This is a genomic window from Pseudomaricurvus hydrocarbonicus, assembly GCF_011602365.1.
Lineage (GTDB): Bacteria > Pseudomonadota > Gammaproteobacteria > Pseudomonadales > Cellvibrionaceae > Pseudomaricurvus > Pseudomaricurvus hydrocarbonicus.
The window spans coordinates 115344-163671 of the sequence record NZ_JAAONZ010000014.1 but is presented as its reverse complement, the minus strand read 5'-3'; the positions used below and the strand labels follow the sequence as shown (position 1 = coordinate 163671).

Annotated in this window: 40 protein-coding genes (1 of these 40 running past the window's edge); 24 read left to right on the top strand and 16 right to left on the bottom strand. The window is 51.2% G+C overall.

Annotated elements, in window-relative coordinates:
* Nucleotides 1-671: 671 nt before the first annotated feature.
* From G8770_RS16620 to putA, 7 genes are all read right to left on the bottom strand, one after another.
* Nucleotides 672-1079 (bottom strand): acyl-CoA thioesterase, encoded by a 408-nt coding sequence (locus tag G8770_RS16620; protein ID WP_279537178.1) that lies wholly within the window; start codon nucleotides 1077-1079, stop codon nucleotides 672-674.
* Nucleotides 1080-1563: 484 nt separating this feature from the next.
* Complete coding sequence (secF, locus tag G8770_RS16615; protein WP_167189340.1) at nucleotides 1564-2487, bottom strand: protein translocase subunit SecF; 924 nt, start codon at nucleotides 2485-2487, stop codon at nucleotides 1564-1566.
* Nucleotides 2488-2631: 144 nt separating this feature from the next.
* Entirely contained in the window at nucleotides 2632-4506 is a 1875-nt protein-coding gene (secD, locus tag G8770_RS16610; protein ID WP_208022319.1) for a protein translocase subunit SecD, read from the bottom strand.
* A 202-nt stretch (nucleotides 4507-4708) separates the two neighbouring features.
* Nucleotides 4709-5821 carry a tRNA guanosine(34) transglycosylase Tgt gene (tgt, locus tag G8770_RS16605; RefSeq protein WP_167189373.1) on the bottom strand — a complete coding sequence of 371 codons (1113 nt, stop codon included), beginning with the start codon at nucleotides 5819-5821 and terminating at the stop codon, nucleotides 4709-4711.
* An 85-nt stretch (nucleotides 5822-5906) separates the two neighbouring features.
* Nucleotides 5907-6971 carry a tRNA preQ1(34) S-adenosylmethionine ribosyltransferase-isomerase QueA gene (gene queA, locus G8770_RS16600; RefSeq protein ID WP_167189337.1) on the bottom strand — a complete coding sequence of 355 codons (1065 nt, stop codon included), beginning with the start codon at nucleotides 6969-6971 and terminating at the stop codon, nucleotides 5907-5909.
* 287 nt (nucleotides 6972-7258) lie between these two features.
* On the bottom strand, nucleotides 7259-8491 hold the full coding sequence (locus tag G8770_RS16595; protein ID WP_167189334.1) for a saccharopine dehydrogenase family protein: 1233 nt from the start codon (nucleotides 8489-8491) through the stop codon (nucleotides 7259-7261).
* 273 nt (nucleotides 8492-8764) lie between these two features.
* Nucleotides 8765-13078 carry a bifunctional proline dehydrogenase/L-glutamate gamma-semialdehyde dehydrogenase PutA gene (gene putA / locus G8770_RS16590; protein WP_167189331.1) on the bottom strand — a complete coding sequence of 1438 codons (4314 nt, stop codon included), beginning with the start codon at nucleotides 13076-13078 and terminating at the stop codon, nucleotides 8765-8767.
* A gap of 136 nt (nucleotides 13079-13214) precedes the next feature.
* Here putA and pepD point away from each other — a divergent pair, with 136 nt between their 5' ends.
* Complete coding sequence (gene pepD, locus G8770_RS16585) at nucleotides 13215-14669, top strand: beta-Ala-His dipeptidase (RefSeq protein WP_167189328.1); 1455 nt, start codon at nucleotides 13215-13217, stop codon at nucleotides 14667-14669.
* A 104-nt stretch (nucleotides 14670-14773) separates the two neighbouring features.
* Here the strand turns inward: pepD and G8770_RS16580 are convergent, their stop codons facing one another.
* Together G8770_RS16580 and G8770_RS16575 are read right to left on the bottom strand one after the other, a co-directional pair.
* The gene (locus G8770_RS16580; protein WP_167189325.1) at nucleotides 14774-15898 is read right to left on the bottom strand and encodes an aminotransferase class V-fold PLP-dependent enzyme; all 1125 of its coding nucleotides are present in this window, start codon (nucleotides 15896-15898) and stop codon (nucleotides 14774-14776) included.
* Between the two features lie 142 nt (nucleotides 15899-16040).
* Nucleotides 16041-16826 (bottom strand): amidohydrolase, encoded by a 786-nt coding sequence (locus G8770_RS16575; protein WP_167189323.1) that lies wholly within the window; start codon nucleotides 16824-16826, stop codon nucleotides 16041-16043.
* A 236-nt stretch (nucleotides 16827-17062) separates the two neighbouring features.
* On the opposite strand from G8770_RS16575, the gene G8770_RS16570 reads away from it, so the two are divergent.
* Nucleotides 17063-18319 carry a valine--pyruvate transaminase gene (locus G8770_RS16570; RefSeq protein ID WP_167189321.1) on the top strand — a complete coding sequence of 419 codons (1257 nt, stop codon included), beginning with the start codon at nucleotides 17063-17065 and terminating at the stop codon, nucleotides 18317-18319.
* A 98-nt stretch (nucleotides 18320-18417) separates the two neighbouring features.
* On the opposite strand, the gene G8770_RS16565 is transcribed toward G8770_RS16570, so the two are convergent.
* From G8770_RS16565 to G8770_RS16555, 3 genes are all read right to left on the bottom strand, one after another.
* Nucleotides 18418-20202, bottom strand: coding sequence for an aromatic amino acid hydroxylase (locus G8770_RS16565; RefSeq protein WP_167189319.1), 1785 nt, complete (start codon nucleotides 20200-20202; stop codon nucleotides 18418-18420).
* 168 nt (nucleotides 20203-20370) lie between these two features.
* A complete protein-coding gene (locus G8770_RS16560; protein ID WP_167189317.1) occupies nucleotides 20371-21294 on the bottom strand; it encodes a LysR family transcriptional regulator in 924 nt (307 codons plus the stop codon).
* A gap of 270 nt (nucleotides 21295-21564) precedes the next feature.
* On the bottom strand, nucleotides 21565-22335 hold the full coding sequence (locus tag G8770_RS16555; RefSeq protein WP_167189314.1) for an AraC family transcriptional regulator: 771 nt from the start codon (nucleotides 22333-22335) through the stop codon (nucleotides 21565-21567).
* Nucleotides 22336-22778: 443 nt separating this feature from the next.
* On the opposite strand from G8770_RS16555, the gene G8770_RS16550 reads away from it, so the two are divergent.
* The 16 genes from G8770_RS16550 to G8770_RS16475 all read left to right on the top strand — a co-directional run bounded on the left by G8770_RS16550 (nucleotide 22779) and on the right by G8770_RS16475 (nucleotide 39619).
* Complete coding sequence (locus G8770_RS16550) at nucleotides 22779-22961, top strand: Flp family type IVb pilin (protein ID WP_167189311.1); 183 nt, start codon at nucleotides 22779-22781, stop codon at nucleotides 22959-22961.
* Between the two features lie 136 nt (nucleotides 22962-23097).
* Nucleotides 23098-23685, top strand: coding sequence for an A24 family peptidase (locus G8770_RS16545; protein ID WP_167189308.1), 588 nt, complete (start codon nucleotides 23098-23100; stop codon nucleotides 23683-23685).
* A gap of 37 nt (nucleotides 23686-23722) precedes the next feature.
* Nucleotides 23723-25378: an ATP-binding protein gene (locus G8770_RS16540; RefSeq protein ID WP_167189305.1), complete on the top strand. Its 1656-nt coding sequence runs from the start codon at nucleotides 23723-23725 to the stop codon at nucleotides 25376-25378.
* On the top strand, nucleotides 25375-26148 hold the full coding sequence (gene cpaB, locus G8770_RS16535) for a Flp pilus assembly protein CpaB (protein WP_167189302.1): 774 nt from the start codon (nucleotides 25375-25377) through the stop codon (nucleotides 26146-26148). Before G8770_RS16540 ends, cpaB begins: the two co-directional genes overlap by 4 nt.
* 148 nt (nucleotides 26149-26296) lie before the next feature.
* On the top strand, nucleotides 26297-27874 hold the full coding sequence (locus G8770_RS16530; protein WP_208022318.1) for a type II and III secretion system protein family protein: 1578 nt from the start codon (nucleotides 26297-26299) through the stop codon (nucleotides 27872-27874).
* A 60-nt stretch (nucleotides 27875-27934) separates the two neighbouring features.
* Nucleotides 27935-28195, top strand: a complete 261-nt coding sequence (locus G8770_RS16525) for a hypothetical protein (protein WP_167189299.1) — start codon at nucleotides 27935-27937, stop codon at nucleotides 28193-28195.
* A gap of 186 nt (nucleotides 28196-28381) precedes the next feature.
* Nucleotides 28382-29632 carry a TadE/TadG family type IV pilus assembly protein gene (locus G8770_RS16520; protein ID WP_167189296.1) on the top strand — a complete coding sequence of 417 codons (1251 nt, stop codon included), beginning with the start codon at nucleotides 28382-28384 and terminating at the stop codon, nucleotides 29630-29632.
* Entirely contained in the window at nucleotides 29633-30178 is a 546-nt protein-coding gene (locus G8770_RS16515) for a TadE/TadG family type IV pilus assembly protein (RefSeq protein WP_167189293.1), read from the top strand.
* Nucleotides 30175-30684 (top strand): TadE/TadG family type IV pilus assembly protein, encoded by a 510-nt coding sequence (locus tag G8770_RS16510; RefSeq protein WP_167189290.1) that lies wholly within the window; start codon nucleotides 30175-30177, stop codon nucleotides 30682-30684. The genes G8770_RS16515 and G8770_RS16510 overlap by 4 nt, the downstream gene beginning before the upstream one ends.
* A 10-nt stretch (nucleotides 30685-30694) precedes the next feature.
* The gene (locus tag G8770_RS16505) at nucleotides 30695-31930 is read left to right on the top strand and encodes a CpaE/TadZ family protein (protein ID WP_167189287.1); all 1236 of its coding nucleotides are present in this window, start codon (nucleotides 30695-30697) and stop codon (nucleotides 31928-31930) included.
* Between the two features lie 3 nt (nucleotides 31931-31933).
* Nucleotides 31934-33295 (top strand): TadA family conjugal transfer-associated ATPase, encoded by a 1362-nt coding sequence (locus G8770_RS16500; RefSeq protein ID WP_167189283.1) that lies wholly within the window; start codon nucleotides 31934-31936, stop codon nucleotides 33293-33295.
* A gap of 9 nt (nucleotides 33296-33304) precedes the next feature.
* Nucleotides 33305-34279, top strand: coding sequence for a type II secretion system F family protein (locus G8770_RS16495; protein ID WP_167189279.1), 975 nt, complete (start codon nucleotides 33305-33307; stop codon nucleotides 34277-34279).
* Between the two features lie 3 nt (nucleotides 34280-34282).
* Nucleotides 34283-35245, top strand: coding sequence for a type II secretion system F family protein (locus G8770_RS16490; RefSeq protein ID WP_167189276.1), 963 nt, complete (start codon nucleotides 34283-34285; stop codon nucleotides 35243-35245).
* A gap of 67 nt (nucleotides 35246-35312) precedes the next feature.
* Entirely contained in the window at nucleotides 35313-36386 is a 1074-nt protein-coding gene (locus G8770_RS16485) for a tetratricopeptide repeat protein (protein WP_167189273.1), read from the top strand.
* Nucleotides 36387-36674: 288 nt separating this feature from the next.
* Nucleotides 36675-38012, top strand: coding sequence for an omega-aminotransferase AptA (gene aptA / locus G8770_RS16480; RefSeq protein WP_167189270.1), 1338 nt, complete (start codon nucleotides 36675-36677; stop codon nucleotides 38010-38012).
* Between the two features lie 116 nt (nucleotides 38013-38128).
* On the top strand, nucleotides 38129-39619 hold the full coding sequence (locus G8770_RS16475) for a CoA-acylating methylmalonate-semialdehyde dehydrogenase (RefSeq protein ID WP_167189267.1): 1491 nt from the start codon (nucleotides 38129-38131) through the stop codon (nucleotides 39617-39619).
* 195 nt (nucleotides 39620-39814) lie between these two features.
* Here the strand turns inward: G8770_RS16475 and G8770_RS16470 are convergent, their stop codons facing one another.
* Nucleotides 39815-40621: a universal stress protein gene (locus G8770_RS16470; protein WP_167189264.1), complete on the bottom strand. Its 807-nt coding sequence runs from the start codon at nucleotides 40619-40621 to the stop codon at nucleotides 39815-39817.
* Between the two features lie 686 nt (nucleotides 40622-41307).
* Here G8770_RS16470 and G8770_RS16465 point away from each other — a divergent pair.
* Nucleotides 41308-42582 carry an oxygen-independent coproporphyrinogen III oxidase gene (locus G8770_RS16465; RefSeq protein WP_167189261.1) on the top strand — a complete coding sequence of 425 codons (1275 nt, stop codon included), beginning with the start codon at nucleotides 41308-41310 and terminating at the stop codon, nucleotides 42580-42582.
* Nucleotides 42583-42719: 137 nt separating this feature from the next.
* A complete protein-coding gene (gene fnr / locus G8770_RS16460) occupies nucleotides 42720-43505 on the top strand; it encodes a fumarate/nitrate reduction transcriptional regulator Fnr (protein ID WP_167189258.1) in 786 nt (261 codons plus the stop codon).
* 175 nt (nucleotides 43506-43680) lie between these two features.
* On the opposite strand, the gene G8770_RS16455 is transcribed toward fnr, so the two are convergent.
* Complete coding sequence (locus tag G8770_RS16455) at nucleotides 43681-44388, bottom strand: OmpW/AlkL family protein (RefSeq protein WP_243760537.1); 708 nt, start codon at nucleotides 44386-44388, stop codon at nucleotides 43681-43683.
* Nucleotides 44389-44533: 145 nt separating this feature from the next.
* On the opposite strand from G8770_RS16455, the gene G8770_RS16450 reads away from it, so the two are divergent.
* From G8770_RS16450 to G8770_RS16435, 4 genes are all read left to right on the top strand, one after another.
* The gene (locus G8770_RS16450; RefSeq protein WP_167189255.1) at nucleotides 44534-45124 is read left to right on the top strand and encodes a DUF4202 domain-containing protein; all 591 of its coding nucleotides are present in this window, start codon (nucleotides 44534-44536) and stop codon (nucleotides 45122-45124) included.
* Nucleotides 45125-45134: 10 nt separating this feature from the next.
* Nucleotides 45135-45503, top strand: a complete 369-nt coding sequence (locus tag G8770_RS16445; RefSeq protein ID WP_167189252.1) for a SirB2 family protein — start codon at nucleotides 45135-45137, stop codon at nucleotides 45501-45503.
* Nucleotides 45504-45770: 267 nt separating this feature from the next.
* On the top strand, nucleotides 45771-46685 hold the full coding sequence (gene rdgC / locus G8770_RS16440; RefSeq protein ID WP_167189249.1) for a recombination-associated protein RdgC: 915 nt from the start codon (nucleotides 45771-45773) through the stop codon (nucleotides 46683-46685).
* 497 nt (nucleotides 46686-47182) lie between these two features.
* Complete coding sequence (locus G8770_RS16435) at nucleotides 47183-47674, top strand: hypothetical protein (RefSeq protein WP_167189246.1); 492 nt, start codon at nucleotides 47183-47185, stop codon at nucleotides 47672-47674.
* 126 nt (nucleotides 47675-47800) lie between these two features.
* Here the strand turns inward: G8770_RS16435 and G8770_RS16430 are convergent, their stop codons facing one another.
* Both G8770_RS16430 and trhO read right to left on the bottom strand, forming a co-directional pair.
* On the bottom strand, nucleotides 47801-48109 hold the full coding sequence (locus G8770_RS16430; RefSeq protein WP_167189243.1) for a hypothetical protein: 309 nt from the start codon (nucleotides 48107-48109) through the stop codon (nucleotides 47801-47803).
* 179 nt (nucleotides 48110-48288) lie between these two features.
* Nucleotides 48289-48328, bottom strand: partial view of an oxygen-dependent tRNA uridine(34) hydroxylase TrhO gene (gene trhO, locus G8770_RS16425; protein ID WP_167189240.1) — the 3' end only. The gene runs 899 nt beyond the window's last position; only the last 40 of its 939 coding nucleotides appear in the window; the start codon falls outside the window, past its right edge; its stop codon occupies nucleotides 48289-48291.

The following is a 48328-nucleotide window of genomic DNA, read 5'->3' as shown; positions in this document are numbered from 1 at the left end:
GCAAGAAGATTAGCATTCATAAGGCGGCGGTAAGTCGGTTGGGTTTGTTGTTTTGGCGAACTCAAAACTAACCGGTTTTACCGTCGTCTCCTACCTTTTCACGCCAATCCGCGATGAACCAAAAAAAAGCCCTGAAAATCAGGGCTTCAAGCTCAGAGAGAGTCGGTATTCTGTGCCCCGGCCAACCGCGCCGTGCCACGTCTAAAGTCTTAAAAAAGGCCCTGCAAGCAGGGCGCAAGCTCAGAGAGAGTCGGTATTCTGTGCCCCGGCCAACCGCACCGTGACACGTCTAAAGTCTTAAAAAAGGCCCTGCAAGCAGGGCGCAAGCTCAGAGAGAGTCGGTATTCTGTGCCCCGGCCAACCGCACCGTGACACGTCTAAATTTTAAAAAAGGCCCTGCAAGCAGGGCGCAAGCTCAGAGAGAGTCGGTATTCTGTGCCCCGGCCAACCGCACCGTGACACGTCTAAGTCTTAAAAAAGGCCCTGCAAGCAGGGCGCAAGCTCAGAGAGAGTCGGTACTCTGTGCCCCGGCCAACCGCACCGTGACACGTCTAAAGTCTTAAAAAAGGCCCTGCAAGCAGGGCGCAAGCTCAGAGAGAGTCGGTATTCTGTGCCCCGGCCAACCGCACAAGGGCACATTTAAATTTTGTAAAGGTCAATCACATTGACCACTATGCCGCAATGGCTGAATCCACTACCGCACCATGAGGCTCAGGTACGCCGTCCTCACTCATTGCCACAAACACCATTTTTTCGATTTCAATAATGGATTCATGGGTTGCCTTGTTTCGAACAACGCATTTGACGGTCAAGGAAGTTCGCCCTACATCGGCCACACACAAACCAAACTCAATAACATCGCCACTTCTGGCAGAACTGGTGAAATTAATTTCAGATATCAGCTTGGTTACCAGACGGTGAGTTTTCATTTGGCAGCCCGCAAAAATAGCAGCCTCCTCATCAATCCAGCTCAACAGAGCGCCACCAAACAAAACATTGGAAGGGTTTAGGTCGTTCGGCTTGATCACACGTCTAGAATAAAATTTCATAACATTTCTCCAAAATACTAAATACAACATCAGCTTTTCCACTGCCCGGCTGAAACGGGTATTGCTCAAGGTGAAACGTTATTTTTATATTTATACATATAGCAAAGTGCGTGCCAAGGCAGTAAGGCCGTTTTTGTGGGCCTCCCAAGCACAGCACACACACAAACGCCCCAAGATAGACAAGGCGGCCAACTTGGCGCATTAGCCCGCACCAAAAAGACGCGTGATAAATTTTTATTATTTTGCAGATAAAAAAATGAATACAGGGTGTTTTGCGGCCTTCTGCTCCGAAATGAATCCTTTCTTGACGGAGGGCCGCCGGCAGATACCTTATGAGCTTAACTCTAATGCCCTATATCGGGCATCACACCCACCGAGAGATGGGCAGAGCACAAACCTTATGGCATAAAAAAAGCGTCTACTCTACTGAGCGACGCTTCTTAAGATTACCTGGAATTAAATGCTTCTAAACTGCGACCAAGAAGCAACAGTAAAGAATCAGGCCCAACCGACTTTAGGGCACATCTTCAAACTCTTCACCCTCTTTCACTGGCGGCATTAAGTCTTCTTTGCTGATATCCATACTCAACAAGATGTTGCTGGCCACGTAGATAGAGGAATAGGTACCCACTACGATACCCACCAGCAAGGCTGTTGCGAACCCATGAATCATCTCGCCGCCGTAGTAAAACAGCGCGAGCAGCACCAACATCGTGGTGCCAGAAGTGATCAGAGTCCGATCCAGCGTTTGTGACAAGGATGTATTCACCACCTCCAGCGAGGTAACCCCTCTCAACTTGCGGAAATTCTCCCTAATGCGGTCAAATACAACGATGGTGTCATTAAGGGAGTAACCAATCACCGCGAGAACAGCCGCCAACACGGTCAGATCAAAGTCGATATGCAGGAGTGAGAAAAAGCCCAAGACAATGATGACGTCATGAATCAACGCCCCCACCGCACCGATGGAGAATTTAAACTGGAAACGCATCGCCACATAGAGCATCACCACAGCCAGGGCAAACAACATCCCCAGGCCACCTTCATCCCGCAATTCCTCTCCCACTTGAGGACCTACAAATTCAACCCGGCGCAACTCAATATCGGACTCCGCACCACGATTCAGAGCTGTCAGAATTTCATCCCCCAAACCGGGCTCGAAACCACGCTGCAAGCGAATCAGTACATCGGTCTCCGCCCCGAAAAAGACCACCGTCGCGCCTTCAAATCCGGCTGCAGAGAGCTGCTCCCGCACTTCATTTAAGTTTGCTGGCTGCTTGTAGCCCACTTCAATTTGAGTGCCCCCGGTAAAATCCAGGCCAAATTGCAGACCGTTAATCGCCAAAGAAGCAACGGATGCAATTAACAGGATTACTGAGAAAGCAGCTGCTAATTTGCGCCGCCCCATAAAATTAATGACTTTCTTTTCTTTTGCCATTTCATCTCTATCCATTTTGTCGAGCTTTAGGACCTGGACTGCGTCTACAGGCAATGAACCAGATCTTTTCGCCGCCCCCTCCACCGAATTCGTCGGCGGAAAGGCCAGTCACTTAAATTTTCTATCCCCCCAAAAGCTATGCAGTTAGATCCACAGCTTCTCGAGGTTTTTACGACCACCGTAAATCAGGTTAATCAGTGCCCGGGTACCCACAATGGCGGTAAACATGGAGGTTAAAATACCAATCGAGAGTGTGACGGCAAAACCTTGCACGGGACCCGAGCCAATCGCGTACAAAATGACGGCAACAATCAGGGTGGTTAGGTTGGCATCCAAAATGGTGGTAAAAGCCCGATCGTAACCCGCATTAATCGCCGACTGTGGCGGCATGCCATTTGCCAATTCCTCGCGTATCCTGGAGAAGATCAGCACATTGGCATCCACCGCCATACCCACCGTTAAGACAATACCGGCAATGCCCGGCAGGGTCAGCGTCGCCCCCAGAAGCGACATACAAGCGACCAATAAGAACAGGTTCAGCGCCAAGGCAATATTGGCGGCCAGGCCGAAGACACGGTAATAAACCAACATAAAGATCAGCACCAGGCCCAGACCGATCTGAACCGACTTGACCCCGACAGCAATGTTTTCTGCCCCCAAAGATGGGCCAATGGTACGCTCTTCCACAAAGTACATCGGCGCGGCCAAGGCACCAGCACGCAACAACAAGGCCAGCTCAGACGCTTCGGCGGTATTATCCAGGCCCGTAATACGGAACTGAACGCCAAGCGCACTCTGAATAGTCGCCAGGCTGATGATCTTCTTCTCAATGATTTGGGTGGGTACCGCCACCTGCTCACCGGCCTCATTCAACTTGTAGTCCATCTGGGTTTTATACTCGATGAACAATACCCCCATGCGGCGCCCCACGTTGCTGCGGGTAGCGCGGTGCATTTTAGTGCCACCGGAGCTGTCCAGAGTGATGTTAACCTGGGGCTGGCTGGTCTGGCTGTCGAAGCTCGATTGCGCATTCGCCACATGATCCCCGGAGATAATCAGTTTTTTCTCCAGAAAAGCGTCACCCCAACGACGCTGATCCATTTCACTGCGGAAAGGGAACGCCTCTTTACGGGTCACCAGCTCTGACGGTTTTGCCTCCAGACGGAATTCCAGGTTAGCGGTTTTACCAATGATACGTTTGGCCTCGGCGGTATCCTGTACACCAGGCAACTCAACGACGACCCGGTTACTCCCTTGACGCTGCACGATCGGCTCCGACACGCCCAGCTCATTGACCCGGTTACGCAGCGTGGTCAGGTTTTGGCTGACCGCATAATCTTCAATTTCATTGATGGCCTGCTCAGACATGGTCAGGCTGATCAGGAAGCGACCCGGCTCATCCTTGGATTCGCGCAACAGCGTGGGGAATTCCGAGCGCAACTCAGCATCGGCATTATCTCGCAGCTCAGCGGTTTTAAACGCAGCCGTTACCACATTATCATCACTCAAAGTCACAGATTGGTAACGAATCTTGGCTGTCCGCAGCTTTGACTTCATTTCATCGACTGAGGATTCCAAACGTTTGGCGACCGCAGATTTGGTATCGACTTCCAACAGGAAGTGCACACCACCAGCCAGGTCCAGCCCCAGTTTCATAGGCTCGGCGCCAAAACTGCGCAACCACTCTGGTGTGGTGGGTGCCAGATTCAGTGCGACGACATAGTTGTACCCCAAAGAGCGCTGAATCGCCTCCTTGGCAGCGAGCTGTTGCTCCGTGTCTTTCAGGCGCAGCAGCGCACTTTTGCCATTGGATTCTTCGCCAAAATACTGGATACCCGCATCATCCAGAGCCTTGGTTGCCATGGCTAAGGTGCGCTCATCAATGACCGTTGCCCCCGAATTTCCTGATATTTGCACCGCTGGATCGGGTGCATATAAGTTTGGTGCTGAATAGATCACGCCGAGAGCAGCGACGATCAGAACCAGCAGGTACTTCCATAAGGGGTAACGATTCAACATACAAATTTCCAAATGGCCTATGAGCCTAGCTTGTCTGAGATATGAATTTTTATTCTGAAAAACCGCCACTTTAGTACAGACGGTTCATCAAGACATATGGGCAGCAAGTTAAATTTACAATGCTTTACCCAGATTTAAAGCCAACACCACCGTAAATCCCGCCATTATGAGGTCTAAACGTGACAAACAGGTGCCGACAAACCTAAAGAGGAGGAACTTCCAGCCCCTGCTTACCGTAAAACTCTTGCAAATAATCATCCAAACGGTGCTCTGCGATCGCTGAGCGCAAGCTGGACATCACGTTTTGATAAAAGCGCAAATTGTGGATGGTATTCAACTGAGCCCCCAAGATCTCACCGCATTTGTCCAAATGATGCAGGTAGCTGCGGCTAAAATTTGAACAGGTGTGACAATCACAATCCGCATCCAGTGGATTGGTATCGTGGCGATGCCTGGCATTACGGATTTTAATCACGCCTTCGCTGGTGAACAAATGACCGTTGCGCGCATTGCGGGTGGGCATCACACAGTCAAACATGTCGATACCCCGACGCACGGCTTCAACGATATCCGCCGGCTTACCCACCCCCATCAGGTATCGGGGCTTATCGGCCGGCATTTCACCGGTCAGGTGATCGAGCACGCGAATCATGTCTTCCTTTGGCTCACCCACGGATAAACCACCAATGGCGTAACCGTCAAAATCAATCTCAGTCAGGCCCTGCAGTGACTCAGTACGCAGATGTTCGTACATGCCCCCCTGAACAATCCCGAACAATGCAGAAGGGTTGTCACCGTGAGCGTCTTTACTGCGTTTCGCCCAGCGCAAGGACAGCTCCATAGAGTCACGAGCTTCTTTTTCCGTCGCCGGGTATGGGGTGCACTCATCAAAGATCATGACAATGTCGGACCCCAGGTCGCGTTGCACCTGCATAGCGATCTCGGGGTTCAGCTCGACCTTGCTGCCATTGATGGGGGACTGAAAGGTGACGCCCTGCTCGGTAATTTTGCGCATTTTGCCCAGGCTGAACACCTGAAAACCACCGGAATCGGTCAGAATGGGGCCTTTCCATTGCATGAAGTCATGCAGATCGCCATGGGCCTTGACGACCTCAGTGCCCGGCCGCAACATCAAGTGAAAGGTATTGCCCAGGATGATGTGAGCCCCGATCTCCTCAATGTCACGAGGCAACATGCCTTTAACTGTGCCGTAAGTACCTACTGGCATAAACGCAGGAGTCTCAACCACACCCCGCGGAAATTTCAGGCGACCTCGCCTGGCCCTGCCCTCTGTGGTGTCCAGCTCGAAGTCCATAAAACATTCGCGAGTCGTTGAAGCAGGATCACTGGACTGGGGGGGGTTCGCAGACTGTTGGTCTGCAGTTGAATTTACTTCAGCCTCACTCACGACAAATTTCCTCAGTGGTAGCATTGGGGTTTCGGGTGATGAACATGGCATCACCATAACTGAAGAAGCGATAGCGCTCAGCGACCGCTTCGTCGTACGCCGCCATGGTATTGCGATAGCCCGCAAACGCCGACACCAACATCAACAAGGTGGATTCCGGCAGGTGAAAATTGGTCACCAGCGCATCCACCACCTTATATTGGTAACTGGGGTAGATGAAAATGTTGGTTTCGCCCTGATACGGGCTCAGCTGGCCATTTTGAGCGGCGGTTTCCAGGCAGCGAACACTGGTTGTACCCACCGCAATGACCCGGCCGCCTGCGGCCTTGGTGTCTTTGACCAGCGCACACACCTCTTCATCCAGCTCCATAATTTCGCTGTGCATCTGGTGCTCTTTGATGTTGTCAACTCGCACGGGCTGAAAAGTGCCAGCCCCCACGTGAAGGGTGACGAACGCAATCTGGATACCTTTGGCTTTTAGCTGTTGCAGTAACGGCTCATCAAAATGGAGGCCTGCCGTCGGCGCCGCCACCGCGCCCTTTTTACTTTGATCGCTATACACCGTTTGATAGCGCTCGCGGTCGTCATCGACATCGTCCCGGTCGATATAAGGCGGCAATGGCATATGGCCAATACGTTCCAACACCTCCAGAACCGGCTGATCGACCGGAAATTTCAATTCAAAAAGCGCTTCGTGACGGGCAACGACCATCAATTCCGTGCCGTCCTCCAAAATAATGGCGGTTCCCACTTTGGGGGATTTACTGGCACGCGTATGGGCCAGAACACGATGGCTATCGATGACCCGCTCGACCAGGACTTCCACCTGACCTCCGGTAGGCTTTTGACCAAACACCCGTGCGGGAATCACACGAGTGTTGTTAAAAACCATCAGGTCACCGGGTTTCAGCCAGTTGAGCAGATCGGGAAATTGACCGTGCTGGATGGAGCCGGTCTCGCCCTCCAGGCGCAGCAAGCGGCTGCCCCGGCGTTCGGGCGCGGGTTGACGAGCAATCAGCTCATCGGGGAGTTCGTAGAAAAAGTCCTGACGACGCATAGCAGGAAAATACTTCTGAGGCCACTGAATTCAAGGGGTGCAAGGGTATAGGAAAACGCCCTCTGAGGCCATTAAAGCCTTCATAAAGCTGACATTTTTCCTGATATTCGACCACAAACGCCTCCCTGCCCCCGCTCACGGAATTCAGTGCCCACGAGCGGAGCGCCGTGCAACACCTTTATCGAACTTATTGAACGTTTACTGACCTCCACTTAACGGCAGCCTAACCGCCGCCATCAACAGTGCATTTGGGGGCAAGCAGGGTAGCAACTCGAGTGCTCGCCCCCCTATTCAACCGCAAAGGTCAAACCGGCATTGCTCTCTAAACGCTCGATCAGCTGAGCGCCCATGGCCGACGCCGGCGTCCAGATACCGCCAGACGCGGCCCCCGGGTTTTTCAACAGGCACACCGCGCTTTCGGCTATCATTTTAGACGTGGAACCGTAGCCGGGATCCTTGTCCCCTTTAACAGACACCGTCACCTTCGCCCCCTGCTCATTAATGCCCACAAAGACCACATCGTAAAAGCCTGTTTCCCGCTCCTCTTTTGTCGGTCCTTCACCAGGCTTGAGCGGGTTGTCTGCCAAGACATCCATATCTGCCAGAGTGTTGGCCAAAGACTCCCCTTGCTCACCGGGTCCGGTCATCATCATCTCGTCATACACGAAATCTTCTCCGTACTCATGTCCCAGCAAATAATTTGAGCGGTGAATGTTTTTGGTGTTGATGGTGGCCATCACAAAGGTGGTGGCCCAGCTATTGAGCTCGTCATCGAACACTGGCTTCATGCCTGACGGTTGCTGCGGTCCGATAAAGCCTTCTGTCAGGGAGAATGGATTGGTTAACAATTTCACCAGGCTTTGCTGCTTGCCAGCGGCTTCCATGGTGGCTTTAAAACTGGCAACCGTACCACCGGAAAACGTTCCTTTCATGGCTCTCACCCGCCCTTTAACCCGGGAAACCGGGCCGCCCAGTTGCTCTTTGGCGGTTTGCTGCAGAAAATAAGTTCCCAGATCAAAAGGTATAGAATCAAACCCGCAAGAGAAGACGATGCGCGCCCCACTTGTCTTGGCGGTCTCGCGGTGGGCCGCAATCATTCCATGCATCCAGGCGGGCTCTCCGCACAGATCCACGTAATCGGTGCCAGCGGCCGCACACGCGTGCACCAGGTCTGAACCGTACAACTGATAAGGCCCTACCGTGGTCAACACCACCTTGGTGCGCTTAACCATGGCAATAATCGATTCAGGCTGGCTGGCATCAGCAATCACCAGCGGTACATCGGTCGGGATACCCATCTCGTCACGCACACTCTCCAGCTTTTGCTGGCTGCGACCGGCCATGGCCCAAACCACGTCGCCATTAACGCCGTATTGCTGGTTCAGGTATTCGCACACCAGTCGACCGGTATAACCCGTGGCACCATACACAATGATGCCCAGCTCCCTGTTGCCCGATGCTTTGGCAGGGGAATCGGTGCTTTCTGCAGTACTGTTTGTCGATGCGTTACTCTCTGACATGATGATCACCTCTGAATGAGTGTGCAGTGTATTATTATTTTCACCTCGATAGCTGACTCTGCAGCCAAAGAAGCTCTCGTAAAAATGAGTCTAAAGGAAGTCATTTCAACTCGATAGCGCAAACCAGGCCAGCGAGAAATATTGGCATTTTTGTTAAGGCATTTGGCGTATATCTGTCATTCACCAACATAATGCAGAACCATTAGCCGTAAGCATGCTTGAACCGCCATTGAAGAACTTACCGGCCACCCGTTTCCCCCTGAATCGTTGTGCTTACAAGGCCAATGACATCAACGCAGCATCGCCACCCGCAGAGGACAAATTAATCGTTATTGTTTTCTCTACCATCAGTCTCAGCAGGCGCTGCTCAACAGGCTCACAGCCAATTAACGGGATCAATCCATCTTCCCGAATCGTCAGCCATTGCTGAATACTTTGTTGCAGTTCATCAGGCCCTATCACCATCACTGCCTGAATCTCCGGAGCAACGCAAACCGGTTGTAATTCGGAGGATGATTCCAGATAGATGGTAGGTAACGGGGATGTTTTTTGCAGCTCAGCATCAGGCCTTGTGGTGATAGAACGCCGATTGCCCAAAGCAGGCCAATGACACAACAAGGATTCAAGCTGGCACTCGTGAGCCGAGTCAATCATCAATGTGACATGACTACCAACCAGTAACGCAGCCATGGTGCTCACCAGCGCATCTTTTATACTCGACGATCCTGCCAACACTACAGCAACATTCCCCCTGGCTTCCAATCTGAGCTGATTAAGCTCTCCGGCAGGGCCGGATAATGTTTTGGAATTAAGCCGACCACAACCGATCAGCTCCGTCAGCTGACGGATTTCGGGCAAGGCTTCTGCCAACAATTCTTTTGCCCAGTCATCGTCCATCTCCTGCCAGCGCAGAACACATTCCCGGCAAGCCAGTAAACGCGGTGCAACATGTTCATCTTGCACACACTTCTCCGCCATTTCCCCATCCTCACGCACATGCTGCTCTTCACCGTCATTAAAATCGTTGACGGAAAAACGCACCAAACGTTTCAGGTATTGGGGGCCTCCTGCTTTAGGACCGGTTCCGGAAAGCCCTCTCCCGCCAAACGGCTGTACACCCACGACGGCCCCAATCATATTTCGGTTCACATAAATGTTGCCCACCTTGGCACGACAAAAAATATACTCTGCCACCGAATCGATTCTGCTGTGTAACCCCATGGTTAAGCCATAACCCAAATCATTTACCTTGTCGATGAGTTTGCCAAGGTCTTGTGCTGCGTATCGAATCACATGCACCACAGGACCAAATACCTCTTCCACCAGTACCGATAAGTCTGACAACTCGTACAAATGCGGAGCAAAAAATGTCCCGTTGTCATTTTTGGGCAGCTCACAACGATACAAACGTTTTGCCCAAGCCTTCGCGGTTAATGGATCAACCGACAGTCCGGTCTGGATAGATTGATCCTCCAACAATTGGTTGTCGGGGCTCAGACTGTCCAAATATTCACAATGCGCCTGCAGTCGCGCTTTCGCGGCGCCATCAATAACCGGACCAACATCGGTTTGAATCAGCGCAGGGTCGCCTATGGTCAGCTCACGCATGGCGCCGGATAACATGTGAATAATGTCATCGGCCACTTCATCCTGTAAAAACAAAACCCTTAAGGCCGAACAGCGCTGTCCCGCTGACTGAAAACCAGAGATAATGACATCGTCCACCACCTGTTCAGGCAGTGCCGTGGAATCCACAATCATGACATTTTGACCACCGGTTTCCGCAACCAGAGGGATTCCAACGTCTTCTCGCTCCACCAGGGCTTTGGCCAGTGTCCGCCCAGTGTCCGTAGAGCCGGTGAACATCACACCTTGTATACGCTTATCCGGCAACACCCTGTCCCCCACCACCTGGCCGGGAGCCATCAATAATTGAACAACATTGTCAGGAAGACCGCACTGCTTCATGATCTTCACCACTTCCATCGCGATCAAACGGGTTTGCTCTGCAGGCTTGGCAAGGACTGCGTTTCCAGTCACTAAAGCGGCCGAAATTTGCCCCAGAAAAATCGCCAGTGGGAAATTCCAGGGGCTTATGCATAAAATGACCCCGCGGGGCTGAATGCCTTTGCGTGGCATTAAATCTTCGGCCTGCTCCGCGTAATAACGACAAAAATCGACGGCTTCACGAACTTCAGCAATCGCATCTGCAAGGGTCTTTCCGGCCTCCTTAATACACAACCCAAGCAGGTTGTGACGTTGGCTTTCCAGCGCATCTGCAAGATCCCGAATACACTGTGTCCTGGTTTTTATCCCCATAGAGGACCACGCTGAAAAAGCCTGCTCAGCCAACGCTACTTTGTGTCCGAGTGCCTCCACATCATCCTGGGGGCAGAAACCGACTCGCTGTGATCGATTTGCCGGATTTACAGCCCAGTCATCGTTGAATGAACGACTGCCGTTACCTGAGCCCTCAGCGTTACCTGAGCCCTCAGCGCTATTAAAGCCCTTAGCCTCATCAACAACGCCTTTAGCGTCATCAACACTAGAGCGGGTAGCCACAGAATCTGCTTTCGCCAAATCATGCAGAACAGGCACTGTGTCTGATTGCTGCTCATGCCACCAGCTCTGCAATCTATCTTTCAATAAAAACACAGTGCGTCGGTCTGTTAAATCCAGTCCATGGGAATTTTGGCGTCCGTTTTTATTGTGACGATATAAATTAATGGGTAAAGGAATATCCGGGTGACGCAGCTCCGGGCCCGCCTTCAGCACTTCCAGAGGGTCTTCCAGCAGCACGCTAATGGAAACCTTGTCATTAAGTACCCGATTCACAAACGAGCTGTTCGCACCATTCTCCAACAAGCGTCGGACCAGGTACGCCAAAAGGTCTGCGTGCTCTCCAACCGGCGCATAGATGCGGCAAGGCACATGTTCTTGAGCCATAACTTGCTCATAAAGTTTTTCACCCATGCCGTGCAAGCGCTGAAATTCATACCCCTGGCGTCTGTCATCGGCAAAACGATCATCCATTTCCAGAATCGTTGCGACCGTGCGGGCATTATGAGTTGCAAATTGAGGATACAGCTCGTCCCGATAGCCCAATAACTTTTGGGCACAAACCCGGTAAGACACATCAGTCGCGACTTTGCGCGTAAACACAGGATAATCCTCTGCCCCTAATTCCTGGGTCCATTTGATTTCGGAATCCCAGTAAGCTCCCTTTACCAATCGCACAACCATTTTGCGCTGAACCAGCTGTGCCAGCGCCCGAACCCACTCGACAAGCACCACGGCCCGCTTCTGATACGCCTGAATGGCCAACCCGAAACCCAGCCAATCACCGAGATCCGGGTCTTTGGCTATTGCCTCTATGATATCGAGCGATAATTCCAGGCGACTGGCCTCTTCAGCGTCAATGGTTAAACTGATGTTGTAGCTTTTTGCCTGCAATACCAGCTCTTTAAGCTTGGGGAGAAGTTCCGCCAGTACGCGCTCGCGTTGCGAGAATTGATAACGGGGATGCAGAGCCGAAAGCTTGACAGAAATACCGGCGCTGCTGATCGGATCGACTCTGGAACCAAAATTTTTCTGCAGCTCATTCTCACCCAGCTCCCGAATCGCGTCACTGTAGCGCTGCCAATATCGGTCCGCATCATGCTGGGTTCGGGCTGCCTCGCCCAGCATATCAAATGAATAACGATAGCCTTTTGCTTCTTCGCGATCCGCCTTGCTGATTGCCTGACGAATTGTTTTACCCATTACAAAATGCGATCCCATCAACTGCATCGCTGACCGTAAAGCCGAACGGGACACCGGAGCCCCCAAACGCGCCAAGGTATTTTGTAAAGCTTGTTGCAACCGTTGAGCACCCGCTGTGCCTTCCGTGAACTCACCCTCTTCTGACACCTTATAGCTCGCCAGCTTCCCGCTTAACAAAAGCCCCCAGATCGAAGCGTTAACAAACAAGGAGTCACGCTTGCCAAGGTGCGAGGACCAGTCTCCCTTGGCCAGCTTGTCATGAATCAATCGATCCATCGTGTAGCGGTCTGGCACCCGCAGCAATGCTTCTGCCAGACACATCAAGGCAATGCCTTCATCGGAGGATAAAGAAAATTCATTCAACAGGGTGTCGATGCCATTCTTGGAGGATCGCGCACTGCGAATACCCTCGACCCATTGACGGGCCTTAGCCTGAACCCGTTCGACGCTCTTCTCCTCTGATACTTCCGGATCGCAGGCCAGCACGCCCAACAAGCCCGTCACCACTTCGCTTTCATCTTTGCGATAAAAACCCTGCAATTGCCGCCTCAACAGCCGCAGCGCTTCCTGCTTGTCTCGCAATTGAGAGGCGTGCAGGTGCGAATCTGACGAAAGAATGTCGTCAGCGTCGGCTTCCTCCGGCGGGGAGTCTCCGTTTAGTAAAACGCCGCCAAGAGGCTCTTCGTTAAGTACAGTTCCGTCACCTGACGGGGCCGCAGCCGCTTTTCCATTCAAGGAAGGGGCGTCACCCATGAACGAAAAAGCATCTCCCGAATCTCGCAGGACAAATTCTGACTCTGTGTTTGACGGCTTACGCATAGGCATACAGGTCACACTATTATTGGCTATTTCCTATGCTGTACTATAGTCAACAATTCGCCGGGCCGGCCCTGAACCACTCCCCCAAGCAAAAGCCACCCGCCAACTGATTTAGCGCGAACCTGTGACTGTTGAGAGATTTATGCCTACCAAGCCCGAACTGTACCCCACTGAACCTGCTCAGCTATGGGAGCATTTTTACCAATTTACCCAGACCCCACGCATCTCAAAGCAAGAGGAAAAAATCTGCCAGTACATTCAGAGCCTGGCTGATGAGCATGGCCACCCCTGGATACGCGATAGCGTGGGCAATTTAGTAATTTACGTGCCAGCTTCGCCCGGTTTTGACGGCCGTCCGACAGTGATTATCCAAAATCATGTCGACATGGTGACGGTCAAAGCCGAGGATAAACAGCATGATTTCGCTCACGACGGGCTGGACCTCATCATCGAAGAAGGCTGGTTACGTGCCGACCGCACGACGCTGGGGGCCGACAACGGCCTGGGGTGCGCCGCCGCGCTGGCGCTGATGACCTCACCTGACACCCAACACCCGCCATTAGAACTGCTGTTCACCATGGACGAGGAGACAGGCCTAGGGGGAGCCATTAACCTTGACGCCTCTCTCCTCTCTGGAACCAAATTGTTGAATCTGGACACCGAAGACTGGGGTGAACTGTTCGTCGGCTGCGCAGGTGGTCGTACCTGGGAGCTGACAGCGCCCATGAAATCCGAACCGGTTCCTGATGATTATTGTGGTTTACGCCTGGATTTACGCGGTTTGGCCGGAGGGCATTCCGGCATACAAATTCATCAACAATTGGGCAATGCCAATAAATTAATCGGTCAATGGTTGTACCGAGCCGAAAAGCTGGACGTGCGACTTTGCAGTATGAGCGGCGGTGTGGCGCACAATGTCATTCCAAGATCAGCCACGCTGGAAGTTGCCTTGCCTACAGAGCGGCTCACCGAACTGACCCAGCTTACCCAGTCACTGCTTGAACGCTGGAAAGCCTATTTGCCTGCAGCCGACGGTCAAATTACCCTCAACACTGAAGCCTGCGCTCCCGAACATATGCTTTGCCCGCTCTCACATCGCTCAGTTCGCCAGGCTTTAATGGCTCTGCCGCACGGGGCACAAAGCTACAATAGTGACCATCCAGCGGATTTGGTGGACCTGAGTATCAATCTGGCGGTAGTGAATGTCAGCCGCCAACAGATGCTGATTGAGACCAGCTTGCGTTACTTCAATGCTCAGGAGGCTGAAGGCCTGACTGAGACGCTGCTGTCTCTCGCCGAAACCTTACACTTAACGGCCGACGAAACCATCAGTTACCCCGGATGGCAGCCTGATTTTGACAGCGATCTATTGCAGCATGTAAAGGGAATTTATCAGAGCATGCACAACACGACACCGGAGGTCAAAGCCATTCACGCCGGGCTGGAGTGCGGAATTTTACTGAACAAAATGGAGGGTGTGGAAGCCATTTCATTTGGCCCCACCATCCGCGGTGCTCACTCGCCTCGAGAACGCCTGGACATTGCCACCGTTCAACCTTTCTGGGCGTTGTTGTTGCAGGTATTAAAAACGCTGTAAAGCCGTGAATAGTCGCTGTGGAGACTCTGGTGGCAAACAAACGTTAATAAAAAAGCTTCCTTGACTAAGGTCGAAGGAAGCTTTTTGAGAGTGGCCCTAGCGCTTTAGACCTTGGCCAAAGCCTCATCCAGATAGGCAACGGTACGGTCGATGTTACCCAGCTTGTCCAAACCAAATAAACCTATGCGAAAGGTCTGGTAATCCTCCGGTTCATCGCACTGCAACGGCACCCCTGCAGCCACCTGCAACCCCTGCTCCAGAAAAGCTTTACCGGTGTGGATATCGGCCTCGGCGGTGTAACTGACCACCACGCCTGGCGCCTCAAAACCTTTCGCAGCAACACTGTTGAAGCCTTTTTCTGACAACAGCTCCCGCACTCGACGGCCCAATTTAATTTGCTGCTGTTTCAGCTTGTCAAAACCCAAGGTTTCCGACTCTTTCATGGTGTCCCGGAACACCGTCAGCGCGTCGGTTGGCATGGTCGCATGATAGGCATGCCCACCGTTTTCATAGGCCTGCATAATTTGCAGCCATTTTTTCAGGTCACAGGCAAAACTGGTACTGGTGGTGGTATCCAAACGCTTGAGGGCCCGTTCGCCCAGCATGACCAAAGCCGCACAGGGCGAGGCGCTCCAACCCTTTTGAGGAGCACTGATCAACACATCTACCCCCAGCGCTTTCATGTCCACCCACAGGGTGCCCGAAGCGATGCAATCCAGTACAAAAATACCTCCAACCGCGTGGACGGCATCCGCTAACGCTTTAATGTAATCATCCGGGAGTAACATACCTGAGGCCGTTTCCACGTGGGGCGCAAACACCACCTGGGGCTTTTCTCGGGCAATCGTGTCCACGACCGTCGAAATCGCGGGGGGAGCAAAGGCTGCCTGAGGACTGTCACTGACCGGAGCGGCTTTTAACACCTGGATATCGGATGTTATCTGGCCCATTTCCAAAATCTGGCTCCAACGGAAGCTGAACCAGCCATTGCGGATCACCAGGCACTTTTGTCCGGTGGCAAACTGACGCGCTACCGACTCCATTCCGTAGGTACCACCACCCGGCACCACCGCAATGGCATCCGCGTTATACACCCCTTTCAAAGTTTCCGAAATATCACGCATCACCTGCTGGAACGTCTTCGACATATGGTTCAGGGAGCGATCGGTAAAGACAACGGAATATTCCAGAAGGCCGTCCGGATCGACATTTTTCAGTAAGCCAGGCATGTTAAGTCTCTTTGTAAACTGTGAATTCTATTAACCAGATGGGTCTTCGAACCGCTTTCCGGCCCAACTTAACAGTCCGGATAAGCAGGTTAAGAGTTTTCCCCTATTTTAACGGCTCTCAAGCAAAATCACATCAACTGAATCACGTAAGCTGGAAGCCATCGGCATCCAGATGAGCCGGGAATTTCTCCCTAAAGCTGTTCAAGGCTTCCGCTGACAAGGTTACGGTAAACACACCGGCTTTGGATCCGGGGTCGACCACAGGCTTGCCCATCGCATCCAAGACGACACTGTCGCCACTGTAAGCATGACCGTTGCCATCTTCACCGACGCGGTTGACCCCCACGACACAGGCCAGATTTTCAATCGCACGGGCCTTCAGCAGTTGTGACCAGGGGTAAGCCCGGGCGGCCGGCCAGTTCGCCACAAAAATCAACAGATCGTAATCCTCCTGGTTGCGACACCACACCGGAAAACGAAGGTCATAACAAATCAAGGGTCGTATTCGCCAGCCCATCAGCTCAACGGTGAGACGCCCTTCTCCCGCCTGATAACGCTTGTGCTCGCCAGCCATCCTGAACAAATGACGCTTGTCGTAGATCTCATAGCTAGCGTCTGGGCGCATCCACACCAGCCGATTTAGCGGCAGACCACCGTCTTTAGCCGCTACCGCATAGCTCCCGGTGATGACGGCCCCGGTAGACTGGGCCATCTCTTTCATCCAGGCCAGGGTCTCACCCGTCGCCGGTTCGGCCACTTTTTGGGAATCCATGCTGAAACCCGCCGTGAACATTTCAGGCAAAACTATCAGATCCGTTGCGCCGGCCTGACCTAAAATCAATTCACCAAAGCGGGCCCGATTGGCTGGCGGGTCCTGCCAAACCAAAGATTGCTGAATAATGCTGACACGGAGGTCCTGCTTGGGCATAACATCCTCACCTAAAATCACTAAAGTAACATTGAATGCTGCAGGATAGCATAAGGTCTGCCTGACCTGTCCCCCCACATTTCTCCCATGTTCATCAAGCCCCTCCTTCCAGTGACCGCATCACGGATGGAAAAAATTCTCAAAATGTCACCTTACGGTGCTCTTGTCACATCGTGATATAATCAGCCGCTGAATGAAGCCTCAACCGAGGCACGATAGAAGTAGAGTCTGCAGTCATGAAATTATCCGCTTTTGGCCAAAAATTCACCGGTAATTCCGGCATCGTCGAACTAATGGACGATCTGGGTTCGGCGTTGAACGAAAACCCCGACATGATCTTTATGGGCGGTGGCAACCCTGGCCGACTGCAGGAAGTAGAAGCCATATTCCAGCAGCGGCTTGAAGACATCATGACGGACTCGCAGCAGCGCCACAGCCTGTTTGGAATCTATCAATCCCCCCAGGGTGATAAAGAATTTCTTGAACAACTGGCCACCTTTCTGAATAAACAGTTTGGCTGGTCAATCACTGCCAACAACATTGCCATCTCCAATGGCAGTCAGTCGGCTTTTTTTGTGTTGTACAACATGTTTGCCGGCACCATGGCTGACGGCAGCCAGCGCTCTATCCACCTTCCCCTGGCGCCTGAATATTTGGGTTATGGTGACGTGGGGCTCAGTGAAAACTTTTTTACCGCGACTCGCCCGAGCATTGAATTACTGGACGATCAACTGTTTAAGTACCATGTGGATTTCTCTCAACTGCAGCTGGGGCAGAATACGGCGGCGCTGTGCGTTTCCCGCCCAACCAACCCAACCGGCAATGTACTCACCGATGAGGAAATTGCTCACCTGGATGAAATCGCTCGCGCCCACGACGTACCTTTCATTATTGACGGAGCCTATGGTCTGCCCTTCCCGGGCATCATTTTCACAGACGCCAAGCCTCACTGGAACGACAACACCATTTTAGCTTTGAGTCTCAGCAAGCTGGGCTTACCCGGTGTGCGCACCGGTATCGTGATTGCCAACGAAGAGATCATCCACGCTTTCACCAATGCCAACACCATTGTCAATCTGGCCTGTGGGACATTGGGGCCCGCGCTGGCCAAAGAATTATTCCGCACCGGTGAAATTCTGACCCTGTCACAAAACCATGTCGCCCCATTTTACCAGAAAGGGTCACAGCAAACCGTTCAGTGGTTTCGCGAGGCCCTGGCCGGCTTACCCTTCCACATCCACAAACCCGAAGGAGCCATATTCTTGTGGTTATGGTTTGACGGCCTACCCATCACCAGCCAGGAGCTCTATCAGCGGCTTAAAAAACGCGGCGTACTCATCGTGCCCGGCCATAACTTTTTTATTGGCATTGACAATGAATGGCCTCACAAGCATGAGTGCATTAGGGTGTCTTATGCTCAGGATGGGGAGATCGTGAAGCAGGGAGTGGGTATTATCGCCGATGAGGTACGTAAGGCGTTTAATGGCGAGTAGTGGCTAGTGGCTAGTGGCTAGTGGCTAGTGGCTAGTGGCTAGTGGCTAGTGGCTAGTGGCTAGTGGCTAGTAGTTTAACGATTAGGCGAGGCGATACATCAAGGGCTTAAACGATCGAGGCCATATTGGATCAGGCGCCGCTGGTTATCATCGCCCTCTTGCTGTAACTTTTTCAGTTGATCCAGCAGTGGCTGGCACACTGCCTCGCTGCATTCACACATCTTCGCGATTTCCAGAAGTTCAAAATACAACAACCACTCCTGAAATTTTGCGTCAAGCAGCTCCTGGGTCCACTGTGCAATTTTTTGTTTGCCCGCATCATTCACCAGTATCGATTTTGAGGCCTGACAAGACGCTTCCCGGAAATTGCGAATTTTCTGATAAAAATCAAACAGTTTTCCACCGTGGCCATCGTCTGCCGGGGTATACACCGCTTCAGACTTTTCAGCAACCCGATACAGAGGAAAAGCATCCTGATCCGCCGAACCGCCATAGACCGAGGTTATGGCGGCGCCAACCGCCATATCAAACACCCCCCACGCCGGATCGAACAAAATATCTCCCTGAAGGCTCCGGACAGTACAACCTTCGAAGGTGAACACGAGGTTTTTTTGATCCCGACGCAAAATCTTTTTCAACCACCCAACCACCGTAATGCCTGACAAAAAATCCAGCTTTACTTCGGTATCGATGGCGATGCCATGTTGTTTCAATTCATCCACGGTATAGGACGACAGGCAACGTTCCATTGCCTGCAAACGCCCAACAGGACAACCAAAACCCTCTTTGTGACAGGCAATGCCCTGCCCGGGCAGCTCTTTACCCTGATAGGCCAGCTGGGTGGGTCCCGTCGTGTTCACATAGACCACATTGCCGACAGCATCCGTTAACACATCGGAAAACTGACCACTGATCTCCAGGCCCGCGTTGGTGACAGCGGTATTCACCGTTTGTGCCTGAATCGCTTGCCGCACGGACTCAGCCCCCCCCCGATTCACACACATTTGTCGACCGAATTCTTCCAGCACCTGACTCAGGTGACGGCAATTGCGAGTCACAAATAATTGCGGCTGCTCACAGGTAATGTCATAAGCACAGCTAATGGCATCGACGGTCAACGGCAGCTTCTTAACCTTTTCATCATCCAGACAATTAACGCTTTCCCCCAGGGAGGACAATAACCCCGCGCCAAAAATACGGTAGTCATCGGGGGTACCGACCAAGCCATACTCAACAGTCCACCAATGCAACCGTGATAATAACGCGGCCTCTGAAGGCGTGTCATTGGCTGCAATGGCGGCAGTCAGCTTGTGCTCGGCGGCTGAAATTTGCTCGGCGCTTGCCCGGGGGTTTTCTTTGATGATGGAGAGTGCCCGAATGGCCTGGTACACCTCCATGTCACCTCGGCTGGCGATCGCATGCATACCCAGCTCGCCAAAGCGCTGCAAAAACTCTGCGTAATCCACATCAATAATAAAGGGCGCATGACCGGCGGATTCATGCACGATATCCGGCGCCGGAGTGTAGAGCATATGCTCAAACGTGCGCATATCCACCGCAATCACCAGCACCCGCTGGGCCTGAAACTCCATAAAAATGGCCGGTGGCACAAATCCATCCACCACCACGGCATGCCAGCCGATCTCTCTCAGACCATCGTTCATTTCTTCAATACGCGGGATCGATTCCAGACTGATTCCGGTTTTCCCCAAGCCTTCCAGGTACGTTGATTCTGCGGATTGAGAGAGGTTGTTGCGAAGTTGATGCAACAAAAAACGCCAAACCGCCTGATCCCGGGGGGTGTATCGCCGGTAATCCTGAACGGCCGCAAATGGCCTCAAATGTGAAGGTAGGCTATTGATGATCTCCTGCTGAGTTTGCATACGCATCTGCCTCAGAAGTGAAATAGGGCCTGGCCTGGCACATTCAACGCAGTGACTGCGAACGAAGCAGCCCCATGCAGAACTGGCCAAGCCGACACCTGCCGGCTAAAAATGTTAACGGTGATTTTTAGTCCGGTGCATTTGAATAAGCATAGCTGGATTCTGCTTTTATTCATGTGCCTGTTGCAGACATTGCAGCATCGTTGCCACCATGCGCGACGGCTTGGGAGAGCCTCGATGGATCGCCACGAAATCACATTCATAATGATACCTTTCCGGGCAAATGGCCCGAATCAAGCCCTGTTTAAGGAAGGTCTCGGCGTAGTGATCCGGCAGATAGCCAATATAACGGCCTGAGCGCAAACAGTGAACAATGGCCTCCTGATCGTTAACCGTGACATCGCGCTTTAACCCCAAGCGGTTCCCCACCTCCATATTAGGCGAATGGTGTCCCAGACCAGCGTATTTGGACTGGCGGATATCCTCATCGGCGATGCTGATGTCCGCAGTGTCAAACAGGGGGTGCCGATAGCCGCAGTAGAGGTACATCTGCTCATAGAACAGGTGCTGATAATCCAGACTGGGAGAACTTCGGTGCGCGGGGATGACCCCCAGCTGAAAACGCCCTTCCATGACCCCACGCTCGACCTCATTAATCGGTTCAACATAGATGTCGAGGCTGACTTCCGGAGCCAGGTCGTCGAAGCGGGCCAGGGCCTGATGGATTCTAGCTTCGGGGTTGGTGGCCGTTTTATCAAACAGGGCAATGGACAGGTGACCGGTCATGCGCTTGTGCACATCGGCCACCTCCCCGCGGAACGACTCCAGTGACGCCAATAACCGCAAGGTGGCCTGATAGATTTGTCGCCCTTCATCGGTGAGCGCAAAGCCTGCCCGGCCCCTGCGGCAAAGCGAAACCCCCAGCCGCACCTCCAGGTCCTTGATGTGACGGCTGATGGTCGAACGCCCGATATTCAGTTCCAGCTCTGCAGCCGAAAAGCCTCCGGATTCCGCCACCGCCCGGAATACCCGCAACAATCGCAGGTCCACATCACTCAACTGCCCCAATAGTGCGGTCTGTCGCGTTGCCATATCACACCCTTAATCTGACCTTCAGTTCATCGTCCAGCTTACAATAGAGGGCACATTACCTCCCCCGCCTATGTTTCACAAGAATTAATCTATAGATATCAAAAAGCAGACTAATGAAACATTAGAGGCCAGGATGGCTGGTATTGAGAAGGGAGATAGTTAGTCGGTTTAAAGCAGACAAGATGAAAACTTTAACTGCAATTAGGCACAATTAAAGGCTGTAAGAGGCAATTTGGCACAAGTACACAGACTTCAGATAGGGTTAAGCCATTAACTGAGGGCCGTCTCGGCACCGCGACAATCGCTGGGGGAGATACCCTTATGCTTTTTGAACAAGCGGGTAAAATAGGACGGATCGCGAAATCCCACCTGATAGGCCACATCGGCCACCAAAACATTGGGGTTGACCAGCAGTTCGGAGGCTTTTTTCATGCGCAAGGTAATGACGTATTCCTGAAACGTCATGTCGTAACAGCGTTTGAATTCCCGGCTGAACTTGAAAGGTGACATATTACAGAGTCTGGCCACTTCCACTTCACGAATTTTTTCATGCAAATGCGTCTGCACATAGTTGATCGCCGGCATCACACTCGTCTTCTGTGCACTGTTGTGATAACGACAATCGGTAGGCAACGCAAAACGGCGACTGTGTGTTAAGTCAATAATACCCGCATCGCGACGCTGTTGAGACTCCAGAGCCTCAACCACGGATTTTACTTCCTGAGCCGACACCGGCGACACAAAATATTCCCGGATCTGCATGCGCAAAGCCCAGATAGCCAGCTCTTCCGAGTGCACACAGGAAATCATCATCACCGGTACAGATGGGTATTGAATACGAGTCGTCCTCAACAGCTCCAGGCTGGCCACGTCAGGAAAATCGTACTCAAAGCAAATCAGGTTGACTTGACGAACTACATCTTCCAACAGTCCCGAAGAATATTCATATTCCAGTACCTGACAATGTTTGCTAAATTCATCGGCGACATTCGATTTATTCTCAGGACTGGATAAATTAAACCACAAAATGGAAGTATCCATGTGCACCAATCATCCTTAAAAAAACACTAATGGTTTTCCTCTATAAGTCCAGCTTTGTATAGGAGGATATGTTCTTGCATGTATCTCCTCGCTATATAAATAAGTATAGATAACAACCTTTCACGCTTAAGCTTAATCAATTTGTCGTGAAATACGTTATATTTATTAAGAATAAGAAAAAGATTTGAAAAAACCATTCCTCTAAATGTCACTTATATCTTCTTTATCGCCCTCAAAGCCACCTTCACGCTCAAACATCAATCTAAAGATTTAGCTTTTATATAACTGAAATAATCAGTCTTTCCAACTCGTCAAAATTTTCCTACTTGTTTGCAAAATGCTCCTAACCGTGTTTTTTCCTGGAACCTAGATTTAAGGCCAGGAGTGAGCTGTCTCCTAGTCAATTTCAATTACTTTCGATCTTCAAATTTGGAGTTTTCACAATGACTGATTTTAAACACAAGATAATGGATTTTCTTCGTGACGAAGAAGGTTTGGAAACCGTGGAGTATGCCGTAGCCGGCAGTTTAATCGTGGCCGGGTCTGTCGCAGCGTTCACATTGCTGGGTGACAATGTAGCCGCGGCAATTAATTCTCTGGCTGCTGTCATAACTCCAGTTCCTTAATCACCAATCCACAATCATTTTCGACTTAATAATAACCTCCGGTATGTCAATTCAGCATTCTAGGTTGGTATGCCGGTAGGTCTAGAGTGAACAGAAAAGCCTTGCCCTCAATAACACGAATGACAGAAGTGGCCTGATGATGTCTTTATTCCACGAGATTACCCCGCAAAACCTGGCCTGCACCGTATTGATGGCAGGCCTACTGTTGGCAACGGCGTTTGATTTTAAATACCACCGCATACCCAACCTTTTAAATGGTTGTCTTTTTATATTGGGGCTCACCTATCAAGCCTACACGCAAGGAACTCTTGGTGTACTGCACGGCCTGGCCGCAGCCACCTTGGCTTTTTTTATCTTTTTTATGCTGTACCTCATCGGAGCAATGGGCGCCGGAGACGTCAAACTGATTGCTGGCGCGGCGGTTTTTGTGAGCGAACCACAAGCTCTGAATGCTGCTCTCTTCAGCTTAGTGGCAGGATCATTGTTAGGTCTGGGCATTCTCCTTGTTAAAGGAGGATTACCCCAATACCTTAAACGCTATTACTTCATGCTGAAAACCTGGGTACGGACCTTTCAGTGGGTGTATCAGCCCCCGGCAGAGGATGAAGTCGCCGCTGAAAAATTCCCGTTCGCCATTGCCATCACCGTGGGGTTTAGCATTGTGCTACTGCAAGAGAGCTTAGTGCCAGAGCCCTTGTTGAACCAAGCCATGAATAGCTTATGAACACCACCATAAAACCTTGGCTTTTAGAGAAAAAACTATGACGCCACTTGAGAATCCAGCGCTGACGACAGATACCATAGACACTTTCTCATCACAGGGATCTGAGTCAGGCAAGACCCACGGAGAAGCAACAACCACCCTGCGCCTGAACACCCAGGTCACAAGTGATTTCTCCACAACGTCGCTATCACCCGTCACGATTCAAAGTACCGGTTTGAGCGAGCGGCTTTTAACGCAACTTTGCTGTAAACACCTGTACGAAGCCGGCATGCTAACCGCCCACAGTCTGTCTCAAAAAATGGCACTCGGCGGCGCGGTGGTTGATGAGATTTTGCAGATACTGCGTCGTGACGCAATTATTGAAGTCCGCCCCAATCACGCCATCAGCGCAACCCTGCGCTACGGTCTGACTGAGCGCGGCCGCGCCAGCGCCCTGGAAGCGTTGGCGCAAAGTGGTTATATCGGCCCGGCCCCTGTCCCCCTGCAGGATTATCAATTTCAAATTCAGCACCACTCTATTCATCGCCGCGTGGTCGATGGCCCAATGATTGACAAGGTATTTGCCAACTTTGTCATCGACCCCAACATCAAGGACCAAATTGGCATGGCGGTGAATTCCGGACGGGCCATCTTCATCTATGGCCCCGCCGGCTCCGGTAAGACCTACACCATTGCTCAACTGCCCGGTGTGTTTGGTGATCACTGCGCCATTCCCTACGCCATTGCCATCGACGACACCATCATTGAAGTGTTTGACCCCCTGATCCATGAAATCATTAATGACGTGCAACCCGCCCCAGGCGGCAACGAAACCAACGATGCCATTGATAACCTCGGGGATAGCTCTAATAACCACACGATCAATGACAAGCAGAATCAAAAAAACAGCTTACTGATTGACCGCCATCGGGACCCTCGCTGGCTGCTTTGCAAACGCCCAGTGGTGTTGTGCGGCGGCGAACTGACCATGGATATGCTGGATATCCAGTTCAATCCCGCCACCCGCCAGTTTCAGGCGCCTTTGCAGCTCAAAGCCAACGGTGGAATTTTTATTATCGATGACATGGGACGGCAAAAACCCTCGCCTGCGGAGATTTTCAATCGCTGGATTGTCCCCATGGAAGAAAAGCGGGATTTTTTGACCCTTGGTAGTGGCCGTCACTTTGAAGTGCCCTTTGATCAAATTCTGATTTTTTCATCGAACCTCAACCCGCTGGACTTGGCCGATGAAGCCTTCCTCAGACGCATTGGCTACAAGATTCGCTTTGACTATCTCACCACTCAGGCTTATCAAAGAATTTGGGAAAGCCAATGCCATCAACATGATGTCCCTTTTAATCCCGATACCTTTGCATTTTTATTAACCGAATTGCACCAGAAAAACCGGACACCGCTGCTGCCCTGCCACCCGAGGGACCTGTTGGGCATTGCTCGCGATCATGCCTATTACCATCAGGAAACGGAGGTGATGACAACAAAGCGTCTGCAGTGGGCATGGAATACCTACTTTGTTGATCTCAATGAAAACAATATCGTCTCCGCTGACGAGGCTGAACAGCGAACTGATTCATCAACTCTTGCAACAGATCAAACAGTGTCTGACCGTCAACCACTCACGCAGTCTGCAAAGCACCCTACAAACCTGACAAACCACCCCAAGCCTGACACTTCATTCCAGAGGGACGCCCCATGATGAAACCAAGAACTACCCTATTGCTCACTGTCTCGGCTCTGCTCGCCATCTCGGCCGCCTGGCTGGCGAACAACTGGGCACTGGCCAAAAATCAGCCACAGCTGGAGTCAAGTACCGGAGTGGTGGTTGCTGCCACCGACATACCCTATGGCCACAAACTGGAAGCGGTTAATCTCAAGCTGCTTCAGGTTCCGGAAGATCTGGCGCCCAACGATGCCATTCACAACCTGGAAGAAGCCGTGGATATGGTCACTAAAGAAATCATTCTTGAGGGTGATATTTTACGCGGCCAGCGTATTTCCAAACACCTCGAAGGCTCTACTCTGGCGGCGATCATCAGTCCGAATAAACGTGCCATCACGGTGCGAGTGGATGATGTTATTGGGGTCGCGGGTTTTTTGCTTCCCGGCAACATGGTGGATGTACTGGCATCCAAACGCGATCAGAAAAAAACCACGACGGACACCATACTCAAGAAAATTAAAGTTCTGGCTGTTGATCAAACCCAAAGTACCAACAAAAATGATCCGGTGATTGTACGAGCGGTCACCCTGGAAACCACACCGACCCAGGCAGAAACCATCGTCAAGGCCCGGGAGGAAGGCTCCATCCAGCTGACACTGCGCAACCCTCTGGAAGAGGATGAACCGCCAGCCCCAGAGCCGAAGAAAATTGTCAAACGCAGCACTTACAACCCGTATCAAACCTCTTATGTCACGGTCATTCGTGGCACGGACGCAGAAGTCAAAAAAGTGACGTACAAAAAATGAGTGCTCGAATAAATCATAAGGCAGAATTTCAAAAGACGACAGTCCCCATAAAGACTGGCCCAGTACTAATAAAGAAGAATGAGACGCCTCGATTTGTTCAATACACACAAACGAGCTTTGGTTTTTATATTGTTAAAAGGAATTTCCTATGCACCCGCTAGGTCAATTTAAAAAAATATTGCCTTTAATCATTGCCGGAGCATTAGTGTATCTGGCTTTGACATCGCTGGCACCCAACGCCATGGCTGAACTGACCAGCCTCAGCCCTGACAGCACCTACAATGACAACATGCAGGTACCATTGTATAAATCTCAAATTCTGGACATTAATGTTCCGATTCAAAAAGTTTCTATGGGCAATCCGGACATTGCGGATATCCTGGTACTGCGTAACGGCCAACTGTATGTCCTTGGAAAAAAACTCGGGACAACCAATGTCTTATTGTGGAATAAAAACAGCCAGTTAATTAAAGCCATTGACATCGAAGTGACCCATGATCTCAACACGCTTAAGGCCAAACTGTTTCGGGTACTGCCCGACGAGCGCATTGAGGTTTACAGCTCCCAAGGTTCTCTGGTCCTAGGCGGACAGGTATCGTCTACCGCCAGAATGAACACAGCTCTGAAAATAGCTCAAAGCTACGTCTCAGTAGCCCAAAGGATGGAAGGAGATGGAAAAGCGAAAGAAGACAAGGAAAATCGAATCGTCAATCTAATGAGTGTCGGCGGTGCCCAGCAGGTCATGTTAAAAGTGACTGTCGCGGAGATGAATCGAAGCAGCATGAAAAAATTGGGTGTCAAGTTTAATGCACTGGGTATTGGTGACAGTAACTGGAATCTGGGGGGAGTTAATGGAGGAGCAACCTTTCCAGACGCTTTGTTTGAGCCGGATGATGTCCGCATCCCCGTCTTTGGTGAATCGGCACCTTTGGGCCCTGTTATCGATGAATTCATGCCCAATGACCTATCCATTGCGGATAAAGGTTTATTCGGCAGCTTCCTGAGTGAAAACTTTATCTTCAATATGACCTTGGAAGCCGCCAAAGAAAATGGTTCAGCCAAAATACTGGCCGAACCAACACTGACCACACTGACAGGGCAGGAAGCCAGATTCCTATCCGGCGGTGAATTTCCCATCCCCATTCCCCGAGGAGACCGAGGCACCACCATTGAATTCAAAGAGTTTGGTGTAGGTGTAAACTTTGTTCCTGTGGTGCTGGATTCCGGTCGAATTAATTTGACCCTGGATGTCAGCGTTAGTGAATTGATTAATGGCAACTCCGTCATTATTCGAGCTGAGGATTCCACTAGCACCTTTTTAATTCCAAGCCTCACCAAACGCAGTGCTCAATCCTCGGTTGAACTGGCCGACGGAGAAACCATTGGCATTGCCGGACTGATCAGTGAAAACATGCGCGAAGTGGTGACGAAATTTCCCGGTTTAGGGGACATCCCCATTTTGGGTCAGCTGTTTCGAAGCTCGGAGTTTGAATCCGGGGAAACCGAACTGGTCATTCTGGTAACTCCGGTTTTAGCCACGCCGTTTAAAGATAAGCCCGCATTGCCCACAGATCATTTTGTTGCCCCCTCAGACCTGGAATTCTATTTGTTAGGACGCACCTACGGCACCCCTGAAAAATCAGGCACAAAGTCAACTTCAACAGCCCAAACCCTGCCAGTAAAAAGTGGGGGTATAGACCAAAGTTTTGGTCATAGCCTTAACTAAAACGGACTTCGTCTTAATTAAATAATTGACATCATCTTCAATAAAAAGGACTCAACGAAAATGAAAACTTCAGCCCTCAAATTAGCCGCGGTGTGTGCTTCGCTCCTCACCCTGATGGCATGCGCTAATTACCGAGACTACCCACGAGGCGAAAGCCTCGCCAGCATCACTGAGTTGCAGACCGCTAATCCCAGAGGTTTCGAAGGTGAAAAGGAAGGACTTGATGCTTATAAAGCGGAAAATGCCCTGCAGGTCTATCGCGGTGACGTGGGTCAACCCACGACCATTAAGCAAGAAGCCCAAGCTCGTAAACAAGAATAACAAATACCTAAACTTAGAATCGGCAGGACTGTTTCACATTGCCTCAACTATCAGTAAGAGATCGAAAGCTTATAAAGCAAATGCGGTAGAACATTAGTAAACCAGAAAGACCGGTACAATTGATGGTCAACTGACATCGCCGTCTTCAAGCAAACTATGGAAATCATGCAGCAGGAGTAGGGTTTTATGAACAAATACAGACCCCAGTTACCCGGCCGACAACGTGGCGTGATTGTGGTTGCCACCACCGTCGCCATGTTAGCGCTGTTATTGGTAGCGGGTTACTCTTTCAACAGTGGTCACCTGCTGCTCAACAAAACCCGTTTGCAAAATATTGTGGATGCCGCTGCCCTGTCCGCCGCCAAGGTGTTGGACCAGTCGCACGATACACTATTAGCACAGCAAGCTGGCTTTAACACCCTGACCATGAATCTCGCTGAAGCCGGTTATGAAGATCTTGCCGACAGCATCACCGGTAACGGCATTGCCTTCAGTGCCGAGTTTTCCAACACCCTCGTGCCTTTTGTACCCGGCAGCCTCGACCCTCGCTTCGTGCGCATCAGTCTCGCTGCTAATGCCCCCCTGGATGATCTTTTTATCAGCATGGGGGGACAGAAAGCGGTCAATGCCTCGGCCATTTCCGGCCCCAGCCCGCCTTTAGTCGGCAGTGCCTGCGATCTCGCCCCCATGATGGCCTGTGGTGAGGATACCCTGGAGTGCGAAGGTGATACCTGCAGTAATTATTATGGCTACGAGCCAGGTCAATACACAGTGATGAAATACGCGGCCGGTGACAGCAGCGACGTAGGCGCCGGTAATTTTCAACTGATTCGTCTGGACGACAGCCAAGGTGGCGCTGACGTGAGAGAAAACATGGCCGGCGGTTATGAAGGTTGTCTCGCAACCAGTGATGTCGTTGAAACCGAGCCCGGTAATACTGTGGGCCCGGTCGTGCAGGGTTTGAATACCCGCTTCGGCAGTGGCGGCGGCGGCGGTCTGGATACCGACCTCTATCAGGCAGACTATGTGACCGACTTCGGCTCTTCTTTCAGTACCGATGCCAATGGTGAGGCTGTTCCGCCAGCTGATGGTGACGTTTTTGATTATAGCGACTATCAAACCGCATATGGCGAAGATCAAGGTGGCATTATCCCTAACGCTGTATGCCCAGGGGGGGGGCGTTGCCACCGTCGGATGCTAACTATCCCTATTGGTAACTGTAGCGGCACCACCAACGGTCAGGGGCAGGTACCGTTGTACGGATTTGCCTGCCTGTATTTGTTACAACCCGTCAATCAGCAAGGTAATGAAGCTCAGGTTTATGGACAGTTCGTTCAGGGCTGTACCAGTTATGGCAGCTTCTCCCAGGATCCGACAACTGGCCCAGCCCCCACCCGCATTATTCTGTATAAAGACCCCGGCAGCGAGGATTCGTAAATGATACGACCCACTAAGCCATCGACCGCGGTTAACCATCTTCCTGCTCTGGATTGTTCAATCTCCAGATCACCGAGCATGAGGCAGTGTCGAGAACAAAAAGGTCTCGCCATGGTGGAAATCACCATTGTCATGCCATTGTTGCTGCTGTTATTGCTGGCCATCAGCGAATTTGGCCGAGTCTTTTACAGTTACACCACCCTTAACAAAAGCGTGCAAAACGGCACCAGATTGCTGGCGTCTACCGCAACGCCCGACACCACAGGTAACATCCAGTTCAACACTACCGGTCCCAATGGCAACGCCTTCAAAGCCGGAAATTTAATTGTCTTTGGCCACGTTAACGGCTCCGGCTCTCCCGTACTTGAAGGCATAACCACGGACGATATCGCTTTTTCCAACCCGGCCGCCAACCTGATACGTGTCGATGTCGGCTATACCTATATACCCATGATTGGCGCCTCACTGAATCCTTTTGGGTATGGCGATCCCATCGACCTGAGTTTTACCTTAAGGTCCAGCATTACCATGAGGGTACTTGAATGATTTCACTTATACATTGCTCTCACCCGCATTCAACCCTCAAGCGAACTGAACGAGGCGGTACTCTGGTTGAATTTTCTATTGTGGCTGCCGTATTTTTCATGGTGCTGTTTGGCATCATTGAATTCGGCCGTCTCATGTTCACCTGGAATGTGCTGGATGAAGTCACTCGTCGGGGTGCGCGCCTGGCCGCAGTCTGTCCCATTGATGCGATTGACGGAATCTCTGACCGGGCCAGCTTCCACGGCGCTATTTTGAACAATTTTTCTAATGACAATCTCTTGATTGAATACTTTGATGAAAACTCAGCCCCTATTCCTGACCCGACAACCGACTTCATTAATATCCGCTTTGTCGGTGCAAAAATCATTAACTATCAATTTCAGGGATTTATCCCCTTCGTGACGTTTATCCTTCCGTCTCCCGATTTTCAAACTGTCTTGCCCAGCGAAAGTCTGGGTATTGCTCCCGTAGGAGCTGTCGTCAGTGGCTCAAATGTGGATTGCTAGGAGAAGTACTATGCAAATGGAACACCATCTATCTCATGAACACGCCTCCCGACCGTTTGTCGAAAAAGGTCGCCGTGATACTCATGTACTGATTGCCAGCCGTGACCGAAAAGGCGTTGACGAGCTGAGCCAGATGATAGGCAGCGCTGCCGGCTTTCGACTCAGCCAGCGGCACATCATCAACGGTGATATCAATCCCCTGCTTGGGGCCAGCATCATCCCTGACATATTAATTTTCAAAGTGAGCTCTCGATGGCGCGAAGAACTACAACAATTGCCCGCGTACCTTTCCAGCTCAAATCTGGAGACCATCATTGTGAGCGACAGTGAAGAAAAAGACTGCATGCGCATGGCCATCCAGATTGGCGCGCGGGATTATATCTCTCCACCCCTGAGCAGTGGCGAACTGATAGAGTCCATTCGCCGGCTGCGTTCGGAAATGGGCACCATTATCAGAAAAGGCAAACTCATCAGCTGTATTAACGCCAAAGGGGGCTGTGGATCAACCTTTATTGCCAGCAATATCGCTCACATCATGGCCAGCGCCAGTAAACTCAACACGGTGGTCATGGATCTGGATTTACAGTTTGGCACCCTGTGCCACTACCTGAATCTTGAACCCAAACGTGGGCTGGTCGAAGCCATCAACAACATAGACAGTCTTGATGAAATTGCCCTGCAAGCCTACTTACTCAAACACCACAGCGGTCTCAAAGTCCTGGAAACCAATCCCCTGGGCATTGCTCTGGCAGAAGATATACCCGAGAGTAAATTGGGCCAGCTCATGGATTTACTGTTAGCTTGCCACGACACCGTGGTGGTGGATTTGCCACGCCAAATTGACCTGTTAACCAGTACCGTACTGGAACGTTCAGACCATATCCTGCTCACAGTTCAGCAGGATATCTCAGCGTTGCGGGATGCAGTGCGCTTGATCAGCATTCTGCGCCAAGACCTGGGCATTGCAAATGAACACATCAACGTGGTGGTGAATCGCTACAACAAGCGCTCTAACATCACTCTTTCAGACATAGAAAAAGCACTCAAGGTCAATCAATGCCTGCTGATTCCCAACGATTTCAGTAACGTCCATCAGAGCGTGGAATCCGGGATCCCGCTGTACGACGGCAATCGCGGCGCCGCAGCGATTAAAGCCATGATTGCGCTGGAAAGCCAGCTGCTTGGCCAGACAACCAAATCCAAGGGGCTTTTCAACAAACTCAGTGCTTACTTGAAAGGAGCTTAGGTCATGTCACTCAATCCCAATTCTCTCAATGCAGTCATTTCGCCAGATCATCTAAACACCACAGACTTGCTGTCTGAAGCGGCTGCAGCTAACCGGGTTCTTAGTCAGCAAGAGCAACAAAGCAAAAACCTGATCCACCAACGGTTGCTGAATGTTGTGGACTTGGCGGTACTCGACACACTGTCCGAAGAGGAAGCGCGCCGACAACTGCAGGATATTTGCCGCAACCTGATGCAGGAAGAACAGATACCGGTGCCGCTGGCTGGACGTCAACAAATCATCAAGGAAATTGAGGACGAACTGCTCGGACTGGGCCCCCTCGAAGCATTGCTGGCCGATAAGAGTGTGTCTGACATTCTGGTCAATGGCCCGCATTGCATTTTTGTTGAACGAAACGGCAAGCTGGAGCCGACCAACATTCGCTTTAAAGACAATCAGCACCTGCTCGGTATTATTGACCGCATTATTTCCAGTGTCGGACGCCGCATAGATGAGTCTTCCCCCCTGGTAGACGCTCGCCTAAAAGATGGCTCTCGGGTGAATGTAATTATTCCCCCTTTGGCACTCGACGGCCCCTGTATGTCAATCCGACGGTTTTCCGTCGAAATGCTCGGCATGCAGCACCTGATTGATATCGGTTCGGTACCGCCGAATATTGCGCCGGTGCTGGAAGGCATCGTCAAATCGCGCCTCAATGTGTTGATTTCCGGTGGCACCGGCTCGGGTAAAACCACCATGCTCAACATCCTTTCCGGCTATATCCCCCACGATGAACGGGTGATTACCATAGAAGATTCCGCTGAGCTGCAACTGCAACAACCTCATGTTGTGCGCCTGGAAACCCGTCCGGCCAATGTCGAAAACCGGGGTCAGATTACTCAGCGGGACCTGGTCCGTAACAGTTTGCGCATGCGCCCCGAGCGCATCGTCATCGGTGAAGTACGCGGTGATGAGGCTTTGGATATGCTGCAGGCCATGAACACCGGTCACGACGGCTCCCTGACCACTATCCACGCCAACACCCCCCGCGATGCGTTGGCCCGTATCGAAAACATGGTCTCCATGGGCAGTGTCAACATTCAAGAGCGGGCTCTGCGGGCCCAAATCGCCTCAGCAATCGACGTGATTTTACAAATCGAACGCATGGAAGACGGTCGTCGCCGACTCGTCAGTGTCAGTGAAATCACCGGCATGGAAGGTGACATTATTACCATCTCGGAATTGTTTCGTTTTGACCGCCGCGGTCTCGATGCTGAAGGTAAGGTTCTGGGCGAATTTCGGGCGACCGGCATTGTGCCTTCTTTTTACGAGCGCCTTTGTCAACGAGGTATCGAAGTACCCATTAACCTCTTTGCCCCTCAGTAGGATCTGGCCATGTCGCAGAATTATCTCTTTTTTATTGGATTGATTTCCGCCGCCGTCTTTTTGCTGAGTTTTGCTTTAACCACGCCGGTGTTTGGTGAATCGAAGAAAAACCGTGCGCGCCTGCAACAAAGGTTGCGAGCCGTACGCGAAAAAACGGAACAGCCTGCCAGTGCCAGACTGTTACGGGATGACTATTTGAGCCGGCTCAGTCCGTGGGAAAAACAACTCGAAAGCTCTGAATGGCTAACCTCTCTAACATCCCATCTACAGCAGGCTGGGTATCGTATACCCGCCTACCGCTTTGTCATCATCGCTGTTGTTGTCGGGCTTGTGGCTGGCACCGTGGCAGCTTTGTTCAGCAACGTGTGGTGGGTACCGGTACTGGTCTTTCTCGCCGGAATGATCCTGCCGTTTATCAAACTCAGTCGCGATCGAAACCTTCGCCTGGAAAGCTTCGAAGAACAGTTGCCTGAAGCCCTGGACATTATGAAACGCGCTCTACAAGCAGGGCATCCGCTAGTCGAATGCCTGCACTTGGTTGGCGCAGAAATGGATGACCCCATCGCCCAGGAATTTGAAACCACCTTTATGGACCTCAACTACGGCAACAGTATTCGTACCGCCCTGTTAGGGTTACTTGAAAGAATCCCCAGCGTCACCGTAATGGCCCTGATGACTTCCGTGGTCATTCAAAAGGAAACCGGCGGCAATATGGCCGAGATTTTCGACAAGCTGGCGAAAGTGATTCGTGGTCGCTACCGGTTCCAACGCCGTGTGAAAACGCTATCCGCCGAAGGGCGCATATCGGCGTGGGTCCTGTGTCTGGTACCTTTCGTCCTGTTTGGCATTATCTCCATAACCACTCCTAGTTATTTGCCCATTTTATTGGAAACACCGACCGGCCAAAACTTGTTAATCGCTGCAGGCGTCGGCATGGTGATGGGCATATTTGTCATTCGAAAAATCATTCGTATTGAGGTGTAAACCATGCAATATTTTCTCGAACTGATCAATTCGATTGTCAAAGACCCCCAGGCTTCACAAACCATTTTTGTGATCATCACCGCCACCGCGGCCTTTGCCTTTGTTATGAGCCTGGGTTTTCTTCTGAGTGCTTTCAGCGACCCTGCCCGAAAAAGACTGACCGCCATCACCCAGGATAAAAATGCTGCGGCCACTGCCAGCGTAGGCGACGATTTTTTCAAACACATTATGGGCACAGCGGCCAGCGCCCTGTTGCCGAGTAATAACCAAGATAAAAGTCACATTCAAAAACAACTGATTATTGCCGGCTTTCGCAGCAATAATGCTGTCACCAATTTTTATGCCTACAAGACTATTCTGGCTGTGGGGCTGCCCCTGGCGGTGCTAATGCTGTCAAGATTTTCAGTCGGGATTTCCACACAAAATGTCATTGTCGCCACCTTGCTGGCCTTCTCGGCCGGGGTAATGCTGCCCAACTACGTGCTCAAAAAACTCGTAGACAAACGCCAACGTAAACTCCGGGCGGCCTTTCCCGACGCCCTGGATCTGTTGGTGGTTTGTGTAGAGTCCGGACTCGGGCTGACCAGCGCCATTGCTCGTGTCGCCCAGGAACTGGATATTACCCACCCGGAGCTGGCGGCAGACCTGGCGCTCATCAATAAAGAAATTATGGTCGGCGTGCCTCGCAGCCAGGCGTTTAAAAACCTGTCTGAGCGCACTGGTCTGAATGAGATCCGCGGCCTGGCAACCTTATTGGATCAAAGCCTGCGCTTTGGCACCAGTGTCGCCGATGCCCTGCGAACTTACGCGGAAGAGTTTCGGGATAAACGCATGCAAGCTGCCGAAGAGCAGGCGGCTAAAATCAGCACCAAGCTGATCTTTCCGCTAACCGCATTCATCTGGCCGTCATTCTTTGTGATTGCTGTTGGCCCAGCCATTCTTCAAGTCCTCGAAGCGTTTAAATAAGGAAATTTCAATGTCACATTCTCGAGTTTCATGTTCACCCCTAAAATGTGTCTGCCTCACGCTCGTAATGGCTCTTGCAGGCTGCGCCAGCACCGACAACAAAACCACGGGCGACATTGACAACAGCGACCTGTATCAGGGCTCTCGTGAAGTCGCGTATAAAAGTAAAACCCAAAACGCAGACGCCAGCGAGCTCAATAGCGAAGCACAGGCGGCCTTGCAAAGCGGCAATACCGACCAGGCCATCTTCTATCTGGTACAATCCTTAGCCAAAGACCCCAATCAGCCTGAAGTCTATCGGCGCATTGGGCAAATTCACCTGCAACTCAACCATACCGCTTTGGCTCAGGTTGCTTTTGAACGCGCCCTGTTGAAAGCACCCGACGATCTTGAGTCCTTAATGGGGCTTGGGCAGATTCACTTGCAACAAAAACACCGGGATCAGGCCAAATCCTATTTCCTGCAGGCTTTGGCAGTTGATCAGCAGCGTTTCAAGCCTTTGCTGCAGCCTAGAAGCCATATGACTAATGATGCTTCGCCCCCCCCCCTTGCTGCTGATACACCCCAGCCAGAAGATAGTGTTACTGAAGCCCATACCGACAATCAAACACCTCTACCGGCCAAGCTCCTGCTGCGTGTTGACAACCGTTCCCCGTACCCGGTTTACAATAATCTCGGGGTTTTGGCAGATCTTGAGAGCAACTTTGCCGAAGCACAGAAATATTACCGACTGGCCATCAAAATACGGCCCAACACAGCATCCGCCTACAACAACCTGGGGTATTCTCACTATCTGGCCGGCGAGTGGCCAGAAGCGGATATTTACTATCATCAGGCCATTGAGCAAGATCCCGAATTCACCCAAGCCTGGCACAACATGGGGTTACTCTATGTCCGCATGGAAAAGTATCAACTGGCCGTGGATACCTTCTCTCGCTTTATGGAAGACCCTGAAGCCTACAATACCGTGGGCTACCTTTGCATGGTCAGCGGCAAATACAAGGTCGCAGAGCGCTACCTGAAAAAAGCCATCGATGCATCACCGGTTTACTTTGCCAAGGCCCGAGAGAACCTCAAACAAAACAGGCAATACCTGGAAAATGCATTGGCGGCCAAGCAATCTGAGACCACAACCAACTAAACACATCCAGCCCTGTTTCATTAAATCCCCCCTCCCACGCTCAAGGGGGGGCTTGCACCTCGCACCTCGCACCTCGCACCTCGCACCTCGCACCTCGCACCTCGCACCTCGCACCTCGCACCTCGCACCTCGCACCTCGCACCTCGCACCTCGCACCTCGCACCTCAACATTATGTTTCATAAACATGAACATTAAGATTCATAACTTAATATTTTTGAAACTTTAAGATTGGCCTATTCTGCCTGCTGACGATTGATCAGACTCAACCCGCTTCAGGAGAACAAGAGATGAGCGACAAGCTTGCAGGCGTCACCCAGGCCCAGCTGGACGCCCACTGGATGGCTTTCAGTGGCAACCGGGACTTTAAGAAAGACCCTCGTATTATCACCGCTGCACAAGGTGCTTATTTCACCAGTGCAGATGGACGCCAAATTTTTGATGGTTTATCCGGTCTATGGACCTGTGGTGCGGGTCATTGCCGCCCCGAGATCACCGAGGCCGTCAGCAAGCAGCTTGCTACCCTGGATTACGCCCCGGCGTTTCAATTCAGTCACCCCAAAGCCTTCCAGCTGGCTGAGCGCATCACCGACTTCATGCCGGAAGGCCTGAATCGGGTATTCTTTACCGGTTCCGGTTCGGAATCGGCCGAGACCTCGCTCAAGATCGCCCGCGCCTACTGGCGTAAAAAAGGCCAGCCCACCAAAACCAAGCTGATTGGTCGCTCCAAGGGCTACCACGGGGTGAACTTTGGCGGTATCAGTGTTGGCGGCATTGGCGGTAACCGCGCCCTATTTGGCGCCGCAGTGGATGCCGATCACCTGCCCCACACCGTCCTGCCGCAAAACAAGTTTGTCAAAGGCATGCCGGAAGAAGGCGCTGATCAAGCCAACGAACTGCTGGAACTGATCGCGTTACACGATGCCTCCAACATTGCTGCAGTCATTGTCGAACCTATGGCTGGCTCTGCCGGCGTGTTGCCACCGCCTAAAGGCTATCTTCAGCGGCTGCGCGACATATGCGACCAACACAACATCCTGTTGATTTTTGATGAGGTGATTACCGCATTTGGCCGTATGGGTGCCAATACCGGTGCAGAGGCGTTTGGTGTGACACCAGACATTCTCAACACCGCGAAGCAATTGACCAATGGCGCCATTCCCATGGGTGCAGTCATTGCCAAGCAGGAAATCTACGACACGTTCATGGAGCAAGGCGGTCCGGACTACGCCGTTGAATTGCCTCACGGCTACACTTACTCGGCTCACCCTGTTGCCTGTGCCGCCGCTCTTGCTGCACTGGATATTCTGGAGCAGGAGAAACTGGTTGAACGCTCAGCAGAATTGGCCGTGATGCTGGAAGATCGGGTCCATCAACTCAAAGGCACACCGCTGATTACGGACATCCGCAACTGCGGCGTTGCGGCAGGCTTCACCATTGAAGCAGCACCCGGTGAACCCCTGCTGCGTCCCTATCAAATCGCGATGAAGATGTGGGAAAAAGGCTTTTATGTGCGCTACGGCGGTGACACCATCCAACTGGGTATGCCGTTCATTTCTCAGCCAGAAGAAATAGACACGCTGGTTAGCGCCCTGGGCGACAGCATTAACGAAGTGGCCAAGGGCTAGAAACTAGAAACTAGAAACTAGAAACTAGAAACTAGAAACTAGAAACTAGAAAAAGGTTAGTCGTTGCGCCGTATCGGCGCAAAACAATTTATTTTGAAGTTTTAAAAGAGGTTTATATGAGTATTGTCGGTCATCTGATCAATGGTTCGCTGAGCGAAGCGGCAGAACGTACGCAGGATGTTTTCAACCCTGCGACCGGTGAAGCCACCAAGCAAGTCGCGCTGGCTTCCAAAGAAACCGTGGAAGAAGCGATTGCTGCGGCTCAGGCTGCCTACCCGGCATGGCGCAACACGCCACCGGCCAAGCGTGCCAAAATCATGTTCCGCTTTAAGCAGTTGCTGGAAGACAATGCCGAACAGATTTGTGCCATGATCGGTGAAGAGCACGGCAAGATTTCCCACGATGCCATGGGTGAACTGACCCGCGGTATCGAGAACGTTGAATACGCCTGCTATGCCCCGGAGCTGCTGAAAGGTGAACACAGCCGCAACGTTGGCCCCAATATTGATTCCTGGAGCGAAATGCAACCCCTGGGTGTGGTCGCAGGTATCACCCCGTTCAATTTTCCCGCCATGGTGCCGCTGTGGATGTACCCACTGGCCATCGTCTGTGGCAACACCTTTGTGCTGAAACCCTCCGAGCGCGACCCCTCCTCCACGCTGTTTGTAGCACAACTGCTGCAAGAAGCCGGTTTACCGGATGGGGTTATGAACGTCGTCAATGGCGATAAAATCGCAGTTGATACCCTGCTGACAGACTCCCGTGTACAAGCTGTAAGCTTTGTTGGATCGACCCCCATTGCCGAGTACGTATACGCCACGGCCAGCGCCCACGGAAAACGTTGCCAGGCACTGGGTGGGGCCAAAAACCACGCCATCATCATGCCCGATGCCGATATGGATAACGCCGTGGCAGCCATGACTGGTGCAGCCTTCGGTTCATCCGGTGAGCGCTGTATGGCTTTGTCTGTGGCCGTTTGTGTGGGTGATGAGGCTGCTGACAGCCTGATTGAAAAAATGACTGAAGCCATGCAAGGGCTGAAGGTCGGCGATTACACTGATGCCAGCAATGATTTTGGCCCGGTGATTACCGAAGCCCACAAAAACAAGGTCAACGGCTACATCAACAGCGCCGAAGAACAGGGCGCAACCATTGTTGTAGACGGTCGCAACCCGCAAGTGGCAGGTTTTGAGAACGGCTTTTTTGTCGGCGGCACTCTGATTGATAACGTTAAGCCTGGCATGAAATGCTATGACGAAGAAATTTTTGGACCGGTTTTGCTGGTGGTTCGCGCCGAAACCATGGACGAAGCCATGCAACTGATCAATGATCATGAGTACGGCAATGGGACCTGCATCTTTACCCGCGACGGTGAGGCCGCACGTTACTTCAGTGACAACATTCTGGTCGGCATGGTCGGCATCAACGTGCCACTGCCCGTCCCGGTCTCCTACCACAGCTTCGGCGGTTGGAAGCGCTCATTGTTCGGTAACCTGAGTGCCTACGGCCCAGACGGTGTTCGCTTTTACACCAATCGTAAAACCATCACTCAGCGCTGGCCTTCCAGCGGGGTACGTGAAGGGGTGCAATTCTCCTTCCCGAGTTGACGGAAATACGAGATAGCGGTCGAAACTTCCACTTCAATTGAGCTGTCTCGACCGCCAGCTTTCTGTTGACCCACAAAAAAAGAGGAGCATAGGCTCCTCTTTTTTTGTGGGTGTTATCATTGCTTGGCCGGTTTATGCCGTGTCGTTTAGCTGACACAGAGGCCTCGCCTCTGTTTATTGTCCTGATGCCAAGGCCTAGTTGAGGGTCATAACGTCCTGCTTGAGACGACTCATCACCCGCTCAGAGGTATTGCCTCGCATCGCCAACATCATACCGCGACGCTTAAGTGTACCAATCACAATGATATCGGCATTGATTTCATTGGCGACCTCAGGGATTATATCTTCTGGCGCGCCCTGACGGACGTGAATTTTGTCCGAATCAATATTGATTTTACGCATCATGTTACCGCGATCCGGATAATTCAATGAGTCCGTGTAAGTATTAACCACCTGAAAATCAGCGCCGTAACGCTCCGCCATCCACTTGCCCCGAGCCAGAATCTTGTCATTCAAAGCCGCGTACTGCGGTGACGTATCCTGCATTTTTAAGGCCGCCAGAACGGTTTTACGCTGACTGTCCGCACCTGGGCGGCAGATTAAAACCGGACAATTTGAATGACGCAGTACCTGCCACTTGGCATCAGAAAACCGATTCCGGGAATCTTTGGCAGAGTAATCAGGCAGTAGTATCAAATCCGCCTCCGTCTTTTTAGCCGCCTGTAATACGGCCTCATGCCACTGAGTTGACCAGCAGATCACCAGGGTATAATCCAGCCCCTCTTCAATTAATGGTTTTTTGAGGTTGTCAAACCACTCAGTATCCCGATAAATGTCCGGGTTATCGGCATCCAGTGACACGGCGGCTGGGTCCACCGCGACAAAAACCTTCAGTTTGGGGCTCACATCCCGCAGACGAGAAGTAATGATTGCACGCTCCAGGGCAACGTGTTCAACCTGTGTGGGATCGACAATAACAAACAATGTATCCTGATTAGACATTTCTCTACTTCCCTTACGTGTACGTGAATGTAAAATTGTAACCTTAACTCAAAAACTGTTCAGATTGAAAATCTGTAGCCCAAAATATAAACCTGTTTACCGATAATTCAGTACCTGAAAATCACCCGCTGGCGGTTTACTCAAAAAAAGAGAAAACAGATTGAACCCGCCCAATGCCCTTGGTTTCTGTCTGAAGATTTGTTTCTTTCTACAGTTTTGTTCCTTGCTGCAGATTTTCAGGTCTGGATCCAGACTCTATAGCCCAGAAAACCTCAAACCTCAGTATAGACCTTAGTTGTGGCTATATGACTAACAGACCTGCAGCGCTGCCGACCATGAAATAACCGACGGACACTGAGCAGAGCGGCCGCTTTTGATCACCTAAATTAGCTAAACCACCAAGTCTATTTTAAACAACTGATGCCCATTGAAGAAGATGATACCTCAACCTTGAGAAGCACGGTTGACGCATATCAACACATCCATATTTTGCCCCCGTGCCCCCCTTAACAGCCAGCATTCCAGCAAGCTTCAATCAACAAATGCCGATACCCGCCTATCCGCTGGCAAGCCGCTTGGGGACAAGCCCTGCGTGGTTTGATTGACATACATCAAAACGCCCGACAGGCAGGCTCGTAAACTGACCGCATAAATTTTCTAATTATGGAATGGGTACGCTTATGGGCATGAACTCGCTTCCCCAAACGGTCACCGAACACCAACAAATAGACCCCTGCTACCCTACAAGCTATTTTTGGAATCAACACGTGCTAAATGAGGCGATTTCAAAGCCAACATCGACTTCAACCCTCAGCCTGCGCAACCGCTCGCCTTTGGGCTTAAGCTTATTTGCACCGCGCCCCGAAAAAGCCGAAGAGATTCACAGAACTCAACAGGGAGAACCCCCTACCCCTCCATTACTGGATGCTCTGTTACGTGAAATCAACCTGCGGCAAAATCAATTCAAAGGTCGGCAAACCCCTTGGCTGCACTGGCAATTGCCCCACGGGTTACTCGACAATACCGACGCAACCCAACTCATGTACTTTATCGGCCGACAATTCCAGCTGAACCCCAATCCCGATAATCACTACAAAGTAAGCTTCACCGCAGAAGAACTGGACCCTATTCGACTCGCGCTGTTTAAGGGTCTGGGGTTTAACAGCCTGGAAGTGATTTTGCAGCCCCAGGATTCTGTCACCCTTGAGTTACTGCAGCTCTGCTCGGTCTTAAGCGAAGACTTCCACTTTCAACACTTTGGGCTCAGACTTCAGTGGCTGCCAAGGCAGTTTCCGGCAACACTTACGGCCATGATCACTGACGGTGGGCGCCGCCCCGACACCATTTCGTTCTCCCCCATGAGCGAGTTAATCGCCAGTGATACGCGAGGATTACAGGCCCTGCACCAGGGGTTAGGAAAAACGGGCTACTCCGTGCTCGGCAACGACCACTTCTACGTACCCGGTGGCGAATTAGACAAAGCGCGGCAAAACTTTCAGCTCATGCACACCATAGAAGGCTATAACAGCCAAAATGTCAGTAACATTATTGGCCTGGGACCTGGCAGCACCAGCGTAACCGGCCACATTCGCACCGTCAATCCGACGGCGCTGGGCGAATATGCCTCCTACCCGTTTGACCGCTATCTAATCGACTCTACCGACGTCAGAATCAAGCGGGTCATCGACCATCTATTGAAGTATCACCAGCTGGATCTAAGCTATTTTAAGCGTCGATACGGCCTTGACCTCCTTTCTGCCCTAAACGACGCCAATGCCACCAGCCACATCGCAAACACTTCTGTCACCGAAAGCGACAACCTGAAAAATAATAATTTTAGTGACAGAAACCGCTCTGCGCTGTCCTTATACCGTATCAGCGACCAAAGATTGACCTTAACTCAGGAGGGCATTCTCCAACTTAGCTCCCTGTGTTCACGTCTAATCCGCTATTTTCAATAGAATCGGCGGGTTACAAACGAAAAGTACCTTTACCTGCCTGCTTCCCTGTAGGAAAATGTGGTGAATTCATGTTAGTTCCGGAGTAAGGTTTTGCCTTTCCGGCGCAACCAGAACAAGACCACCTCTGAGCATTTTCCATGAGCGACACCACAGTGACAAGTTCGAGCACCCTCGCCACTGACAAAACCTCCTCCGGGAAGCAATGTCATCACAACCCCTTAGTCTCCTGTGGTGACTGTCGGCTCAATGCCATCTGTTTACCCATCAGCTTACATATCGATGACATCGACAAGCTGAATAATATTATCCAGCGTGGCCGTCCACTCCAAAAAGGCGAATACCTGTATCGCTCCGGCGACACCTTTCAGTCCGTCTACGCTGTGCGCTCTGGCACCGTAAAGGCAGTGAATATAACCAATGATGGGCAGGAGCAGGTGACAGGGTTCTATTTGCCTGGCGAGGTACTTGGCATGGATGGCATTGCCCAGAACCACTACACCAATTCTGCCATAGCCCTGGAAACGTCAGCGGTGTGTGAAATCCCATTCTCCCGCCTGGAAGGCCTGAGCTTACAGCTGCCCACTCTGCAGAGACATTTTTTCCAGCTGATGAGCCGTGAGATTACATCTGACCAACAGTTAATCACCCTGCTCAGCAAGAACAGCGCTGATGAACGGATTACTTCATTGCTGCTGAGTATTTCAACACGTAATCATCACCGCCAACTGTCAGCCACATCTTTCCGATTGCCGATGTCACGTTCAGACATGGGCAATTACCTGGGCCTGACCATTGAAACGGTCAGCCGAGTACTCAGCCGTTTGCAAAAAAACAATTTAATTGCGGTGGATAAAAAAGAAATCCATATTTTGGACATGGCGGGCCTGAAAAAAATTGCCAACGTAGAGCCCGATTGTCAGTAAGGCCAAAACCATAGCAAGGCGACGGCTAATAACTTAAAAACCGTGACAAGTCCTACAGCGCATCGCCATTAGTCGCCATCTGAACTCACCACTTCCAGAAACGAAAAAGCCCGTTTTCACGGGCTTTTTCGTCTGGGTTCTTTTGCTTACTTTAAATTCTAGCCGTTACTTAACGTTAAAATTTATAACCTACTGAGACAGTGTATACATAGGGGTCCACGTCAACATCAGACGTCACTCTGGAGCCGTTATCGAATTTAACTTTGGCTTCTGTGTCAATATCAATCCAGCGTACAGATGCGTTCAACAACCAGTTCTCACTGATGAGGTAATCCGCTCCGAACTGGAACGATAATCCCCAGGAATCGTCAAGCTCCACATCCCCTCCGGTGAGGCCAAGCGAAGTAAATGCGGCATCCGCTTGACTGGTGATGCTTTCCTCAAAAAATATCGTATAGTTAACGCCAATGCCAAGATACGGTTTAAAATTGTTGCCGGTATCAATATGGTATACCGCACTCAAGGTAGGCGGCAGATGTTTAACGTCGGCGACGTCCAGCCCCTGCAGCGCATTGGCATCGGTCACCGTAGCGGTGTGAGAAAACGGCGTCGCGGCCAGCAGCTCGATCCCCCAATTATTACTGAGCATATATTCAGCGGTGAGTCCCAACTGCGTATCACTATCAACCCCCAATTTACCATTCAGAGGGGCTTCCAGAATAGCGCCATCCAAAGCCAGCGGGCTACTGCTTTCTTCCGGGTTGACCTGCGTCGCCCCGGCACGAACCACCCAATCTCCCGCCTCAAACGCCAAGGCCTCAGTGGACACCAGTCCAGCTGAAAGTACCGCAGCGATAGACAATTGTTTCATTACGTTATTCATGGTATTCCCTCTTTAAATGACTGTCTCTTTTTCATTGGGCGCATTACATCGTAATCACCCGGTGAAGTTCTTGATCTGGATTAAATCTTTTACATCTAAATCAAAACCAATGAAAATGACGGATAATCACTAAAAGGAATCTCACATGACTCAGCACGACCGTTTATCTCGAGTTTTGGACGCCATAGATCAAAAGAACCGGCAAGATCCACATTCGGTTGTTCACGACGGCAACGCTATCGCCAAAGAACTGCTCTATGGGCAGCGAATGAGCCAGCGCCTGGCAGACTTTCAGCCGGATGCCTCAGAATTTTTACAAATCGCCTGTCGGGCGCAACATATCCAGCGCTGGAGTATTCCCCGCAAGGATTACCCCATGGACCGCCCCGGTTACAAACGCTGGCGCACAGACCTGGCCAAGTTCCACGCCGACCTGACCGCAGAGTTAATGAGCGAGTGCGGGTACAACGAAGAAGAAAAGGAACGCGTCAAAAACATACTGCAGAAAAAGCAACTCAAGCGTGACCCTGAAGCCCAAACGATGGAAGACATTGCCTGCCTGGTCTTTTTGGAGTTTCACCTTGAAGAGTTTGCAGCCCCCCATGATGAGGAAAAGGTAATCGATATTATCCGTAAAACCTGGAATAAAATGTCGGACAATGGTCACGCCGCAGCACTCAAACTTCCTCTTTCAGAGACCATGGGCGCTTTAATTGGGCGTGCCCTCAACGACTGAGACAGCCGACATGTATCAGCTGCTGAAGCACTCTCACATCGCCTTAGCCTCCGTCAGCGTTGCCTTTTTCGCCCTGCGTGCTCTGTGGGCACAGCAGGGCAAACTCGATCATGTGACAGCCTGGGTGAAGCGTTTGCCGCACCTTATTGATACATTGTTACTGCTCACTGGGCTCAGCTTAATTGCACTGACTCACATCACCCCAACAGACAATAGCTGGCTGGCTTTAAAGTTGATGCTGTTGATTGCCTACATCCTGCTAGGCGCTCTTGGGTTGCGCTACGCCCCCTCAAGCTGGCGAGGCCCCTGCTGTCTACTCGCTCTCTGCTCTGCAGGCGCCATGGCCAGCCTGGCGCTCTTTAAACCAGCCCTTTGGTAACGCCGCCCTTGCCTTAAATTTTAATACCCGCCAGCGACCGCCCTTAATCAGAGATTAACTCTCACCGGGAAGCTTAAAAATACCACACTGTGGACACATTCTGACTGATCATTTTACGACCAGATACTGGCCGCGTACCTGAAACTGCCGAATAATTCCTGGCACCCAAGACTTGAGAGGTCAATTCTTGTAGTCAGTCATCGGCTAAGCCATAATGCGCGGCCTTTTCCTAGCGCGCTTACCAAGACAACCATAAACAGGCTGACTATGTGGTTTAAAAATCTTTTGCTTTATCGCTTTACCAGTCCTTTCGAAACCGAAACTGAGCAACTGGCCGAATTGTTACAAACTCAGGCGTTTGTCCCTTGCGGACGTCAGGAGACCAGCCGCTACGGTTGGGTCAGCCCCATGGGCGAAACCAGTGAAGAGCTCTATCACAGCGCCAATGGCTGCCTGATGCTCTGTACTCGCAAAGAAGAAAAGGTTTTACCCGCTGCGGTGATTCGCGAAAAACTGGATGACAAGGTCAAGGCCATTGAAGCCAAAGAAGACCGCCGGGTCTATCGCAAAGAAAAAGAAACCCTCAAAGAAGAAATCATTTTTGACTGCCTACCACAGGCCTTTACCAAATCTCATCGAACGTTTGGCTACATTGACATCAAAAACGGCTGGCTCTGTATCGATAGCGGTTCTTACGGCAAAGCTGAAGAGTGGATGAAATTGCTGCGAGAAACCCTGGGCAGTTTGCCTGTGGTCCCGGTCCAGGTTACTGAATCCCCAGCGGTTGTTATGACCAGCTGGCTTCGCGGAGAGCCATTGCCTGAAGATCTGGAGCTGGGAGACGAGTGTGAATTGCGAGAACAGCGGGAAGAAGGCAGCATCGTGCGCTGCAAAAAACAGGAGCTGCTGGGCAAGGAAATCGAGCCCCACCTGAATGCCGGCAAACAAGCCGTAAAGCTCGCTCTTAACTGGGACGAGAGCCTGCAATACATGCTGGCCGATGATCTGTCGATTAAAAGAATGAAATTTGGTGAAGAGCTGGTCAGCGAAGCACGGGACAGCGCGGACGGCGATAAAGCGGCACAATTTGATGCTGACTTCGCACTGATGACGGGGACCCTTCAACGTTTTATACCGGCACTTCTGGGGCACTTCGGAGATCGCCGCCAAGACCCAATTTAAGCTTTAAGACAACAACCTCAAACTGCCCCTCCCTTTTTCACACAACGTCCCGATGTGAAAAAGAGGGGGAATGCAGACACGCACAGCAGTCCGCCCACGACTGCAGGGCTTTGCCCAACAAAGTCGTTACTTCCCACCTGGTTAACCACGTTCCATTCAAAAAGAATCTCCTATAAAACCCCTTTTGAAACTCGCGTGCTAGCAAGACCATTTTGGCCTGGTCCCACCAAAGAGCAAACGCCTGGCCATTAAATCAAGACCTTAATCAGCCTATAAACCTCATTTATTAATGCTTGGGAAATGGCGTAAATCCTCGGTAAAGTCCCGTCAAAAAAGGCCAAATAAAGGTCAAAAAAGGCCATAGAGTGAGCTGTCGCCCATTTCTTCTTGACACCAACACCTTCTGTGACATATATCACAGTTGTACCTTAAAATGTCGTTAAAGTTCTAAGCAGCTCGGCACTAAGAATCAAAACTAAAAACCAGGCGGCCTAATAATGAAATTGAAAGTCAGCTTTGTCCTACTTACCACTCTATTTGTTGTTAACGGCGTCTTTGCCGACGATGAATTCCCCAGCTACCTTTCTGAAAAATACTGTCAAGGCATCAAACTGGACTTTATGACCAGCTCCATTAAAAGTCTGCAACGGTATCGTGATAAACAACTGACCAGCCAACATCGTGGCGGCATGAACAACATTCGGAAATTCCTCGAACAACGCCAGGACTGGATGCTGGAGTGTGATCAGTATTTGAGCAAGACGGGCAAACAAAGACTTTTCCTGGACAAGAAAACCACTGAGAGTGTCTTTTCCGCAATCGATTCGGTGGCTTCAGAGTTGAATTCTTTAGTCAACGGCGTCACCTATTCCGTTGAAAACGGTGGCAGCCCTACCGATGTCGCGGCCGAGAAATTTGACCAGTTGTTTAAATTGGTTGATAACCACCAGACCATGCTATTGATGAAAGGACAGGTCGTTTATCGATAGGAAGGACACTCAGAGATCAGCAACATCTGCTGAACAAAAAAAAGGCGCTATAAGCGCCTTTTTTGTTGCTTACACGAGTCTCGTCGCTACAGGCTTTGCACAACAAGCCCAGCAGCCCCTAGTGATTTACGAGGTTTCTGTTGAAGACTTGCGGTTGAGCGACAGGGTCGCTCTTTTAGGCTTGTTGGCTGGAGAGACATAAGCTGGTTTTTTAACAACCGGCTTGGCAGTACGCCCTTTTTTGGCTTCGGCAACGATCGCCTCCACACCGGTACGGACCAGCCTCACCTGCTCGATGCTGGTTAGCCCTTGGGGGAATTTCCCTGGGTGTACGGCACTGGGGTCTTTAGGATTACCTTCGATTTCTATACGGAATCCACAGGAATGTGTGGCTGTTAAACTCTTTAAGTCAACGGTCCAATCTTCAAAATTCATTACATGTCTTCTACATCATTTGCACATAAGGAATTAGACCATACAAGCCATAAAAGAGTACAGTACGACCGTCCTAAAACCACAAGTAAACCAACATAAACTGCGGTTTTGTGAATTCAATTAGCGGTAAGAGGATCGCCGGCTGATCACTTTTAATACAACCCTGTATGCCTTCCCCCCTACTTCGCCTGCAACTGCCTCTCTGGCGGTAAAGCGCCC

Bases quoted from the DNA above. Each gene is read 5' to 3' on its own strand.
- G8770_RS16490 (WP_167189276.1), top strand. From the start codon at position 34,283: ATGCAATATTTTCTCGAACTGATCAATTCGATTGTCAAAGACCCCCAG.
- putA (WP_167189331.1), bottom strand. From the start codon at position 13,078: ATGCCTATGCGTAAGCCGTCAAACACAGAGTCAGAATTTGTCCTGCGA.
- G8770_RS16570 (WP_167189321.1), top strand. From the start codon at position 17,063: ATGAAATTATCCGCTTTTGGCCAAAAATTCACCGGTAATTCCGGCATC.
- G8770_RS16575 (WP_167189323.1), bottom strand. From the start codon at position 16,826: ATGCCCAAGCAGGACCTCCGTGTCAGCATTATTCAGCAATCTTTGGTT.
- G8770_RS16550 (WP_167189311.1), top strand. From the start codon at position 22,779: ATGACTGATTTTAAACACAAGATAATGGATTTTCTTCGTGACGAAGAA.
- G8770_RS16580 (WP_167189325.1), bottom strand. From the start codon at position 15,898: ATGCCTGGCTTACTGAAAAATGTCGATCCGGACGGCCTTCTGGAATAT.
- G8770_RS16470 (WP_167189264.1), bottom strand. From the start codon at position 40,621: ATGTCTAATCAGGATACATTGTTTGTTATTGTCGATCCCACACAGGTT.
- G8770_RS16565 (WP_167189319.1), bottom strand. From the start codon at position 20,202: ATGCAAACTCAGCAGGAGATCATCAATAGCCTACCTTCACATTTGAGG.
- G8770_RS16500 (WP_167189283.1), top strand. From the start codon at position 31,934: ATGTCACTCAATCCCAATTCTCTCAATGCAGTCATTTCGCCAGATCAT.
- G8770_RS16620 (WP_279537178.1), bottom strand. From the start codon at position 1,079: ATGTTGTATTTAGTATTTTGGAGAAATGTTATGAAATTTTATTCTAGA.
- G8770_RS16455 (WP_243760537.1), bottom strand. From the start codon at position 44,388: ATGAATAACGTAATGAAACAATTGTCTATCGCTGCGGTACTTTCAGCT.
- rdgC (WP_167189249.1), top strand. From the start codon at position 45,771: ATGTGGTTTAAAAATCTTTTGCTTTATCGCTTTACCAGTCCTTTCGAA.
- G8770_RS16510 (WP_167189290.1), top strand. From the start codon at position 30,175: ATGATTTCACTTATACATTGCTCTCACCCGCATTCAACCCTCAAGCGA.
- G8770_RS16545 (WP_167189308.1), top strand. From the start codon at position 23,098: ATGATGTCTTTATTCCACGAGATTACCCCGCAAAACCTGGCCTGCACC.
- G8770_RS16520 (WP_167189296.1), top strand. From the start codon at position 28,382: ATGAACAAATACAGACCCCAGTTACCCGGCCGACAACGTGGCGTGATT.
- queA (WP_167189337.1), bottom strand. From the start codon at position 6,971: ATGCGTCGTCAGGACTTTTTCTACGAACTCCCCGATGAGCTGATTGCT.
- G8770_RS16540 (WP_167189305.1), top strand. From the start codon at position 23,723: ATGACGCCACTTGAGAATCCAGCGCTGACGACAGATACCATAGACACT.
- G8770_RS16435 (WP_167189246.1), top strand. From the start codon at position 47,183: ATGAAATTGAAAGTCAGCTTTGTCCTACTTACCACTCTATTTGTTGTT.
- G8770_RS16595 (WP_167189334.1), bottom strand. From the start codon at position 8,491: ATGTCAGAGAGTAACGCATCGACAAACAGTACTGCAGAAAGCACCGAT.
- G8770_RS16485 (WP_167189273.1), top strand. From the start codon at position 35,313: ATGGCTCTTGCAGGCTGCGCCAGCACCGACAACAAAACCACGGGCGAC.
- G8770_RS16445 (WP_167189252.1), top strand. From the start codon at position 45,135: ATGTATCAGCTGCTGAAGCACTCTCACATCGCCTTAGCCTCCGTCAGC.
- secD (WP_208022319.1), bottom strand. From the start codon at position 4,506: ATGTTGAATCGTTACCCCTTATGGAAGTACCTGCTGGTTCTGATCGTC.
- aptA (WP_167189270.1), top strand. From the start codon at position 36,675: ATGAGCGACAAGCTTGCAGGCGTCACCCAGGCCCAGCTGGACGCCCAC.
- fnr (WP_167189258.1), top strand. From the start codon at position 42,720: ATGAGCGACACCACAGTGACAAGTTCGAGCACCCTCGCCACTGACAAA.
- G8770_RS16530 (WP_208022318.1), top strand. From the start codon at position 26,297: ATGCACCCGCTAGGTCAATTTAAAAAAATATTGCCTTTAATCATTGCC.
- G8770_RS16505 (WP_167189287.1), top strand. From the start codon at position 30,695: ATGCAAATGGAACACCATCTATCTCATGAACACGCCTCCCGACCGTTT.
- pepD (WP_167189328.1), top strand. From the start codon at position 13,215: ATGCCTACCAAGCCCGAACTGTACCCCACTGAACCTGCTCAGCTATGG.
- G8770_RS16430 (WP_167189243.1), bottom strand. From the start codon at position 48,109: ATGAATTTTGAAGATTGGACCGTTGACTTAAAGAGTTTAACAGCCACA.
- tgt (WP_167189373.1), bottom strand. From the start codon at position 5,821: ATGGACTTCGAGCTGGACACCACAGAGGGCAGGGCCAGGCGAGGTCGC.
- secF (WP_167189340.1), bottom strand. From the start codon at position 2,487: ATGGCAAAAGAAAAGAAAGTCATTAATTTTATGGGGCGGCGCAAATTA.
- G8770_RS16495 (WP_167189279.1), top strand. From the start codon at position 33,305: ATGTCGCAGAATTATCTCTTTTTTATTGGATTGATTTCCGCCGCCGTC.
- G8770_RS16465 (WP_167189261.1), top strand. From the start codon at position 41,308: ATGAACTCGCTTCCCCAAACGGTCACCGAACACCAACAAATAGACCCC.
- G8770_RS16555 (WP_167189314.1), bottom strand. From the start codon at position 22,335: ATGGATACTTCCATTTTGTGGTTTAATTTATCCAGTCCTGAGAATAAA.
- G8770_RS16525 (WP_167189299.1), top strand. From the start codon at position 27,935: ATGAAAACTTCAGCCCTCAAATTAGCCGCGGTGTGTGCTTCGCTCCTC.
- G8770_RS16560 (WP_167189317.1), bottom strand. From the start codon at position 21,294: ATGGCAACGCGACAGACCGCACTATTGGGGCAGTTGAGTGATGTGGAC.
- G8770_RS16475 (WP_167189267.1), top strand. From the start codon at position 38,129: ATGAGTATTGTCGGTCATCTGATCAATGGTTCGCTGAGCGAAGCGGCA.
- cpaB (WP_167189302.1), top strand. From the start codon at position 25,375: ATGATGAAACCAAGAACTACCCTATTGCTCACTGTCTCGGCTCTGCTC.
- G8770_RS16515 (WP_167189293.1), top strand. From the start codon at position 29,633: ATGATACGACCCACTAAGCCATCGACCGCGGTTAACCATCTTCCTGCT.
- G8770_RS16450 (WP_167189255.1), top strand. From the start codon at position 44,534: ATGACTCAGCACGACCGTTTATCTCGAGTTTTGGACGCCATAGATCAA.